The organism is Ruegeria sp. BHSC037 (assembly GCF_059613045.1).
In genome coordinates, this window is record NZ_JBXWRT010000001.1 from 344,786 (window position 1) to 397,768 (window position 52,983).

Sequence of the window (52,983 nt, forward strand, 5' to 3'; positions counted from 1 at the left end):
CCAAAACGGCGTAGAAGATCGATCGCGATCCGCCCGCAGTCTGGTCGTCGTCAGCCTTGTGCCGGGTTTTCTGGGTTGCTCGGGTTGCGCTGTCCGGTTCACCCGCCGCCGGCAGGATCATCGACAGAACGACATTGCCCTGCCGCACATAGCTGCCGGTATCGAAATACACCAGCGGTCCGCGATTGATTGTAAGGATCGACAGACCGGCGGCGACGGTCACACCCAGCAACAGAAGGGTTATGGACCACCGCGGGCGCATTGCATCGTCAATCCGGGTCATGCCCCGCCGGCAGCGGTTTGGGGCGCTGCGGTGGCCAGGTGCCGGAAATAGGCGATCGTGGCCTCGAGGCCTTGTTCCAGGGGCACCTTGGGGGACCAGCCAAGTTGCTCTTTGGCACGGGTGATGTCGGGTTGACGTTGGATCGGGTCGTCTTGCGGCAGCGGGCGGAAATCCAGCCGGGATGTCGAGCCGGTCATGCGGATCACGGTTTCCGCCAAATCGCGGATGCTGAGTTCGACGGGGTTGCCCAGGTTGATCGGCCCGGTCACGTCTTTGGGGGATTCCATGAGGCGGATCAGCCCGTCGATCAGGTCGGACACGAAACAGAACGACCGGGTCTGACCGCCGTCGCCATAGACGGTGATCGGTTCTCCGGCCAGAGCCTGCATGATGAAATTGGACACCACCCGCCCGTCGTCTGGGTGCATGTGCGGGCCGTATGTATTGAATATGCGCGCCACCTTGATCGGCAGGCCGTGCTGCCGGTGGTAATCGAAGAACAGCGTTTCGGCACAGCGCTTGCCTTCGTCATAGCAGGAACGCGGCCCGATCGGGTTCACATGACCCACATAGTCTTCGGTCTGCGGATGGATCTGGGGGTCGCCATAGACTTCGGATGTCGAGGCCTGCAAGATGGTGGCGCCGACCCGTTTGGCCAAGCCCAGCATGTTGATGGCACCATGCACCGCCGTTTTCGTTGTCTGCACCGGATCGTGCTGATAGTGGAACGGAGAGGCCGGGCAGGCCAGATTGTATATCTCGTCGACCTCGACATACAGCGGAAAGGTCACGTCGTGGCGCATGACCTCGAAGCGGGGGTTGTTCAGAAGATGACGCAGATTGCCGCGTCGTCCGGTAAAGAAATTGTCCACGCACAGGACCTCATGCCCCTGATCCAGCAATCGTGCGCACAAGTGCGATCCCAGGAAACCCGCGCCACCGGTGACGAGGATGCGTTTGGCAGTCAGGTGCAGGCCATCGGGGTCGAAATCAGCTGCGTTCATCAAAATACTCTTCAATAACCGACCGGCGCGCAGAATGTCGCCCCGGTCCAGGAAACCGTTCGGATACCTCCGGCGGTCAGGTACCCACACTCGTCATCTTCAGTATGGGCGAGATTACACGAAGTTCTTGGGCCGACGAAGGACAAAAAAATGGTCCGAGACGCAATTCCGCGCTGCTGGTTCCGCCGACACCGGTCAGCGCAGTGGCGTGCAGACCGGTCCGAACCAATGAGGGCGGTCGGAACCGAGTGGTTGCAAAAACCTTATTCGCAAGGGGCGCGGGCGTTCCGCAGGTGCAGGCGCACAGCACCAATTTACGGCTTTGGGCAGTGTCCGCATCGGAACTTCACGCCGAGGACGCGAAGCCGATTCGAGCCAGAAGGCGGAGGATGCAGTGTTGAGCGAAAGGAAACAAAGAGCCGCCCAATGGTTGATTTGGGGGTCAATTGTCGCCAAAAGCCAAAAAATTGCCACAATTATTAAAAAAGTTCTCGCAACAACAACGTGATGGTGTACCTTGGTTTCATCCAATCCACGGCCTGACATCTGTCCGGGTCTTTATGTGTTCAAGTATACGAGGGTGGGAATAGATGTTTAGAACTTTGAAAATGGTCGCGATCGCACTGGCCGCGTCCTTTGTAATGACCGGGACAGCCAAGGCCATCACGACTGTGAGTGCTGGCGGAAGCTATGACATCACCTCGGACAACCTGTTTGTCGGAACGGTGTCCACCACGGGTGGTCCGGGTGTTTATTCGGTGAACTTCACTACGCCGACCGCGCCGCTGCCTGGTAATGCACAGGCCTCGGTCACCGCGAAAATTCTGGGAACCTTCACCGGCCTGACCATGAGCTGGGTCGATGCGGCGACCAACACCGTGCTGAACTCGGCGGCGCTGGTATCGGGTGTTACCCGTCTGAATACCACTTTCCTGTCGACCGGCGCGCCGGGGCAGAACCTGGTCTTCAGCTGGGCGAACTCGTCGGGGACCACCAATGGCGGCGCCATCACCTTTGACTTCGACGTGGCCGCGGTTCCGCTGCCGGCCGGCGGGTTGCTGCTGTTGACGGCCTTGGGGGGTCTAGCGTTGACCCGTCGCCGCAAGGCGGCATGATCAAACGGTCATAATGATGATTATGTTAAAAGGGCTGCGCAATGCGGCCCTTTTTTCGTTTGGCCCGGCTCAGATCTCGAACCCTGCGGCCTGCCGCAACATCCAGACCATCCGCTGGCATCGCAGCCGATACAGGGTGCCGATGGCCGCACTGACTTCCCGGCCGGAGCCCAGCTTGTCGCTGGTCAGAACCTTCGGCGTATGCACCACCGCGCTGGCTGGCATGGCCAGCCCCCGCATCATCCAGCGCAATCGCGCCCGAATGGTGGTTCCGTTCAACTGAAAAGCCTCTTGAGTGGTTCGCCGCCATTTGGTCTTCAGCGCCGGCCAGTCTTGGCGCGACGGGTGGCTGACGCGGAACCTGTCCTCGTAGATCAGGCTGTACCCGTGCGAGACCGCCCGCATGGTCCATTCCCGATCCTCAGACACGCCGTTCGTGAAACCGCCGATCGCGTCGAACACGTCCCGTCGCGTCAGCAGGTTTCCGGCACCCGAGAAGCCCTGGACCTCGATGTAGCGGCGGAAGTTGAAGGCAAAAACAGCCTCGAATGCCTCGGCCCCGCTGCGCGGTGGCGGGGTTTCGTCAAACACGTCGACCCGCCCGCCGATCAGGTCGGCGGTGTCGGCGACCTGGCGTCCGACCGTCAGCCAGTCGGCGGCGGGAACGCAATCGGCATCCAGAAAGAACAGCCGCGGGGCGCTGGTTTCGGCCACGCCCCTGTTGCGGGCATGGGCGGCGCCTTTTTGCGTTTCGACCAGAAACCGAACCATCGGGAAAGCGCGCTGAATTGCGTCCAGCGACACCGGCGAGGCATTGTCCACGACCACGATTTCGGTGCTGGTGGTGTCGTTTTCCATCAGTGCCCGCAAACAGCGTTCGAGCCTGGGAAGGTCGTTGTAGTGGGGAATGATGACCGCGTTTTCGGGGGCCGCGTCAGTACGATCCGTATTCATTGCCGAAGGCCCCGCTGACATAGCGACACTTGGTCAGGACGATCCCCATGATCTTGGTCAATTCGGCCAGCTGGCGTTCCGCCACATCTATATGGTCGATGCTGGTTTCTTCTGCCGCAGCCAGCAGCAAGGCGCAATCGACGTTTCTGAGGAACCCGTGGCTGTCGTCGCTGACCATCAGCGGCGGCGTGTCGAACAGCATGATATCGGGCTGGTATTCGGATTCGATCCATTCCAGCAGCTCGATCGTCCTGCGGCTTTGCAGAATTTCGGCGGGATTGCGGGTCGGGCTGAAATTCAGTCCGAAAATCACGTTGTTGCCGTGCCGCCGCGCATGCTCCTGAAACGGTACCGAACCGGATATGATGTCCGCCATGTTGTGCGCGCCGCTCTGCCCCAACACGTCGGCCAGCCCACGGCGCCGTAGGTCGAAATCGATCACGACGGTGCGCAGATCTTCCTGCCGCCCCAGGCTGAAGGCAAGATTTGCGACCGCCGTGCTCTTGCCGCATCCGGCATAGGGCGACGTCAACGCAACCCGGCGCCAGCCATTGGACAGGATCTGTTGCAGCATCTTGGTGCGCAGCATGTCATAGGGCGCGGCGTCCGACCCGCCCTCCAACGACACCAGGCGGTTTTTGGAGGCGACGCGCGGGTTGATCTCGATGGCGGGTAGATCCGACCACAACGTTTCGACATTCGTCACCGAGGGCGCAACAGCCTGATCCGGGTCAAGCCGCAGCGGTTCCGCGGGCACGGTTCTTTGACGGCTTTCCCGTTCCTCTCGGGCCTTTTGAATCGCCTGTTGCAGACGGTCCATCACGCGCTCCCATCGCTGACTTGAACAGAACTCACCAATACACCTCCAGCTTGTCGATCACCTTTTCGGCAATCAGGTCGAGCGGTAAATAATACGTGTGAACCGACCAGACGGCGGCCGGCACGCTGCCCAAAATGGCCAGGATGACAACGGCCCAGGCCAGTCGCGCGCGAATGACCTCGCCGCGCGTGCGGACATAAGGGATTGTCGCGATCGGCCAGACCTGCAACTTGTTGATCAGGTCTTCGGGTCGGCGGACGGATTTGTTCAGCAGTTCCAGCAGAACGACCAGCCCGATCCCCAGGGCGATACCGAAGGCGGTTCCGCCGCCAGCGATCATCAGGCGGTCCGGCTTTGTCGGTGAACTGGGCGCGACCGGATATTCGATCACAGAAATCCGCTGCCCCTGCGAGGTTACCTCGATCCGCTCGCCGGTCGAGGCCGAGGCCAGCCGCGCCACCGCTGTGTTGTACTGTGCCTGGACGTTGTTGTAGTCGCGCTGAAGCTCGGCGAGGGTAATCGCATTCGCCGGGGTCTGGTCGATGGTCCGTGTCACCTCGGCCAGGCGCTTTTCGGCATCGGTTTTCTGATCTTCCAGAGACTCGATCTGCGAATCCAGTTGCGCCAGTTGCAGATCCAGAGTCGAGTTCCCGGTCTGCGCGCCCGATGTTGCGGCGCTGGTAGCCTGCTCCGCGGCTACGACCTCTTCCAGGCGGGCGATCCGCGCGCGCAGGATTTTGATCTTGGGGCTGTTTTCCGAATAGATGCCCAGGTCATTGTCCAGCTGATTGCGCAGCTGCGCCAACTGTTGCTGGGCCTGGGTCTGCGGTTGTTGTCCGATCGTCGAGATCTGACCGGTCGTGGCATAGATCTCCAGCAACTTTTCACGCTGGTTTCGCAGTGAGAAAAGTTGTTGGTCAAGCTGCTGGATGTTGGTTTGCAGCGTCGCCTGCTGGGTCAGTCTGAACTGCAGGCTGGCCGGCAGCGAGTCCGAGTTTTCGTTCTGGAACTCGAGGATCTGCGCGCTGCGCCGGTCCAACTCATCACTCAGCCGATCCACCTCCTGTTCAAAGAATTCCAGCGTGTCCGAGGCTCGCTCCTTGCGGTAATTCACGTCGAGCTTCTGGATTTCCGTCAGATAGGCGTTCAGGACACCGGCCGCGACCCGACCGGAACGGGCCTCGAAGGTAATGGTCATCAGGTTGGCCTGATTGCGCCCGGTGGCGATCCGAATTCGGGTGTTGGCGCGCATCGTGTCGACGATCTGGTCCGGGCTTGCCTCGTCTTGATTAGGCAGAACGTCGAACTCCTCGGCGATGTCCAGAAGGATCGGACGGGTGAGCAGGCGCTGTTCGATGATCTGCAGTTGCTCGGCCGCCGTGGTGTTGACGGTGCTGGCCGCCAGATTGCCCGGAATCTGCGGGGATTCGACGATCAACCGCATCTGCGACACATAGGTGGGCGGCAGGGTGCGTGCGATGATGATCGACGCAGCGGATACGATCAGGGCAACGACGAGGAAATACGGCAGGCGCCGCAGAAAGATCGAGATGTAGTAGCGAACCGGGCCCATGTCAGTCTGTCAGCTCCTTCTCGAGTGAGTTCCCGCCAAAGAACACGCCGTCGTCGATCACTTGTTGCACTATGTTTTCATCCACGTTTCTGGTCTCGTTGGTCCAGGCGTACAGCAAGGTGAAGTCGCACAGCTGGTTCACAAGCCGGGGAACGCCACGGGTCTTTTCGAAGATCAGCTTGCAGGCCTCTTCGGTGAATTCGTCCCCGGTCCCCCCGGCGACCTTCATCCGATGCCGGATGTAGCTTTCGACCGACGGCGCATCCATCCGCTCCAAGTGAAAGCTCGCGGCCACCCGTTGGGTCAGCTGGCGCATCTTCGGGTCCAGCACCATGTCGCGCAATTCGGGTTGCCCTACCAAGACCAGCTGGATCAGTTCATCGGTGTTGGCATTGATGTTGGTCAACATCCGGATCTCTTCCAACCCTTCGACGGTCAGGTTCTGCGCCTCGTCGAATATCAGCACGACACGCCGGCCCTGCGCGTATTCGGAGACCAGGAATTCCTGCAGCGCCTGAAACAGCTGGACATAGGCCGCGTCCTTTTCAAACGGCAGGCCCAAGGCATGCATGACCCACTGGAGCAGCTCGCCCCGCCCGCCCTGAGCGTTCGAGATCAGCCCGACGGTGATCGACTCCTCCATGTCCTTCAGAAGATGCTGGATCAGCGTGGTCTTGCCGGCGCCGATCTCTCCGGTCAGAACGGTGATCGGCGCGCAGCTCATGATTCCGAACTGCAAGATCGAATAGCCGCGTTTGTGCAGCGGCGACCAGTACATGAAACCGGGATCGGGCAGCAGAGTGAATGGCCGCTGGTCTAGGCCGAAATAATCCAGATAGAACCCGTCGCTGGAGGCCATGGCACCTCGGTCGCCTTCCGACTTGTCGAAAAAAATCCTGGCTCTCCAGAGATTACCCAAACTTGCACCCTGAACCACAGGTAAATCCTAACAAAATAACGAGAAGCCACTATATCGGCCCTCAACATGCACGTCATTGTGCCACAACATCAAGATAGAGAGCATCCCCCATATCTCCAGAGTGACACATTAACCCGCCCAGAAGGTGCAATGGAAACATTTTTAGGTGATTGTTTCCGTCAGGCCGTCGCGCGCAAGCCGGTGCAACGCAGAATCAACGGGCGGGCCCGCAAAGCCAAATCGGGGCATTATCGGGATTAAAGGGACCCATGCGGCTGCATTGATCCCGAATCGTGCACAATGGACGGATGTTTTCTGACCGGGCGACCCGTGCGCTTCGTCACGCCATGCCGTTGAAATTCCGTGCGCTTCCCACTCAAACAGTGCGGTCCGCGCCCATTAATGTTTTGCAAGCCCTTAAGAATTTGTTAGTCTTTTGGACGCAGGCGTTCATCAATTCATGTGAACAATGAAGAAAGGGTGAAGCGTCCCATTTGTATGAAAAAATTTGAGTAGCGCTTTGAGGTCGTGCGAGTAGTTGGTTCCTGAGTGTGTGATTGAGTGTAGGTGTCCGTTGTGTGCTGGGGGTTTAAATAGTGACAATCCATTCCAAGGAGGTAGCCGGGACTGGTTACCGCAGAGTTCCGGTATTGCCGGCCGCAAATCGGTGTTCCGGTTTTTATGGACGCTTCGGAAAGCGAGCCTTTGACATTGTATTCGTGATCGCTGCCGCGCCCATCGTCGTGCCGCTGGTGGTGGTTTTCTCGGTGCTGCTGGCCTTTCAGGGCGCACAGCCCTTCTATCGTCAAAAGCGTGTCGGCCAAAATGGCAAGACCTTCCACCTGCTGAAGCTTCGCACGATGGTGAAGGACGCCGAAACCGTCCTCGAGGCGCATCTGGCAGCCAACCCTGACGCACGTGCCGAATGGGAGCGCAATCAGAAACTCACAGACGACCCCCGGATCATCCGCTTGGGTTCCTTCTTGCGCAAGTCGTCGCTGGATGAACTGCCGCAGTTCTGGAACGTGCTGGTTGGCGAGATGTCCCTGGTTGGACCGCGACCTATGATGGTCAAGCAGCAAAGCATGTATCCCGGGCACCTGTATTATGTGATGCGGCCGGGCATCACCGGCCGGTGGCAGGTATCCGAGCGCAACCAGTCCTCATTCGCCGAGCGGGCGCATCACGATTCGGAATACTGGAAAACGATGTCCTTCGGCACCGATCTTTCGATCATGTTCAAAACGCTCTTCGTGGTCCTTCGCGGCACCGGCTGTTGAGAATGGCCCGGCATCAGGCAGCGACGCTGGCAGTTGCAGGAGTGACGTGATGAACGCATTCGGAAACCTTCTTGGCAGGACCTTCGCGGCATTCCTGCTGACGGCCGCGCTTTTCCTCAGCGCCTGCGACACGGCGGAAGAACGGGCCGAGGCGCATTATCAGGCCGGTCTTGCGCATCTCGAGAACGGCGACGTCGAGCGCGCGCTGATCGAGTTCAAGAACGTTTTCAAACTGAACGGACAACATAAAGAAGCGCGGCTGACCTTCGCCCGGCTCGAGCGCGAACGCGGCAACGTGCCACTGGCCTATCGCCAGTATCTGCTGTTGGTGGAACAGTATCCTGACAACCTCGAAGGCAATCGGGCCTTGGCGGAAATGGCGTTGGAACAGGGGCTGTGGGAAGATCTGCGGCGCTATGTCACCAAGGCCGCGCAGTTGGCCCCGGAAGAGGCCGAGATCGCGTCGTTGCAGAACACGCTGGCCTATACCGACGCGGTGCGGGATGGCAACGATGCCGGCGTCGGACAGTCCGTCGCTGCGGCGCGCGCAATGCTGAATGACCGCCCCGACATGATGACGGCTCGGCACGTGGTGATCGATCATCTCGTGCGCGCCCAGGATTGGTATGATGTGATCGACCAGGTGGATGCCGCATTGGCTTTTGCGCCGACCGAGGGGAACCTTTACACGATCCGGCTCCACGCTCTTCAGCAGCTGGGCAAGACGGACGAGATCGAAAAGCAGCTGCGCCAGATGATCGACGTCTTCCCCGGCGATCAGGGCGTCGAGCAGATGCTGGTAGAACATTTCATCGATCAGCGCCGTTTGGACGATGCCGAAGAGATCCTGCGGGCCAAGGCGGATCCGCTGTCCGAAGACTATTTTCCCGTTCAGCGTCTGATTGCCTTTCTGACCGAGCATCGCGGCCATGATGCCGCCATCGCGGAAATGACCCGGACCATCGCGGCGGACGGGCCGAATGCCGCGCGATACCGAATGATGCGTGCCGCGCTGCGGTTCCAGTCGGGCGATACCGATGGGGCGCTGTCCGAGATGCGCGCCTTGCTGGATGGTGCTCCGCGCACGGCGCAGACACGTGAGAACGAGGTGGAGTTCGCGCGGATGCTGATCCTGTCCAGCCATCGGGAAGAAGGCCGCGCCGTGATCGAACGCGTCCTGAGCGAAGACCCGACCCAGACCGAGGCCGTCAAGCTCAAGGCGGCGTGGCTGATCGAGGATGACGCCATTGGAGACGCGATCCTGCTGTTGCGCGCGGCGCTCGAGACGAACGCACGCGACCCGCAGCTCGTGACCTTGATGGCTCAGGCGCATGACCGAAACGGCGACCGCAACCTGAAGGGCGAAATGCTGGCGCTTGCGGTCGAGTTGTCCGGCAACGCGCCGACCGAAACCCTGAACTATGCCCTGCACCTGATCGAAGAGAACAATCTGAAGATCGCCGAAAGTGTCCTGATCGACGCGTTGCGCAAGGCCCCGACCGACCCTCGGCTTCTGTTGACGTTGGGCGATGTTTATGTCGCCTTGCAGGACTGGCCCCGGCTTGACTCCGTGCTGCAGGCGCTCGACCCGCTGGATGATCCCGATACACGCCGCAAAACCAGCGAGCTGAAGGCGCGGATGATGGAAGGGCAGAACCGCACCGGCGATCTGGCGGCGTTTCTGGGCGAACTGGCGGAAGACCCGGAATTCGGATTGCCAGCCGATCTCGCCCTGATCCGTCTGATGGTGGTTCAAAACGACTTTGCCGGAGCCGAAGCCCGCCTGGATTCCCTGCTGGCTGAGGAGCCGGAGTCGAACATCCTGCGGATCGTCAAGGCGCATGTGCTCGAAAAGAAGGGAGAGCCGGAAGCGGCCGCGCGGCTGTACCGCGCAATCGTGGCCGATGACCCGGAATCGGCGCGGGCCTGGCTGGGGCTGATCGCGTTGCAAAAACGCCATGAAGATCCGCAGCAGGTCCGGGCCACGGTGCAGCAAGCGCTGACCGCCTTGCCCGACAACGCGGACCTGCTGATGTTGCAGGCCGAAGGCTATGAGTGGGCCGGCGAATGGGAAGCGGCGATTGCAGCATATGAAAAAGCTTATACCGCCAGCAACCGCTCGCCGATCGTGGCGAACAATCTGGCCAGCCTTTTGACGACCCGCCGCGATGACGACGAAAGCCTGCAGCGGGCGCAAGTTCTTGTGCGGAGCCTGCGTGGCAGCCGCATTCCGGCCTTTCAGGACACATATGGCTGGGTGGCCTATCGTCTGGGCAACTATGACGAGGCGCTGACATATCTGGAAAGTGCGGCAAAGGGGTTGCCGGATCATCCCGTGGTCCTGCAGCATCTGGGCAAAGCCTATGAGGCCGTCGGGCGTAGAGAGGACGCCCTGCGTGTCTATCAGGCTGCGCAATCGAGGGAAGCGGCCCCGGATGTGGTGACAAACATCGAAGCCGAGATCGAACGGCTGCAGATCGAGTTGAGCGGCGGTCAATAGAAGGTCCGCGGCAATTCTGCCGCACCGATCCCGTTTGCTGCGTCAGGCCGATTGTGACGAATGGAGAAAATGGGCATACTTTGAGAAAATGAGAGAATTGAACATGCGGACAGTCATCGGATCATTGATCACTTTCGTGACGGCCTTGGTGCTGTCGACCGGCGCCTTCGCGCAGGGTTCCTATCAGATCCAGCCGGGAGATGCGCTCAAAATCGAGGTTCTCGAGGACCCAACCCTGAACCGAACCGTGCTGGTTTTGCCTGACGGCTCCATCAACTTCCCGCTTGCGGGAACGATCCGGGCGGCCGGTAAGTCGACCAGCGGGTTGCAGACCGCGCTGGCGTCGGCACTGGCGAACAACTTCAACACACCTCCGACCGTCTATGCGTCGATCGCAGCCCTTGCGGCCCCGGCCCTTCCCGGCCTGACGCCGACAGGGCCTACGATCGACGTCTTCGTCATGGGCGAGGTCAACATTCCCGGAAAGCTTCCGGCGACGGAAGGCACGACAATTCTTCAGGTTCTGGCCCAGGCCGGCGGCCTGACCAACTTCGCGGCCCGCAAACGCATCGAATTGCGACGGGTGGACAGCAAAACAGGCGTGATGAACAAATACCTCTACAACTATGATGGCGCGGGCGGTGGCATTCAGGGCAATACGGTGCTCAAACCCGGAGACGTCGTGGTCGTACCCTCGCGCCGCTTGTTCGAATAGGGGCAGATACAGGTGGGGAAATTCAGGAAGAGGCAGGGCCTGACGCTTTTGGGCAGCGTCGCTTTCGTGGCGGCAGTGTCGCCCGCCACGGGCCAACAGGTGTCGGGGCAGCAGACAACGACGCAGCCGGCCACCACGCAGCAAGCGCCCAGCCAGCAGCTGATCGTGCAGCAGGCGCAGCGCAACCCTGCGCGACGGGTGGGCCAAGCCGCAGGTGCAGCGGGTACCGGCACCGGTCTAACCGTGACGCTGGACTATCTGTCGTCGCTGCGGCACGACGACAACCTGCGTCTGACGGATCCGTCTTTGGGCTCGACCACCTGGTGGGAGAATACGCTGGCCCTGGGGATTCTGAACCAGACTCCGAACTCGACCCTGCAATTCGACCTGTCGGGGTTGTATCGCATCGCGAACGAGCCGATCATCGGGACCGATGGCAGCTTTTCCGACCCGTTTACCCAGCTGAACTATCAGCGCAGAAACGCCAACAGCAACTTCAGTCTGCTGGCTTCGTATCGCGAACGGGATCTGGCCTTCAACCGGTCGCTGACCGACGTCAACCTGGATGGGGTGATCGATGCTGCCGATGTCATCGGCACGATCGGCGATCAGGTCGATACCCGCGGCAATCTGAATTGGCAGACGGGACTGAACGACCCCCTTGGGTTCCGGTTTTCCTACAACTATCGTGAACGCAGCTATTCCAACACCATCGATCCAGGACTGTTCGACAACAACGCCAATGACTTCTTCGGAAGCGTGCTGATGCGGATCTCGCCGGTCTTGCAGACCAACGTCAGCCTGAACTACCGCGAATTCCAGGCCGATGACGCCGTGCAGACGGATCGCAACACCACTGTTCTGTCAACTGGCGCCACTTATGATGTTTCGGCCACCACGACCGTCAGTGCGAATATCGGCTACAGCAAGGTTGACGACACCCAGCGCGTTTCGAACACCAGCAACGTGACCGAGGATTTCGTCTGGGACTTTTCCTGGAACAAGACGCTGCCGGACGGGTCCGCCGATATTCTGATCGACCAGACCTTCGGCGTGAACGGCTCGCGCATCAATGCGACCTTTGGGCGTGATTTCCAGCGGGCCAACGGGACTTTTGGGTTTGATATCGGTTTCACCCGAGGACCGTTCGACGAGGTGACGCCGATCGGACAACTGGACTATAGCTACAGGTTGGCCAGTTCTCGGATCGGGGCAACCATCCAGCGCCGGGTCGGCACCAGCACACAGAGTGTGGAAACGCGGCAGACGCTGGCTTTTCTGACCTATGACTACATCATCAATCCGGTGTCGGCCCTGTCGTTCAGCGTGAATTACATCGACCAGGAAAACGAAGGGTCAGGCCCTAAAAATCCGCGCCAGCGTAGTGTGTTCAACGCCTCCTATTCCCGTGCGATCACCCGGGACTGGGCGGTCAACATGGGTTATCAGTACGAATACGACGACCAGAACGGGTTCCGGGCAACATCCAACGGCGTGTTCGTGACACTGGGGCGGCGGTTCACCCTCAAGCCGTGATCGGCGCGATGCGTCGCAGGTGGCGATCACGATTTCGGGATTTCGATCTGCGAGGATGCTTGCGCCGCGGTTTCGATGCAATATGAGGGTTGATGCAACAGCTTGAGTCGAAATCCGGTCAGTCCGGCGGACCTCTGGGAGCGGTCTGGCCACGGATCAACGTGGCCGGATTTGGCTGGTTCGTCCTGTTGCTGGCCGGATCGGTCCCGGTGTTCTGGATCGGGATCGTGTCGCTGGGCACTGCCTGGAGCACGCCTGAATACAGCCACGGCCCGCTGATCCCGATCATTTCGCTGTATCTGTTCCTGCGGGAATTGCGCAACGCGCCGGCGACACTCCCCGAAGTTCAAGACCGCTGGCCCGGGGTTGCGGTCATCGCCCTGGCGCTTGCGGTGGCGGTTCTGGGCAATCTGGCGCGGATTCCGGACATCGTGACCTATGCCATGATCATCTGGACCGGCGGAGTCGTGCTGACCGTGTTCGGCTGGCAGCGCGGCCGCCACCACCAATTGCCGGTCTTCCACCTGGTTTTCATGCTGCCCCTGCCCCAGTTCGTGTACTGGAAGCTGACGATCTTCCTTCAGTGGATCTCGTCCGAACTGGGCGTATGGTTCGTGCAACTGGCTGGCGTGTCGGTCTTCATCGAAGGGAATGTCATCGATCTGGGGGTCTACAAGCTGCAAGTGGCCGAAGCCTGCTCGGGCCTGCGCTATCTGTTTCCCATTCTCAGTTTCTCGTACCTGTTCGCCCTGCTCTATCGCGGCCCGATCTGGCACAAGGTCGTGCTGCTGCTGGCGGCCGCTCCGCTGACCGTTCTGATGAATTCGATCCGCATCGGCGTGATCGGCATTTTGGTCAATCAATACGGCATCGAACAGGCCGAAGGATTCATGCATTTCTTCGAGGGCTGGATTATCTTCCTGCTATGCGTGGGGGTCCTGTTCCTGATGGCCATCGGGCTGCAGCGCATGGCCCCCGATCCCAAGCCCTTTGCACAAGCGATCGATCTGGATGTCGATGGGTTCGGCCCCATCGCGCTGCGCATTTTTGGTCTGAAGCCTTCGCTGCAACTGGCTGCCGCGGCCCTTCTGACGCTGTCGGTATCCGCGGCTTGGGTGCTGCGCCCCGCGGCCGATGTGCAGCCGGTGGAGCGCGATCCTTTTGTTCTGTATCCGCGGCAACTCGGAAACTGGTCGGGGTCGACGGCCAGCCTCGACCCGAAAGTCGAGCGGACCCTGGGCGCCAGCGACTATCTGAACGCAACATATGCCGACACCACGTCGGGCGAATTCGTGAACCTGTTCGTGGCCTTCTACGACAAGCAGACCGACGGCGACGGGATCCATTCCCCCGAGGTCTGTCTGCCTGTCGGCGGGTGGGAAATATTCAGCCTCGAGCCGTATCAAATTACCTTGGACAAGACGCCCTATGGCAGTTTCACCGTCAACCGGGCGGTGATCCAGAAGGAACTGTCGAAACAGCTGGTCTACTACTGGTTCGAACAGCGCGGAAAGCGGATGGTCAACGATTTTCGGGCCAAGCTGAGCGTCATCCAGGATGGCTTTGTCATGGGGCGGACGGATGGCGCCCTTGTCCGTTTCGTCACGCCCATCCTGCCCGGTGAAACCGAGGCGGATGCCGACGCGCGGCTGCAGCGGTTCATGGTGCCCAGCCTGAACCGCATGCCGCATTTCGTACCATTCTAGGCCCTACCCTTTCCACACCCGTTCGTAGGCCGCGATCAGGGCGGGCACCTGATGAGGCCAGGCCATTTCAGACTCGACCCGCGCGCGGCCATAGCGGCCCATTCGGGCCCGACGCTCTTCATCTTCAAGCAGTTCGGCAATCTTGGCCGCCATGTCCACCGGATCATTCGGCCGCGCGTACAGTGACGCGTCCTGCGCCGAGAACCGGCCCTCGGTCACGTCGAACTGGACGATCGGTTTTTCGAAGGCCATGTATTCAAGGATCTTGTTCATGGTGGATTTGTCGTTCATCTCGTTTACCCGGTCCGGGTTCACGCAGACATCCGCCGTCGACAGGATCTCGAACAGGTCCCGATCCGGTGCCCGCCCGGTGAAGGTGACGTAGTCCGACAGGCCCATCGCGGCGGATTGTTCGCGCAGTTTCTCGAGGCTGGGTCCGCCGCCGACCAAGCAGAACTGGATGTCGTCCCGGCCCTGCCCCTGCACCAGGTGGGCCACGGATTCAAGCAGCAGGTCGATCCCCTCCTGATCGCCCATCACGCCGACATAGCCCACCACGTATTTTCGACCGTTCCGCCAGGCCGGGTTGGGCGGGACGCGCTCCAGACGGCTCAGGTCCGGGCCCGAGCGCACAATGAATACATCCTCGGGCGCCATGCCCCCGCGTTCGATGGCGATCCGGCGATAGCTTTCATTGGTCGCGATCGACACCCGGGCCGACGCGAAGGTCAAACGTTCGAAGGTCCTCATCAGTTTCCAGAAGAACCCGCGCCGGCCGAATTTGGCCTCGTAGAGTTCGGGATTGATGTCGTGATGATCGAACAGGTACCGCACGCCGAACAGTTTGAAGGGCAACGCCACCAGAAAGATCAGGTCAGGCGGGTTGCAGCCGTGGATGACGTGAAAGCCCCGGCTGAGCTTGATCCGCAACGCCAGCCAGGATTCCCAGAACAGCGCCGCGCCATATTCCAACAGATAACCAAGCGCGCCGCTTGCATCCAGCGGCAGCGGGTGGCGATAGACCTTGATGCCTTCTTCTTCCCAGATACGCTCTTCGTGGCCCTTTCCGGTCGGGCAGATCACCGAAACGACGGCGCCGGCAGCGGCCAGCGTGCGCGCCTCCATCCAGACGCGCCGGTCGAAGGGGACGGGCAGGTTTTCGACCACGATCAGAACTTTCAGCCCCTGCAGCGGCCGGGCCCGCCGCAATTCATCCATCGAGACCGGCTGAACGGCCAGGGTGGTGTCAGTCATATTCATAGGTTCGCACCACCGGAAAATCGCTAAGGTTCAGATCGTTCACGATCGCATTCGATCCGATCACCAGATCCCAAGGCCCCTCTTCGGCCGTGGCCCGATCGACCAGCAGGCTGCCGACCGAAGGCAGATGCGTGAAGGCATAGCCCAGGTTCTGCCCGCGCAGGTCGGCAGGGCGGATGGCCGGGTCGTAGACCGACAGCTTGTACCCGCCCTGAAGCAGCCGGCGCGCGATGTCGACATTCGGGCTTTCACGCAGGTCGTCGGTGCCGGCCTTGAAGGCCAGGCCCACCATCAGCACCCTGCCCTCATCGGGCAGACGGGCCATGATGTCCTGGGCCTGGTAGGTCTTGTGCGCCTCGTTGGTGCGCAGCAGGCTGTCGATCAGATGCGTATGCGCACCGATCTCGCCGGCGATATGTTGCAGGGCCCGCACGTCCTTGGGCAGGCAAGACCCCCCGAAGGCGCCGCCCGGCCGCGTGTAGTAAGGCGAAATATTCAGCTTGGTGTCCGAGACAAAGATCTGGTGCATGGTTTTTGCGGATACGCCCATGCGATGGCAGATGCGGCCGATTTCGTTGGCAAAGGCCACCTTGGTGGCATGCCAGGTGTTGTCCACGAACTTGGTGATCTCGGCCTCTTCGTACGAGGTGTAGAAAACTGGCGCGTCAAGGCCCTCGTGCAGCGCGTCCATTACATCGGAGCGGCAGCCATCTTTCGTGCCGACGACGATCTTGGGTGGGTGAAAGAAGTCATGCACGGCCGAGACTTCGCGCAGGAATTCCGGATTGTAGACGATTTCGACCGCTTGCGCGACCCGATCGCCCAGAAAGCTTCGAAAGATCGGCTCGACCAGTTGCGCGACGGTTCCGGGCCGAAAGGTGGACCGGTAGGCAACCGTCAACGGACGCGCCCGGTCGTCGGATATGGTTTCGGCAATCTGCCGGGTGACTTCGGCCACATAGCTCATGTTGTGGGAGCCGTCGGTCGAACTGGGCGTTCCGACGCAGACGATGGCCAAATCGCAGGTTGAAAGATCGGGGCATTCGACGACCGCACGGATCAGTCCCCTGTCCAGTGCGTGGGTCAGCAGTTCGCCAACCTGCGGTTCCTTGATGGGCGGTTTGCCGGAGTTGATCTCGGACACCTTGTCGGCATTGACGTCGATGCCCAACACTTCGTGCCCTTGATGGGCCAGACAGCAGGCCGCAGTGAACCCAACATACCCCAAGCCAAAAATCGCGATTTTCATGTGGCGTCTCCGAACACCGAGTGGGCATCGCCGCCCTGTCGTACGGCTGCAGCAAGAGGCCGCAATGCTTGCCCAAGACCGAACCAGTCTGAGAAACTACCTGTGAAATTCACCTTGATGTGGGGTGCAGTGTTCTGACACGAAATGACAAGTGGTGTTGGAAGCCCTCGAAATGTTTTGATACCATTCAGGAAATGCATGTGACCATGTCTCAAATAAGCGGTTTTTTCTTGGTTATCAGTCAAATTCTTCGGTTGCCACATTCGGCCCCCTGTCGGGTACAGCAATGTACTTGTCGGCTCATGTCAAGAAACGACCTCGTCGAAACCGGCCTATTGGCTCAAGTTAGGAAACAGTATTTCCGTGCTCCAGCCCAACAACATTGATCCCGCGCCGAGCGGGCTGACACGGCGTTCGGCCTTGGCCGTCGGCGTGGCGACATTGCTTGCCTCGGGTGTCTTCCGGCAAGGGCTGGGGCTTGCGACAATCGCCATAACTGCTCGCTTGCTGACCCCTGAAGACTTTGGCGTCGTTGCCTATTTCCTGATTGCAACGGCTTTGCTGGAGATGTTCCAGCGGCAAATCGGGATGGTCCTGATTCGACTCGACAACATAACGCCCGAACATCTGCACACCGTCTTTTCGTTTCAGATCATCTTCGGCCTGCTAGCGGCGGCGATCTTCTGGGCCGCCCAACCTTTGGTTGAATTGCTGGGGATCCCGGCACTTGTCGAATTGATGCCGGTGCTTTCGGCGATGTCACTGATCGTCGCGATCAAAAGCCCGCGCTTTTTGCTGTTCGAAAGAGGATTGCGGTTTGGATACGCCGCTGGCGAGGAAACCCTGAGCCGCCTTGTCTATGCAATCTTCGCCATCGGCCTGGCGTGGTACTGGCGCGACTATTGGGCGATCGTCGTGGCGACTTTTGCCGGACAGATCACGCGCGGCCTTTGGACGTTTTCGATCGCACCGATGTCCCTCAAACTGTCCCTCAGCAGGTGGCGGGACAGCCTGTCTTTTTCGTCCTGGTCCATCGGCGCACAGCTTGCCCAGTTTTTATCCACAAATGCGCCGCAGCTGATCATCGGCAGCACACTCGGTTTGGCGGATGCGGGACTGTTTCGCATCGGTACCCGGCTTGTGAACGTTGTGACGCATCAGCTGTTCACCCCCATCCTGCGGGTGGTTTATCCCGGCTTGGCGGATCTGTCGCGCAAGACTGACCAGGCCAAGGAGGGGTTCAGAAAGATCAATGCCGGTTTTCTGGCCATTCTGCTGCCGTGCAGTGTGGGGTTCGCTTTGCTGTCGGTCGACATCATCTGGATGTTCCTGGGATACAAATGGGTCGCAGCCGCGCCGGTGATCTGGGTTCTCGCACCGCTCTATGCCTTGAACGCGCTGCAGGCTTCGGTGCGGTCCGCCGTTTATATCGAAGGGTCGACTTCGCTGCTGTTTCTCCGCAACACGATTGTCTTGCTGGTCGTCTGCGCGGTGATGCTGATTGGTGTCCAATACGGGTTCAACGGCGCACTGATCGCTGCAGGTATCGCCAATCTGGTCGGCCTTTTCGCAACCCTGGTCATCGCGAAAAGATATGGAAACGGCCGCTTCTTCGAGCCACTGGCCGTCGGATGGCGCAGCTTCGTGGCCTGCGCCGTTATGGCGGTTGCCGTCATTGCCACCAACTATGTGTTGCGGGTGGGCATTCACTACTCCTACACGCCGTTCATCGTGCTGACCAAAGCCGGTGTCGGGGCCGTCGTCTATACCGGAACGCACATCGCATTGTGGGCCGTTTCCGGCCGCCCGGAGGGGTTCGAAACCATGGTGTTTTCATTGTTGGCGCGCATGCGCGATCACTTCCGGGGGCAGAAAGCCTAGGGGTCGCGCAGCGTTTTGCGCAGTTGGTTGGCGATATGCCGGATGTGAGCAGGCCCCAGATACTGATGCAGAGGCAGTGAGAGGATGCTGTTTTTCAACTCGATCGCTTCGGTCTGTCCGGACCAGTCGAGATTCCGGTTGAACCCGGCCCACCAGGGCGTGGCGCCGATCCCCAGCGCCTGCAATTCGCGGGCCACCCGGTCGCGATGGGCAATCCTGATCGGCATGTTGAGCGGACATGTGTGGGGCGCCAGATCGGGGTTCACCAACCGGACGCCCGGCATGTCATCCAACAACTCGCGGTAGATCTGCCAGTTTTGCCGACGGGTCCCTGAGACGTCCGACACAGAAAAGGACCGGAGTGGCCGCAGCGCAAAGCTGCTGATCCGACGGTTTCGCAATGTGGGATCGAAATAGTAGTGCGGGGGGATGTCTTCCATTTCATCCGGCTTGCCGCGCTGGGTATTCGGGGCGTCTCCCCGACCCAGGCTATGTTTTAAAGTGCGAACCCGATCCGGACCCAAAGCCCTGCTGATCGTCGTTCGGAGCAGCGTTTTGGCAACGGTTTTTCGCGGCGGCGGCCGGACAAATGGCGAGTCGACATCAAGGTCGTCTGCGTTCACGACCAGCGCGCCCCCTTCAAGCACAGGGACGAACTTGTAAAAGCAGAAGACCGACACATCCCCGGTGACGCCCTCTGCCGGTGCTGCCCCGCTCAACAGGCTCAGCGCGCAATCCTCGATCAGCCGCAGCCCGTGGCGGTCGCACAATGCGCGGAGCGCGGCCAGTTCGGGTTGGAGGATGCCGAAATAGTGTGTCACATACACCGCTTTTGTGCGTTCGGTTATCATCGGCGCGATGCGGTTGGGATCGGCCCGAAGATCCGCCGAGACCGGATACATGCGGATCGACAACCCCGCGTGGACAAGCGGATCGACTTCGGATCCGCAGTTGTAGGCGGGCACCAGTATCTCGTCACCGGGCAGAAGCTCCAGAAGGTCGCAGGCCGCGCGGATTGCGACCCTTGTGTTGAAACTCCAGTGAACATGACGGCCGTCAAAAAGACGCAGAAACCCGCCATCGGGATCTGTTCGGACCATTTGGCCGAGCCGCATCGGCGGATCGCCACATGCAAGGCGGGCCTGACTATGCGCCATCGGCTTCACCCTTTTGGCTCAACTCGGCCTCTTTCGCGATTTTTTCAAGACACCCCATGATCTGACCACGAACGTCATCCTGCATGTGTCGCCGGGCCGAAATTCCCGGAAGAGTTTCCGTCTTGTGCTTTCGTGCGGGGGAAACGCCGTTTCGTCTGAAAAAGGATTCGATGTCCGAAAGCACTTGTTCGGGCTGTTCGCACAGGGTCTCGTAGCTGACTTTCATGACGCGTTCTGGTGCGCCCAGCCTCTCGAACCCCAGCCGCAGGTCCCGGTGGCTGAGAACCACTTGCGCGCAGGACTGGGTCATCGCATCGGCGTCGGCATAGGTTTCCCAACCTGTCGGCCGAAGCGACCACCAGCCGGTCGCGTCCATCGACGACTTGTCCTGTCTGGCCCGCACGAGCGAATCTGCATTGTCGGCCCAGTCGCGCTCGATGTAGATGAAAATCGCGTTCGTGAAGGTATCGAGCAGAAGCGGGAAATCGGACTGCAGGATCATGTTCTTGACGATCATGGGCTGCCCTGAAATCCGGCCGATGGCGGCCAGCTTCCGCTTCATCCGGGCGACCGGCACCCCCGGTTCGTCCAGAAAGTAAGGGGCCGCATAGGGCATCCAATACGCCCAGATCCGCCCCGCTTCGCTGGGGGCGGCGTTCCCTTCAAGCTCGCCATAGGAGCTGTCAAAGGATCCTTGCCTGTCCCGCATGGCCCGCCGGCAAAGCCAAGTGGCCGCCACCGGAACCCGGAACAGGCGTTTCGCGAAATTGCTGAAATAGCCACATTGGAACCGGGTGACCAGCAGCTCGTACAACAAGGTCGAGCCCGACCGAGGCGGGCCGACGATGAAACAGACGGGCTGCTCGCCCTGGCCGGTCCGGAGCTCCAGAAAGCGTTCCAGCGGCGACAACGCCCCGGAGACGACCAAGTTCAAATACTTAGCGCGTCGGCTGGAATAGGTAACCAGTGGCCCCTGATCGACCGCGCGCGCCATCAGTTGCCGCCCCGCGGAAACAGCCGGGCCGGGTGGAGATTGCGCAAGTGCGGGAAGGAGCGCTTCACGTGAGCTTTCAGTCGGCCGGGCAGGGTGTTAGCATAATGATGGGCGGGGCTCAGGGCCAGGGTGTGCTCGGCAATGCGCCGCGCATGTGTCGGTTTGAACTCGCGCTTGTACTCGTAGACGTTGAAATTGGGGTGGGTCTTGTCTTCGACGGGCAGAAAACCTTCGACGTCGAATCGGGTGCAGCCGGCGCGCTTGGCCCAGAACATGCCCTCGAGCCACAAGGCCGGCGCGACCCGCAGATTGCCGATGGCCTGCGCAGCCCCGGGGTCGGCGACATAGCGTCGGGCATGGGCCGTGGTCCCGCTGCGGTACAACAGAAGCCCGCCCAGGAACGCCTCTTGGTGATAGGCGCAGAGGATCACGCCGAGCGCACCGTCGCGGAATATCTGGTCGAAACCGGCGCTGTATTCGGCGCGGCTGACCGGGGTCAGATTGTGGCGCGCCACAACCAGGGTATTGAGTCGTTCAAAGAACGTCTCGGCCTCGGCGAAAGTGCGGGCGGTGCGAATCTCGATTTCGGATTTGTCCACCAGGCGGACCTTGCGGCGCGCGCTGCGCGAGAACGAGGCCCGCAACTCGTCCTCGGTTCCGGTCAGGTCGATGATGCCCGTATCGCGATGGGGTTCCGGGTCGCTGATCCGAAATCCCGCCTGTGCCAAAGCACTGGCCAGCCCGTCGCCTTCCTGGTCCAGCCAATAGGGCGTTATGCGCAAGGAGTCCGTTCGAGAAAATGCCGGATGTTCCGACAGCCCTTGCAGAAACGTGACCATTTCCGCAGCCGTGTCACAAACAGGGCCGCTCAACGCGACGGCGGACGCCGACCGGCCGGGCATCACCCGGCTGGGCTGCATGACAAATATCCCGACGGCGACCAGTCGCCTACTGCGACGGCCGATCGCGAATATGACCCGGTTGCCAATGGTCTTGTCCACCTCGGCGAATTGTGGATGCTGGCGCGGGTGTTGATGTTGAGAAGTGGAAAGAAACTCACACCATTCTGTTCTTTGTGCCTCGGTCAAATCTTCCAGGCATTCAATGTCCATCTACAATCACTTTCTCTCTGCGCGCCGGAAGAAATCCACCGGCAATGCAGCTTCGGCACCAACGCCCGAAAATAATATTTGCAGAACCCATGGCTTCAAACCCAAAATCATGTAGCAGTCACGGGATCGTCCCTTTTTTGTACTTAGTTTAGCAGGATTTTTGCGGCCATGGCGTCAAATACCGATCATTCTCAGTCAGGCTGTACTGTTTCCATTGTCATTGTAAGTTGGAATACACGCGAAATTTTGCACGATTGTCTCGAATCCGTGGAAAAACAGACCAACCTGCCGCACGAAGTCATCGTGGTGGACAATGCCTCGACCGATGGCACGCCCGACATGGTCCGGCGCTGTTTTCCAAACGTGAAACTCATCGCCAATCCCGACAACCGGGGGTTTGCGGCGGCCAACAATCAGGGCCTGAAAATCGCCCGGGGTGACAAGCTTCTGCTGCTCAATCCCGACACGATCATCCTCGACAATGCGATTGACGTCATGAGTGCATGGCTGGACGCCCATGCCGATGTCGGCTGTGTCGGGTGTCAGGTCTGGGAAGACGCCGACACCATTCAAAAGACCTGTTTCGCGGACCCAGGTCCGCTGAGCCTGGCGGTGGTTGAATTCGGCCTGAAGCGCGTGTTCCGCTGGCCGGAATACGACGATTGGGATCGGCGGTCGCAGCGGGATGTCGACGTGGTGTCGGGCATGTTCATGATGGTCCCGCGCGCTGTCTTCGAAGCGGTCGGACCCCTCGACGAGGCGTTCTTCATCTATTCTGAGGAAGCCGATTGGTGCCGTCGCATCCGCAACGCCGGCTGGCGGTGCGTCTTTGCTCCTCAGGCCAGGATCATGCATCTTGAAGGCGGTTCCAAAAGCACCGCCCAGATCAAGTCGCGCATGTATGTGCAGAAGCAAAAGAGCAAAACCATCTATGCCAGAAAACACCATGGCCGGTCCGGCGAGTTGGCGACGCGCGCGATTTTCGTGGCAAGTGCGGCCTTGCGGGGGATGGTTTTCGGATTGGCGGGCCTTGTAAAGCCCAGCCCGGACCGTGCCGCCCGATTGCGGCTGTCCCGGGCGGCGATCCGGTTCCATCTTTTTGGGCAAGAGCCGGCGACGTGATGGAAAATACGAAACCCAGGCCGGATACGGCTCTGAAATTCATCCGGTTGTCGGCGCATGAACTGATGAACCGCGCCGAGTGGGATGATCTGGTCGCAGAAACAGGCGCCGACATCTATTTTCTGACCGAATGGCAGGCGGCGTGGTGGTCGCACTATGGCACGTCGTTTTCCTCCAGCCGCCAACCGGTCTGCTATGAGCTTCGCGACCAGACGGGATTGCGCGCTGCCCTGCCCTTCTGCATCGAGACCATCTGGGCCGGACCGGTTCCCGTGCGTGTCGCCCGCCTGGCCGGGGTCGATCCCAACTTTGCCGTCATGAGCCTGCCCATTTCCAAGGGGTTTGACGCGACTTTCTTCGATGCAGTCTTTGACCATCTGGTCAGCCAACTCAACTGCTCCGCAATCAGCCTGTCGCCGATGTCCGACCGCGCACGGCATCTTGCGTGCATGCGCAGGCCTACCGGCCAATGCGTCTCGCCCCTGCGGGATGAAAGCCCTCGTGGCCATACCCTGATGGCGTTGCCGGACAGTCTTGATGCGTTTATGTCGGCACTGTCCAAAAGCCGCCGCCGCGAAGTTCGCCGCGACCTCAAGCGCCTGAACGAAATCGCCTCGCTGAGGAACACCAGTGCGCGCCCGGATACGGTTGACCAGGCCATGGACCGGTTCGTCGAACTACACACCCAGCAATGGGTGGCCGCGGGCAAAGGTGGGCATTTTTCGGATTGGTCAAAGGCTGCCGATTTCTATCGCGAGTTGCTGCGGCGGTTGGCGGCCAAGGGTCAGGCCACGATCGACGAGCAATGGCAGGAGGACAGGCTCTTGTCCAGCCAGCTTCGGTTCACCTTGGCGGCCAAGGCCTATTGGTGGCTGAACGCGCGCGAAACCGACCCTGCGTTTTCCAAGATCGGATTGGGACGCGTGGGATTGGTCGAGCGCGTCGCTGGGCTGATCGCGGAAGGAATCGGCTTGGTGGAGGCCGGTGCAGGGGAGTATGAATACAAGCTGAGTTATGGCGGCGAGCTTGTTCCGCTCCATTCAATCGTTCTGGTGAACGACCGCCCCTTGCCGCGCTTACGAACACGCTGCTTGCTTTTGTGGGCCGACGGCCTGCACCTGTTTTACTATCGGCTGTGGTTTCTCAGACTGCGGCCCCGATTGGGGACACGGCCCCGCGCGCTGTGGACAAGCTGGATTCGGACGCGGTTATGAACAGGCCCCTGAAAATGCGATGGGTCCCGGCCGAGGACTGGGGAGGGATTAGTGGTGAATTCGAGGATCTGACCTACGAGCAGACCCTCGGCTATTCTCAGGCGGCCGCAAAGCGGATCGGGGCGGATGCCCGGTTTCTGTCGCTTTCGGATCACGCAGGCCGCCTCATCGCTGCGGCGTGCCTGCGCATAAAGCCGGTGCCCGTTCTGGGCCGGGGAATAGCGTGGATCGCCGCCGGCCCCTTGGTGCGGCATCGCGATAACCCGGATCCGGACTCCGAAACCCTGGCCAGAGTGTTTTCCAGTCTGCGCACCTATGCACGGGACAGCGGGCATATCCTGCGATTCAGGATGCCAGCCGTACCGCCGCTGGATCCCGGATTTTTGGATCTTGCGGCTGCAGCCGCCGGGTTTGGCGCGACGAACCGCTCGCCGGTCTATCGGACGGTTGCCATAGATTGCCAGCAACCGGACGAGGAGTTGATGCGCTGCCAACACGGAAAATGGCGAAATCCCCTGCGTAATGCCCTCAAGGCTGGGATAGAAACCGAGACGCTGCCCATCGCTGAATGTGCCGCCCGGTTCAACGCATTGTATCGACTGGTGAGTTCGGCAAAAGGGTTCAGCCCGGATATCCCGCCGGAGTTTTACTATCCACTCAAGGAGGCGGATTTCAGTCACAAGGTCCTGTTTGCAATGAAAGACGGCGTGGACCTGGGTGCGATGACGATCGGGGCCGCGGCCAGCAACGGCATTTACCTGTTCGGCGCCACAACCGATGCAGGGCGGCGGTCGAACACTGGCCACTTCCTGATGTGGCAGGCAATACAGCATTGCAAATCGCACGGGTTGGAGTGGTTCGACCTGGGCGGCATCGATCCAGAGAACAACCCCGGGGTCACCCAATTCAAACTGCGAACCGGAGGGGTAGAAATAGTGGCACCGGGGCCATATCAATACCAGCCGCCGGGGCTGACGGCATCGCTGATCAGCCTGGCCGAAACCGTGCATCAACGCGTGAAAGGTCGCGGATGAAACCAGCAATTGCCCTGATTTTTCACGGCATTGGCCAGCCAAGCCGGCTAGTGGGGCCGGAGGAAGCGCCCTTTTGGGTCTCGGTGCCTCAGTTCGAACGGGTTCTGGCGGCCGTGGCGGACACCCCGGAAGCCTATCAGATAACCTTTGATGACGGAAACCTGTCGGACCACGAGATCGCGCTGCCGATTTTGCAGAAATACGATCTGCGTGCCCGGTTCTTTGTCCTGTCCGGGCGGATCGGTACCAGCGGCAGCCTGGACAAATCGCATATTCGGGACCTGTCTGCCGCAGGCATGACGGTCGGAAGCCACGGCATCGATCACGTGGCCTGGCCCACCCTGTCCGATGCCGAACTGAAAAACGAATTGCAAGGCTCGCGTGCATGTCTCGAGGATATTTGCGGCCATGCCATAACCGAGGCGGGAATTCCTTTTGGCCGCTATGACGCGCGGGTTCTGCGCGCTCTGCGCTCAGCCGGCTATCACTCCGCGTGGTCCAGCGACGGAGGCCGGTACCGCGACTCCGGTTATCTCAAACCCCGGACATCCCTGCGGGGTGACATGCATGCAGGGGAAGTCGAAGCCGTTCTATCTGGTGAGATGCCCCTTCTGCGGCGCTTGCGTCGCACTGTGCGGATGGCCCAGAAACGCTGGACGGTCACGGGTTGATGACACCAGCACTAACGTAAAGACGTCGCATCGGCATGCGGGAACCGCGTATACCTGATCTCTCGGTTCGGGGTCTCAGGTGGGTTGTCCTTGTCCTCGTTGTCCTGCGTGCAGTCCGGATCGGACAGCCATACCCCGGCGCCCATCATGAACATGAAGAGGCAATATGTGGCGTCCCACAAATGCACGGTGAAGGCCGAAACGATCATGCTGATGAAGGCGATCAGATAACCCCGCCGAACCCCCGCAAGCAATCCGGTCAGAGGCGCGGAGATGGCCTTCCAGCAAATTAGGATGGTTGTAAGAGACAACAGGAACCACGCAATAATCCCGTAGCGCATCGCAAGCAGCAGCCAGAAATTGTCAACGCTTGATCGCAGCCAGTGCGGCCGGGTCCAATCGCGCAGCCCAAGGCCGAAGATCGGATTCGCGAAGACGTCGTCGATCGCATTGTTGAAGATATGAATCCTGTTCCAGGCGGCCCCCGGCGAAAACGTCAACTCCGTCGCGATGATCTGAAAGGCGTTTCGATTGGATGCCAGTTCCAGGATCACATAGAGGATACCAAACAACACCAAAAAGATCTTCCACCTGTTCTTGACCGTTTTCAATACCTCGTCCCATCCGATCAGCAAGGCCTGCAGCAGCACTCCCATGAAGGCGCCTGCCGACAATGAGCTGAACACGGCGACCCCAACGAGGAATGGTCGGCGCGCGCGTTTGAAAAGCCCGGCCTCTGGATTCAGCGTGTACCATGACAGCGCGAAGGCAGGAGCGCAAAACACACCAAAAAGGATGGGATGCGGCATGGTCGCCTGCGCGCGTTCAAGCCCTAGCCTGGGTTCCTGATGCACATCAAAATAGACGGAAAAAACGCCGCGGAAGGTTTTCAGCAGGATGGGGGTGCCTGTCATGTTTTCGTACAGCGCAAATGGCAGCAGAACCGCAACAACCAAGAAATACCAGCGGACGAATGCCTGAAAGGATGACAGGCTTCGGATCAGAACACGCGCAGCCAAATAGGGAACGACGGTTTCGATCACCAATATACCTGCAAACTGCCATTGCGCGCTCATCCCGTGATTGACGAACATTGCTATCATCATCCACAGGCTTGCCGTGATCACCAGAATGTCCGGCGCACGGATTTTTCCGGCCGAGCCATTTACCCAGCGGACAAAGAACAATAGCGCAAAGACAAGAAGGTAGAGGCGATAGACGCTCAGCCGAAGGCCGCCCAGAAAAAAGAAGAACGGCATCACCAGAGATACGACGAAGAGCGCAATCAAAAGCCGGTTGGGCGAGACGTCTTCCGCGCGCCCCCCAGATTGAATTCTATCCTGTGCAGCCAGTGTCATCACTCTGTGTCTTTCACCGGCCCAATTGGGCACGGAGCCTCTTTTCGGCGTCCTCGATATCATACAACGAACCCAACAGATCATAGTCGGGCTGGGTTATTTCCAGCAACGCATCGATCTGTCGCTCTGTCAGAGTGCTGTCGCGCGGCCCAGGCTTGGATTTGTTGACATGCTGCACCGGAAACGGCCGCCCCAGGCGTTCGGACAGAAAAGAATACATGTCGTTGACCGACTCGAGCCGGAAGACATGATCGAAAAACCCCAAATCGGGGCCCAAGTGCCATGAATACGGGGTCGTGTGCACCCGAACGGGGCGGCTGACAGCGCGGTATTCACTGAAATGGTCGATAAATTCGCCAAAGGTCGGATCAAGGGGTAGCCCCTCGTTCTCGATATCCATCTCTTCGTCGCGCCAGCGGAACTGATTGCGGTGGACCTTGTCGCGCCAGGCCGATTGCAGCCGGGCGACCGGGTCACGGACCAGCGTGAATGTCGCAAAGCCATCCGGCACCACGGCCTTTCGGAAGATCTGGGTTCGAAATCCGTCTTGTTCATGAATGTTGCGCGCGCGTACCAGCTTGGCCCGTGCCAGGCGCCAACGCAGGTTGTTCAAGACGCGGGTGGCGCCGCGGCCCTTGAATGGTTCACCACGATCCAGTTCCCAGAGCATTTCCTTCAGGCTGCTGCTGCCAACTTTCGTGATGTCAAAATAGACTGCTTGCAGAACCTGCGAGACAACCGCCATCACTCTTCCTCGAAAACCGGAAAACCAATCGCTTGGAATCATAAAGCGACACCCATTGATTACAATGACCCTTTGACCGCAACGGAAACTTGTCTGCCCATCGGGCAACAATGGCTTGAAGCGCTGGTCATTGTTATGCCAACTGCACCAGGAAGGCTGGCGCGGCTTTCAAAATAAATGACGTGCCGGCTGTTGTTGGTACATAGTGCGGATGGCCCTTGTGGCCGTTTGGTTGGTTCAGTGGAGATCGCATGCCCGCCGGCAAACTCAGGACGTGGCTCTTTGTTCTTATCGTGGGCGCGCGCATGTTGCCGACTTTCGGGCGAAGAGCCCGGAAGAAGATATGGGGCAAACCCAATTTCTTTTCGAAATCCGCACCGCGCAGCATTCCCAAGACGATCTGGATCTATTGGGACCGCGGTGAAGAAGGCGCGCCGCCGCTTGTGAAGGAATGCATCGCCTCGTGGCGCAGGCACAATCCCGGCTGGAGCATTCGTGTTCTTGACGCGAACACGGCGGCGGATGTCGCCGAGCTGCAGCACGATCCGACGGTGTTGCCTGTTCAGTCCTACGCGGACCTTCTGCGCCTGCGCCTTTTGCGGCGATTTGGCGGAGTTTGGGTGGACGCAACGACCTATTGCCTCCAGCCGCTCGACAATTGGCTGCCGTTTGCGTCGCAGCGCGGGTTCTTCGCTTTCACTTGGACAAAGAATGATCGCTGGTTCATCTGGCCGGGTATGCGCCGCTCCATGACCAATTGGTTTCTGGCCTCCGAGCCTGACGGCATAGTCGTATCCCATTGGGAGCAGGCCAGTTTCCAGTATTGGGACGGCCGATCGAAACCGCACAACTACTATTGGCCGCATGTCATGCTGGACTATCTGCGCCTGACCAGCCGAACGTTCCGGCGCGCGTTCGACGACATTCCCAAGATCAGCTGCTATGGGCCGCATCTGGTGCATGATGCGGTGACTCACAGCATCAACATCGAAGAAACCTCCCTGGCCCTGAAAACCGGTGCGGTGCCCGTGCAGAAACTGCGCTGGAACTGGAGCGAGGAGCGTATCGAACAGGCGCTTGCGCTGCTGCGGGATGCCGATGCGAGCACCGGCATCCGCGTGAAGGAACCGCAGCCCTGAGCGCCGCCTCGGAGCGTCAAGCGGATTGGCGTATTCGCTGCCGGACCTTTTGGTGCAAGGCAACATCCGCGCTGTAATGGTTGGCCACGAAGTCCCGAACCTGCGCGGAATCGAAGACCGGCTGAGGGGCAGTTACGATTGGCTTCATCAGCAAACGGCGCGCTGATCGGCGCACGGCGTCGTGCACCGGGTCAGGCAGCATTCGCCGCGCCGCCGCACTGCCGGCCCGTGCCAGATTCTTCAACTGGGGATGACGAAATACCTGGGTCTTGTTGGCATGTCCCACCGGAAGGGTTTTCAGACCGATACGTTGCGCCAGTGCCGTCGCCAGATCATCCAGCCGTTCAACGGGGAACAGGTTGCGAACGAGAACCTCGTCGCCAATCTGTACAAAATCCGACTGGCGCGCGAAATGAATGAACTCCGGCGCGATCACGTCAGGTTCCTGCCGCAAATAGTCCTGAACGATCTGCAGCTCGGATCGTATCCTGTCTTCCGGCATCTGAGCGAGTTCGCATCCCAGATACATCTTGGCCCTTTGGGCCATCGCCGAGCGAAAGCGCTCAAAAGGGTCTCGGATCAGCGCATAGCTTTCGTAGACCGTCAGCTTTTCGAAGGCTTCAGGGTCCACTTCGCGCAGCAGGTGCAAAGGAAGATGGCGAAAATCCAACTCGCCGAACCTGGGGTGCCGCTCAATGGTGCGGATAAAGCGCTCATCGGCATCATGGTACGGCATCACCGCAACACGAACCGACGTGCCGGCGCATTTCGGGATGTGGATGAAGACAAACCTGTGGCGATCCGAAAAAATCATGAACAAACACTTTCAATTCAACCACGACTATATGCCGAATCCACAGAGGACTTGGCAATGAATTGGTTGAAAAACCACGAAGCGGGCAGAATGGTCGCCACCCTGCCCGCTCCTGTACTAAATCAGTCAGGTCTTCCCGGCCTCAGGCCAGAAAGTCGCCCGCGTTGCCACCCAGCGGATCGACAAACTGAACGTCATCGTCGATTGCGAAACCGCCGAGGTCACCGTCGGCATAGCGACCGTGGCTGAAGCCGATGTCCCAGCCCCATTCGCGGCCTCCGGAAAAATCGAGATCGATGTCCGTTCTGTCCAGGACGACCTGACCGTCAACCAGCACCTGCAGCCGATCAGCGACCTGATCGGCCATCACGACGATCTCGTGTTCCTGAGTATCGTTCAGCCCAAGATCCGCGACATAGAAGCCTTCGTGGAACTTGCCATCGTTGTTTCTGACATGGGCTTTCAACCCGTCGTCAACGATCGTGAGGCCGATGTGACCCTTATTCCAGACCAGCCGTTGCGCGCTGCCATCGGCCTCATCCCTGGCAAATTCCACCGCGAATGCCAGCTGATCCGAATTTTCGAACTGCTGCAGGCGGCCGATCTTCAGCTGGTCCTTGTGGCCATCGAAATGAACGACAGGGCCGTTCGCCGTGTCAACGACCTGCGCATCGTCCTTCAACGTGGCCTGCCCGTTGCCCGGAAGCCCAGCGATGTCCAGGACAAAGTCGTCGAATACCATCGCAGTAGACGCGCCAGATCCCGCGGACCCATTGCCAGGAACGACGGGTGCCGAAGTTCCCGCATCCGGCGACGTGGGCGCGGACAGACCGGAATCCGGGGCGGTCGGTGTCGATGCATCATCGTTGGGCGCGGTCGTCGATCCCGATCCATCCGCAGGCGCAGACGTGCCGGTATTAGGGGTCGTTGGCGCAGAGACCGTTCCCGAACCACTTCCGTTCGACGGAGCAGCTCCGGTCCAGCTGCCCATGTCCATCGGATACCCGTCAACGATGCTGGATCCTGCATCCAGCAGGTCGACCGTACTGCCCGTCACGACGCCATACTGGTTGTAGCCGTCGGTCGCGGACGTAGCGTGGTACACGAACTGCGTGTCATAGTAGCCCGGCTGGGAGGGATCATTGTTCTGGATGATGGCGTTGTTCTGCACCGACCAGTGCGATTGGCCGTTGTAGCCCACAACCGAAGGCGTGGCGTTCTGTTCGATGGTGACATTCTGCGACCCGCCACCGACGATGATCTTGGGGGTGGCCACACCACCCGTCTGCTGGGTCGGCACCGCGATCAGAGTGTTGTTGTTGATTGTCAGGCCGTCGATCATATGAACCGCGATACCGTTGGCATGCGCGTTGTACAGAACGTTGTTTTCAATCACGATGTTGTGGTTCCAGTGCGTCGGATCGGAATAGACCGCCTTGTCTGCGCCTGCCCAGATCCCCTGGGTGTAGTCCCCTGCACCGATGTCCAGAACGTTGTTCCTGATGATGATATTGTCGCTGCCTGTCCCGTTCGAACGCTGAATCTGGATCATGTCGCGATGATCACCGGAACCTGCGGCGCCGCCGAAGTCGTGAATATAGTTGCCTTCGATCAGAACATTCTGCACCTCGCCCAAGGAGATACCGTCCGAGCGGATGGTATGAATGTTGTTTCCGATGAAGTCGATGTCGCTCGACCGCGAGGCGCCCAGGGCCTTCCACCAAGAATGGAACTCGGTGTTCGTTACGTCGATATTGTTCGAGTCGCGAATGACAAGACCCTTTCCGAAGCCGGTGCCATCCGCACTGGTTCCCGTTCCGCTTGCAAAGTCACCGTCGAAGACCGAGTTGTCGATGGTGACGTTGCTGCTGTGCGAGATCAGGAACTTGGTGGTGTGGTTCCGATCACCTTGAGTGTAGGTATAGTCGAACACGATCTCATCGAACTTGATGTTCGAGACGTTCGTCAGGTAAACTTCTGAAAAACTTGCCATCGCGTTCGGATCGGCGGACTTGATCGTCACATCCGACGCGAATTGAATGTTTTTCAGGCTGAGCTTTCCGTAATCGCCGGCCGCAAGCAGTATCGTTTCCCCACCGACCGCTTTCGACAACGCCAATTTCAGTTCGGCCTCGGACGTCACAGTGATTGCTGTCGTCATGTTTCACCTTCTTTGTGTCAGGCGCTGTGAGTGCAGCGCGCCATTTCCCGCTACTTGGGACCAGAGGGAACCGCCGCACGAAGGCGACAGGTTGTCCGGAATGTGGCTATGTCTGGAAATTGTTGCCTGTATTGAGACAAAATTGCCCCAACGCCGTCATTTCCGAGCTAACTCGTTACTCGATACCGGGAATTGTTCCCCTTCCCTTCGCGGTAGCCTCTCGTTTGACGTATTGATTCGCTTAGCGCAACAACGGACACAATTTTGCCATTATCCGGGCATTTCTCTGCGCAACCTCGTGGGCGATGAGCAATCATTTGCTGGATGCCGCTACGTCAATTTGGCATGCTACCACCTTCGCTCCTTTCAGTCGCTGTAGATTCGAATTGTGGACATGGCCTTCGGGCGCGCTTAGCCTGTTTGCATGCCCTTTGGGATTGTTCAGACAAATAGGTTTCAAATGTGTTTATTGTTGCGAGTTCTCACCCTAATCGCGGGTGTGTGCGCCCTGCAGCCTGGACGCACCGCCGCGGCCTCTTCGACCTGCAACGGTCACACCGTTCCAGCACTTGGGCCCGCGACGATAAAGAGCTTGGCCATCGCGGACGCAAACGCCCTGTCAAGCGCGCTGAAAACGGCCACCGGGGGTGAGGTAATTGTCTTGCAGGCCGGGAACTACGGTGCGCTGAAGGTCAAAAGGGCGTTCAAGGCGCCGGTCACGCTTCGGTCGGCATCTGCGGCGTCACCTGCCTGCTTTACCGAACTGAGGATCGATGCCGCGGGGAACCTGGTTCTTGATGGATTGGTCTTTGACTACGAGTATTCGCAGGGCGAAAAGGACTCGGCCAACCGTTTCAGCATCCTGAACAGTCGGGGCATCACTATCACCAATTCGGTTTTTGATGGAGGGCACAGGGCTGGGGCCGGCCATGGTCGGGGGCTGCGCATCCGGGACAGCGCCAAGATTTCCATTTCCGGCTCGGTCTTTCGCAAATGGTGGAAGGCACTGACAGGTGACAGCGTCGTCGACCTGACCATCCGGGGCAATGATTTCTCGGACATCCGATCGGACGGCATAGCGCTGGGAGTGATCGACGGGTTGGTGATCGAAGCCAACCGGATGCACAATTTCCGGGGCGTGAAGGGCAACAAGGACCATCGCGACATGGTGCAGATCCTGCGCAGTTCGAACCGGCGCAGCACGAACATCACGATACGGGACAATATCTTTGACATGGGCGCCGGCGACTATGCCCAGACCATATGGATGGGCGGCGACCGAAAGAACCTGGCCGATCCGATGCTGCGCCATCAGAACGTCCTGATCGAAAACAACGTTATCTACAATGCGCACACGCATGGAATTTCGGTTCATGGTATCGACAACCTGTCCATTCGAAAGAATTCGGTCATTCGGGTGCGCCGCGCGGAAACCGGCAAGGTTACAATCCCGCGGATCAATGTTTCCGCATCACGATATGTCGTGATCGAACAGAACGCCGTTGCAGGCATCATCGGCTACAAGAACCAACCCGACTGGGTCGTTCTGAACAACGCCCTCATTCAGGATCAATCCCCCTCGGCGCCCGGATACTACGACCGTGAGTTCATCTACTATGCCACCGGAGCAACCGACGGCTACAATGAATACGGCGTGCGCCCCGGTGGCCTGATCGACCAGCTCGACGCAGGGTCACCGCTGGTAGAGACCTATCCGACCCGCTAGTTCGGCCGATTTCGTCACGGCTGTTCGAGTTCAGAGGCGGAGATCGGGCCTCGGGTGAAGACCACATGATCCTGATCGCTGGATCGCCCTTTCAGGAAATAGATCGCACGTCCTGGATAGGCAGCGGCAACGGTCCGGTTGCTTTCCGGCCCCAAGTCCATCGCAAACAACGGGCTGTCTGCGCCCGGGGTGAAATCGTTCAGCCAGAAGGCGCTACCGTATTCCCGGTCTGCATCGGTCGAAATAAACATAAGGCTGTTGCGGTATGCATCCTGACGGGCCAGCGTTTCGAATTCGTCGTGATACCCGTTGATTTCGGGATACCGGTTGAAGCCCAGCCAGCTTTCGAACACCAGAACCGAGCACAGGCAGAGAAACGCGACGCCCGCGCCGAGCCGCTGCTGCGCCAGCCCGTCGGGGTACAGTTGCGAAAACCTGCGCGCAGCCGTCGTGATCCCCAATGCCGTCAGGATCAACAGCGGGACGCTGGTCATGAACCAGTATCGCGGCCCGGCGAAATAGCCGCCATAGAACCAGAACAGCGCGTACAGGCAGATCGTGGTCACGACGATCAACGCCATCCCGCCGGCAAATCTGCTCCAACGGCCCCACAAGACGAAGAACAGCACAAAGGCCAGCGAGGCTCCACCCCAACCGAACAGCGAAAAGTTCAGTTCATAGAGGTTTTGCTGGCTGTTGATCAGCCCCTCAAGCGGGCTGTGCCCGGGAAAGACATCGACATTGCCCCAGTCCGGCGCGCCGATATCCGGCCCGAAGCCAAGCGCGTTGGATCCCGGCCCCCAATATTCTTCGTAATAGGCGTTCAACGGCGTGGTCAGCGGGTCGCCGGTCAGATAGGCGTTGTAGGGAAAAATCAGCCCGCCCACGACGATACAGCCCAACCCATAGGCCAGAACCGTGCGCCAATGCCGCCGGTCCGCAAGGAATGTCAGCGTCCAAAGCCCGGTCAGAACCCCCATGAACAACCCTTCCAACGGCCGTGTCATCAGCAGCCACCCCATCAGCGCGCCGGCGATGAACGGAAAAATCACAGACGGCTTTTCCCGGGCCTTCAGCAGAAGGACCCAGGCCCCCAGAACCAGTGCGTAAGTAAAGGTGTGGATCAACTGAGTAGCCGCCATCGAGATGATCCAGGGCGATACGGCCATGAGCAGAACCACCAGGTTGGCCGTGCCCCGGTCGGTCATCTTGCGGGTAAAGACGTGCAGCAGCAGAACGCTGATGCCAGCCAGAACCGGATTGACCAGCCAAGGCGCCCCCAGCTTGACCCCCAGCGCCAGGGCTGCCGCCCAGCCCGGGAAGGTCGTGACGAACCAGCGGTCCTGATAGGTATCCATCAGATAGTGGTCGAAAGCCTGGGTCGATGGCGGCACCGGCAGGGTCAGCAGCCCATCCGCAAGATAGCGGGCGTGGAACTGGTACAGAATATCGTCCAGGTGCGGGACGCCCTCCAAAGCGGCCAGACTGACCAGAAGGGACATCAGCAACAGAAAGACCGCCCCACAGATCGGGACAGCCCTGTCGAGCCTTCGGACCTGATCGCCGCTGCCCGGCAGGCTGAGGTTTCGCGCGACCCGCTGGGACAGGTCGCGCAACCTATGCGCTGGCAGGGACATCATGATAGCGAGGAAGCTGCCCAGGTTGATGCCGATGAAGGCCGAACCGATGACGACATGTTTGACCAGCCGGGGATAGTTTTCGGTCGCTACGAAGCCCATCGCGCCCTTTGCAGCGATCACCAGAATGGCCAGGAAGATCGCCACCCGAAGAACGCCCAGATCGCGCAGCACCCGTGGCGCCTCGGCCAGCGCGCGATGTTTGAACAGGACCAGGGCCGCGACGGCGGACTGCGCCAACACGGCCCCCATCATTGCCACGGAAAAGACGTCGGACCGGAAGCGGACGTTCTGAAACCACGTTGGCTCTCGGACTGCAAGCTGAGCGCCGAACCCCACAAGGAAGGTTGCCGCCGTCAACCCGGCCGCCTGCCAGGGCGTGCCCAGCGTCAACGCGACCCCGAACAGCGCCACGGCCGCGACCATGAGCCACCAGCATTCCACGCGTCGGAGCACGGATAGGTCCAGCGCACCCCAAAGCGCAAAGGCAAACAAGCCCAGGGCCAGCATCGCCACGACAACCCGGATCGCCCCGAATGGCCAGGCCTCGGCCCGGCTCGAAGCTTGCATGTTGTCTTCCATTGCACCCCTCCCGTTTTGCGCAACCGGTTTGTCAGAATCCCTGGGCCAGAGCACCCGGAGCCCCGTCAACTTGCTCCGACGTCGACGACCAGAAACAGCTTGCGGATCAACGGCGGTTCGCCCCAGGAAAACAGCTGGGCGCATTTCACGTCGTATTTTTCGACGATCTCCTTGTGTGCCCGGCTTTCGCCAGCGGTCCAAAGATCGGTGTCGCCCCAGTCGTCATAGCCGATCAGCGTTCCCGGGCGGATCAGGCGGTGTTGGAACATGAAGTCCAGAACATCCATCGTGCTGTTGTAGAGGTCGGCATCGATATCGACATAGGCCGCGGGCTGAAAGACGCCGCTTTCCACCAGTTCGGGGCGCAGCGTTTCGGAAAACCACCCCTGGTGGATCGCGCATCGATCGTCCGTCATGTCCATAGCGGCCAGCTTTTTCTTCAGCTCGGGCAGCGGCGCGGAGAAGGCACCTACATTCCACACCGCCGGAACCTGGATACCCGGGTCTTCCTGGGGCAGACCTTCGAACGAGTCGAACAGGTGCATGAACGGAATCTCCATGTCGCGGTTCTGCAGGCCCATGACCAGCCCTTCTACTGTGCTTCCATGGGCAACGCCGAAACAGTAGAACTGACGCTTGTCTTTCAGCGTATCAAATCGCGCAAGATACCAGGGAATCAGCTGCCGCCACGAATGGATGCCCCATTTCATCTCGGCGATTTCATCATCAGTGAGGTCCAGATCGGTCGTGGCCATCAGCCGTTCGACTGGCCATTTGCGCGCCACGCGGCCCCATTTCACCAGAAACAGCTTTTTCTTGATCCAATCGATCATCACGTCCTCACACTCATACCAAAACCTTACCAAAACGAATTCAAACAAGCTTAGGGCACAATCCGGCGAACTGCACCCTTTCCTTTATGGCGGGCTGTTCAGAAACGCCCGCAACCGGTCCACCGCACGCGGCATGAAGCCCAGCAGAATAACCCCTGTCGATACCACGCCGATCCCGATGGCCGCGGCGACATAGATCGCATCGGGGATACGCCCCAGCATGGCCAGCCGCCAGCCGCCCACTACAACGGCCATCCCCGCAGCCAACAGCAACGGCGCGACCAGCATCTTGCAGAACTGAATGGGTCTGATTGCCTCGGGGGCGTGCGCGGCCCGCATCCGCAGCGGAAACGCCAGAAGCGCGCGCAGCGCCACCGCTGCCGCGGCCGTGACCGGCCCGAATTGGCTGGCCAGTCCGATCAAGACGAGGCCCAGCACCGCCTCGGCCCAAGCAGCCCAAAGAAGCGGCTGCACCCTGTCGAGCGCCAGCAGGTAAGCCTCCTGGATCGAACTCAGCGCAATGATTGCATAGGCCAGGCACAGGAACGGCAGGATGCGGCTGGCTTCATGCCATTCGGGACCCAGCAAAAGATCGACCAGCGGAAAGGCGATCAAAGCCAGCCCGGTATAGGCGACAAAACCGCTGAGTGCGGCCAGCTCGATCAGGTCGAGGTAGAAATCCGCCGTCGACTGCCGGCTGCGCCGCAGCGCCGCGATTGCCGGTTGCCCGACCCCCTGCAGACTTTTGACGAACACGGTCAAAACGATCTCGGACAGTCGGGCCGCAAAGGCGAACAGGCCGACGGCTCGCGGATCGGCCATGTATCCCAGCATCACAGTGGGTGTCTGAAGAATCACAAGGGTGATAAACCGCAGCCGCAGAACTTGCGCCCCCAGCCCCTTCACCATGGCGAAATCGGATCGCGACGGCCATTTCTTGGGCACCCAACCCGCCGCCAGGAATGCCAGTAGACTGTTCACACCGATTTCCGTCAGCCGTTGGCCAACAAGGCTCCAGGCACCAAAACCCTTGGCCGCCATGGTGATGCCCACCACTCCGCCGGCCGCCACGCCGGCGATAGTGCGAATGGCCAGCGCCTTGAAGGCCAGCTGGCGCCGGAGCAAGGCTGTCGGCACCCCGGCGGCGGCTATCATCAAGACCGTCGGACTGGCGGCCATCAACAAGGGTTTGACGATGGGCTCTTGGTAAACAAACGCCGCGATGTTGGCGATTGTCGTCAAAATCAGAACGATCGCGACGGCCAGCCCCAGCAGAACAACCCATGTGGCCTCAAGCCGCCCGGGCTCGATGACCTCGCGTGCGACGATGCCTTCGGTGATCGTATCGCGCACCAGAAATTCGCCCAGAAACAGGAAGGCAAAAGCCATGGACACCACGCCAAAGCTTTCCACGCCGATGAGCTTGGCAATCACCAGAAAAATAAGCGCTGCCGCGATTTGTTCGAGCCAGCTGGCGACCGTGCTCCATGCCACGTTCTGGGTGAACTGCCGTTTCATTGGTTTCCCGCTGCCGCCGATCGCTTTCTTGGTCCCTGCCCCGCAGCCATCAAAACCGGGCGGGCCAGAGACCTGAAGCAAATGCGTGCATACCGGTCCGAACCTGTCAATCGCCCGTGTTGACGGGTGAATGATTTGCGGTCAGAGTTTTAAGGTGCGTCTCGGACGTTTCGGCCTTTCTGTCGCGGCCCTGCAGGCAGAGAGACCCTTGGTGAGTATACTGATTGAATTGGTTTGAAAGGATTTGAAAATGGATTGGTCTAAGAAGAACGTGCTCGTCACCGGCGGGTGTTCTTTCATCGGATCCCACCTTGTGGAAAGCCTGGTCGAGCGCGGCGCATATGTTCGGGCGGTCGATGACCTGTCCAGCGGCATCCGCGAAAATCTGGATGACGTCCTGAACAGTGGCCGCGTCGAATTTCGCGAGGCCGACCTGCTGGACCCGACCACCGCAGCCGAGGCCGTCGCTGACATGAATGTCGTGTTCCACCTGGCCGCGACCCATGGCGGACGGGGATATATCAGCACCCACCAGGCCGCCTGTTCGACCAACCTGGCGCTGGACAGCATCATGATCCGCGAAGCCCACAAGGCGGGGGTAGAGCAGTTTACCTTTGCCTCGTCAGGTTGCGTCTATCCGACCAGCATCCAGGCCGATCCGAGTGAAACCCTGTACCTGACCGAAGATCTGGTCAAACCGCCTTACGAGGCCGACGATCTGTATGGCTGGGCCAAGCTCATGGCCGAGCTTTCGCTGAAAGCCTATCACGAGGAGCATGGCTTCAAATGCGCCTCGGTGCGGTATTTCACGGCCTATGGCGAACGTTGCCCGGCCAACCATGCGGTCGTGGCGATGATCGGGCGGGCCTTTCTGCAGCAGAACCCATTTGTCGTGTGGGGCACCGGCGAACAGATTCGCAACTGGACCTATGTATCGGACATCGTCGAAGGCACGATCCGCGCGGCTGAACGGATCGAGGACGGCACCGCGGTCAATCTCGGCACGATGGAGCGTACCTCGGTTCTGCAGGCGGCCAAAATGATCCTCGAACGGACGCAGCTCGACGCCGAGATCCAGCGAGACCTGAGCAAACCCACCGGCCCCTACAACCGTGTGGCCGACAACAGCCTGGCCAAAAAGCTGCTGGATTGGGAGCCCAAGGTCACCTTCTCGGACGGGCTCGACCGCACGATCCGCTGGTATTTCGCATCGCATGACCGCGATGCCCTGGCCAAGGATTTCGAAGAGTCATTGACCGAGCGCGGCTTGGAAAAGCCCGGACTGAAAACCGCGGCCGCAAACTGAACGCGCGTCCGGGTCGGGCACCTGGGGGGGCGATCCGGCCTTGGCCCGCAGAGGGTGATATCAGTCATTCAGCAAGGCCGACAGCCGCTCGGACCCGTCGCGCAGCACGTCCAGAAACCCCAGCAGGCCGGACAGATCGTGGCGCTGGGTCGGGGCGTGAACCGACAGGGTGGCCACCAGGCGCTGGCGCCTGTCCCGGACCGGTACGGCAACCGCCGCCATTCCGGTCATGAATTCTTCATCGTCGGTCGAATACCCTTGGCTGCGGATTTTCTCCATCTCGGCCCGCAAGGCATTCGGGTCGGTCATGGTCCGCTGGGTCCGGGGCTGCAGCGGGCGTCCGGACAGGACCCCATTCAGCGGCTTCTGCCGCAGGGTGGACAGATACATCTTGCCGCTGGCAGTGCAATGAAACGGCACTTGCGTCCCGATCGGCAACTGAATGCGCAGGGGCCACTTGGTCTCGACCCTATCCAGATAGATCATCCCCTCGCGGTCGGGGATGGCCAGGTTGCAGGTTTCTCCGATTTCGTCCGCCACCCCCCGCAGGATCGCAAGCCGCGCGGTGCGCAGATGTTCGGCCGAGATGGTATTGACCGCAAGGCGCCGCAGCCTTGGCCCCGGACCGTATGAACGGCCATCGAGGTCGCGCTGCAGAAACCCCTCGGCCTCGGCCGTCTGCAGCAGCCGGTGAACGGTTGGCTTGGCTAGGCCGAGCGTCTCGATCAGGTCGGCCGGCCGCATCGCCACTCCGCGCCGGGCCACCTCCTCTAGAATGACCAGCAGGCGCAGGTTGGGGGGAATCTGCGTGTCGCGTTCGGTTGCCTCGGGGTCTGTCATCCGGCCACTGTTCAGTTGTTCGGCAGCAGGATCAAGGCCAAATCGGGAACCATCGCCACTAGGAACCAGACCGAAAGCAAGGCCACCAGATAAGGCACCGTATAGCGCAGAAGGCGGAAATACGGCACCCCGGTCACGCCCGAGGCCACATAGAGGTTCAGCCCATAGGGCGGCGTGATGAAGCCGATCGACGCGCCGACTAGGAAAATGACAGAGAAATGGATCGGGTCCACACCCACCGACGCTGCGATCGGGGCCAGGATCGGAGCCAGAATGATTGTCACCGGCAGGCTTTCGAGGACCATCCCCGAAAAGAACACGATCACCATCGAGGTGAACAGCACCGCGTGATAGCCGCCCATCGAGGTCACGAAATCTCCGATCGTCTGCTGGGCCCCCAGCAGAGACAGGATCTGCTGCATCACGACGGAAATCGCGATCAGGGGGGCCAGGATGCCGGTGATCTGCGCCGACCGGATCACGATCGAGGGGATCTCGGGGATGGTGAAGCCTTCGACCACGATCATCTCGGCAAAGCTTTTTTCGGTGGGGGAAATGTCGCCACGCGCGCCCATGATCCGGTTGATCGGGTGGCTGACCAGACCGGCGATCACGCAGAACCCGACGGTAACCCCCGCGGCCTCGGTCGGAGAGAACTTGCCCGTGTAGATCCCCCACAGAACCAGCCCTATGGCAAAGAACCCCAGCCAGGCGCCAAAGGCGGTTTTCAGGATGCGGTTCATCTGCAGCGGAATCAGATGGCCCCAACCGTTCATGCGGCAGATGACCCAGCAGGCAAACTGCATCCCGATCACCATCAGCGCGCCGGGCAGGATGCCAGCCACGAACAGCTCGGAAATCGGCAGGTTCATCAGAAACCCATAGACGATGAAGATGATCGACGGCGGGATGATGATGCCGACCGTGCCGCCGGCCGCGGCGGTGGCGGCGCTGAACCGCTCGTCATAGCCGCCCTTGACCATCTCGGGGTGCAGCATGGACCCGATCGTCGCGGTGGTGGCCGAGTTCGACCCCGATATGGCGGCAAACAGACCACAGGCCCCCAACGAGGCCATGGCCAGACCGCCGCGTATCCATCCCAGACAAGCATAGGCGAAATCGCTCAGCCTTCGGGCGATGCCGGATTTGTTGATCAGATCACCCGTCAGGATGAACAGCGGCATCGCCAGCAGCGCAAAGCCCTTGTTGAACACGTTGAGCAACTCGGCCCCCATGTTGTCGAGCGTCAGCCCCAGCACGAAGGAACAGCCGACCACCCAATAGCCTATGACCAGCAGCACGGGCACGCCCAGCATGAACAGGAACGTCACCCCAAGCGAAATCAGTGTAACCCAAGTTCCATCGGTCATCAGTCTGCTCCGATCACGGCTTGCTGGATCAGCGGCTGCCCGGTTTTCCAGTTGTGCAGATCGTCGGCAAGGTTTTGGAACACCCTGCCGACCATCAGGAAGAAGGACAGCGGCGCAGTCAGCAGAAACCACCACTGCATCACGTTGTCGGTGCCCAGCACGATCTGGAAATTCGACGCCGACAACGCCACCAGACGCGAGGTCGTCACGATGACGATCACGGCAAACCCGTACCACAGAACAGCATCCAAGATCAGGCAGGCCAACTGCCCGCCGCGCGGCATGGCCGACCGGAATTCGCTGAAGCTCAGATGGGTGCGCAGCCGCACGTTGTACGAGGCGCCGAACCACGCCATCACCATGAACAGCAGCGGCGGAATGGTGGTCGACCAAGGCTCCTGATCGTTAAACACGAAACGGTCGATCACGCCCCAGAAAATGATCAGTGCGATCGCAAGATAGGAATACACCATGACCGACCGCTCGAAATGGCGTTCGATGAATGGAACCTTGCGATAGACGAACATGACCAACAGCCCCCCCAACGCCGCCGCCACCGCGCCCACGGCCCAGGCGGCGTCTGACCGCAAGGCTGATTGAATCTCGAATGAATCCCTGCTGAGCAAGGCACCGAAAATCGCGCCGACATCTGCCCAAAACGACATGAACCCCGTCCTCCCAATCGGTCCCCGATAAAACCGGCCCGCCGATGCAGGCCGGTCCTGTCAGCCCTGGTCAGGCTTCGCCCTTCCACCAACGGCGCGGTTCGACGTTTTCCGGCAGCGTGTCGGCCGGGATCTCGCGCGCGATATCGTAGATCTCTTGATAGGTGTCGATGCCGCCGGCCCATTTGTTCAGCCGCTCGCGCCATTCGGCCCAGGGTTCAGGATTGTAGTTCGGAGCACACATTTCCTCGGCCAGCTTCAGCTGATCGTCCGGCAGGAAGGCCGGGCGCACGCCGTTCTCGGCAAAAATCGTGTTGGGCAGCTGCGGGTCCGAGAAGCCCACGGTATTGACCAGCGCGGCTTCGTTCGCCCCCTGGATCAGGGCCTGCGTGAAATAGGCCGACTCCATCACCGCGTCCTGCAACTCACCGCCCAGACTGTCGAACACCTTGGCCGACATCGAGGTGTGTTCGGTGCCGCAGAAGAACTGCAGGTTGACCGACTGCGACACGACCGGCGCCATGTTGGCATAGGCCACAGCCGAAGCCCAGGTCTCGGCCCCGTCGATCAGGCCGGTTTTCAGTGCGTCCAACGTTTCCTCCCACGCGACGGGCACCGGATTTAGGTTCAGAAGCTGCATGGCAATCCGGCCCAGTTGGGTGCCGGTCACGCGGTTCTTGGTGCCGAACAGCTCCTCGAGCTTGGTAACCGTCGGCTTGTCGGCGAAGGTCGATCCCATCTGCAGGCCCCGCAGTTCGCAATGTGTGAACAGGAATTTCAGCCCGTGGCGCTTTTCAAGCGGGTCGCGCAGGATGCGCTGGCTGGCCGGGCTATAGAAGAAATGATATTGCGCAGCCCGGCTGGGGAACATGTAGGCATAATCCAGAACGTTCAGATAAGGCGCTCCGCCGGCCGAATTCTGGGTCGAGGCCGCATAGATGTCGACGATTCCCTGCTGGGTCTTCTCGACACAGCTCAGCTGCCCGCAGATCTGGTTGTCGCCGATGAACTCGATGCGAATCTCGCCATCCGTGCGCTCTTCCAGATCGCGCGCGAATTCGATCGCTCCGGCGCGCTCGATCAGCAGGTTGCGCGTGTTGAACCCCGCCGCACCAAATTTCAGCGTGTGCTTGGGTTCTTTCGAGAACCTCTTCTCATATGTAGATTCAGCCGCTTGGGCTAGGTTGGCCAAGCTCATCGCCCCTCCGAATCCGCCTGCGGCCAAAAGGGTCGAGCTCATCCCGTAGCGTCCAGCGACGCGGAAAAAATCCCTCCGGGAAATTCCACTCAGTTTCCGTCCGATCTCCATTGCCATCCTCCCTATCGCAATTTTTGAGACGTTATGTATCAAAAAATGCTAGTTTAGTTGATGCGTTTTGCATAGAGTTTTTTTCATCGGCAGCAAAAGGAGGCGATGATGGAGGTTGATTACGCGATTGTCGGGGCTGGATCTTCGGGCTGTGTCATCGCCAATCGCCTCAGCGCCGATCCCGGTACGCGCGTCGCGTTGCTCGAGGCCGGCGGTCCGGACACCAACCCGTGGATTCACATCCCTGTCGGCTATTTCAAGACGATGCACAACCCGTCGGTCGACTGGTGTTACCGCACCGAACCCGATCCGGGCCTGAACGGCCGTTCGATTGACTGGCCGCGCGGCAAGGTCCTGGGTGGTTCGTCTTCGCTGAACGGGCTGCTGTATGTGCGCGGACAGAAACAGGATTATGACCGCTGGCGCCAGATGGGCAACGCGGGCTGGGGCTGGGAGGACGTTCTGCCCCTGTTCAAACGCAGCGAGGATCAGGAACGGGGTGCTGACGACTATCACGGAACGGGCGGCCCGCTGTCGGTGTCCAACATGCGCATCCAGCGCCCGATCTGCGATGCCTGGGTCGCCGCGGCGCAGGCGGCGGGCTATCCGTTCAACCCCGACTACAACGGCGCCACGCAAGAGGGCGTCGGCTATTTCCAGCTGACCACCCGCAACGGGCGGCGGTGCAGCGCGGCCGTGGCCTATCTGAAGCCGATCCGCAAGCGGCCGAACCTGAACATCATCACCCACGCCCTGGTGACGCGGATCCTGCTGGAGGGCAAACAGGCCGTGGGTCTGACTTATCGCGACCGGACCGGCGCCGAACAAAAGTTGCGGGTCCGGCGCGAGGTCATCCTGTCGGGCGGCGCGATCAACTCGCCCCAAATCCTGATGCTGTCCGGAATCGGTGATCCCGAACACCTGAAGGACAACGGGATCGAACCGATCCACGCCCTGCCCGGCGTCGGCAAGGGTCTGCAGGATCACCTGCAGGCCCGGCTGGTGTTCAAATGCAACGAACCCACGTTGAACGACGAGGTGCGCAGCCTGTTCAACCAAGCCCGGATCGCCCTGAAATACGCCCTGTTCCGCACCGGCCCCATGACCATGGCGGCCAGCCTGGCCACCGGTTTCCTGAAGACCCGCCCCGAGATCGAAACCCCCGACATCCAGTTCCATGTCCAGCCCTGGTCGGCCGACAGCCCGGGCGAGGGCGTGCATCCGTTCTCGGCTTTCACGATGTCGGTGTGCCAACTGCGCCCCGAAAGCCGCGGAGAGCTGCGGCTCGACGGGCCGGACCCAACGTCATACGTCAAGATCGTTCCGAACTATCTGTCAACTGAAACCGATTGCCGAACCATCGTCGACGGCATCAAGATCGCGCGCAGGATAGCACGGCACAATCCGCTGGCTTCGAAGATTTCCGAGGAGTTCAGACCCAGGTCGGACCTACCGCTGGACGACTACGAGGGCACGCTGGACTGGGCCCGGTCGAATTCCGTCTCGATCTATCACCCGACCGGAACCTGTGCGATGGGGTCGACGCCACAAGCGGTGGTGGACGCCCGGCTGCGGGTGCACGGAATCGGCGGTCTGCGGGTGGCCGATTGTTCGATCATGCCGGAAATCGTCAGCGGAAACACCAACGCCCCGGCCATTATGATCGGCGAAAAAGCCAGCGACCTGGTGCTGGGAAAAGCTAGGCGCCACACCCCCTAGCGCGAGGACGGGCGCTCGGCATAGGCATAGCACTGCGCCGCAAGTGTCCGCAGCGCCCAGTCGAACCCGTCCGAGACGAAGCGTCGCGAAAACATCGGCGGCCGCGGGGCCTTTTGGCCTTCTTCGCGCTTGGTGTTCAGCGGCCGCGGCGTCCGGCCCACCATGACGACCTCGTCCCGAACGGAGACCACCCGCTCGAGCGCCATTCCGTTTTCGGACAACACCCGCCAAAGCGTGCTCAGCGCCCGGATGCAGGGCACGGCCACCGCGTGCAGGGACTTGGGCCGGGCCACCATCGGCTGGTGGGCATAGTTCAGGTCGACGAAGTCGACGTCGGGGTTGAGGGTCACCGCCATTTCACCCACCGCCGCGTGGCATTTGACGATGTAGTCACAGCGGGACAACAGCAGCAGATCCATCAGCACCTCGGCGCCACGCGCGGCCTTCTCTTCGGCGTCATGGAACCGGTTGGCATCGGAGTCGCTCAGGGATTTCTCGGAATACGAGATGATCTTGCCCGGATAGGCTTCCTCGAGAACCTTCAGCCACTGCCGCTGATCCGTGGCGACGAAGATACCCCCGCAATCGGGATGGTCCGCAAGGTAGCGATCGATCACCGGAAAATACTCCTCGGGCACGACCTTGCGCGACAGATTCGGTCCGACTCCGAAATCGAACTTGTCCGAGCCGCGCAACTGCAGCCCAAGCGTATGTTCTGGGAACTTGGCGCGGGCAAAGCGCTCGGCCTGGCTCAGCAACGACGACCGGAACCGCACGGTCCCGTCGTCCAGCAAGGTTCGCATCTTCTGGCGTTCCTCGTGCCACCAGGCGGCCGGATATGTACCGTCGGCACGGTTTTCCACGCTGCGGAAATAGCCATAGGGGTTCATGAACCAGCTTCTGGGCTCCCATCGGTACAGCCGCATGAGTTCGGAGGCCGTTGACAGGGTGCAGACCTTGCCGGAGCGCACCAGCGCCTGCAGGTCAGAGCCCGACGCGCCAACGGGTTCGTAGTAGTAATCCCACACGTTGGGGCCGGTCTCGGCATCGAAATAGGGGTTGGGGCCCCCGAACATATAGCTGCGTTCGTGCAGATGGATGATCGGCTTCAGGCCCATCCGGCGGGCGAACTGCAATTGCACGACCACCCCGTTGAGCTGCGCCACCAACCCGTCAGAGGTGTTGCAGATCAACAGATACTCAAATTCACCAGATTTCATCGGCCAACACTCAACCTTTTCAACAATACAACAAACGGAACGGATATTGCCGCGTCCACCGCAGGTGGAACCCGCGCACCAGCCAACCCAGAGACGGCACCAAAAACATTTTCATTTCAACAACCTGTCCAGATAGGCCCCATAGTCATTCTTGGCGAACATCTCGGCGCGCCGGCGCAGCTGTTCTTCGTTGATCCACCCCAGTTGCCAAGCGATCTCTTCGGGGCAGCCGGTCTGCAGGCCTTGGCGTTCTTCCAGCGTGCGGACGAAATTGCCCGCATCCAGCAGGCTGGCATGGGTGCCCGTGTCCAGCCAGGCATAGCCCCGCCCCATCGTCTCGACCCGCAGCCGTCCCTCGGCCAGATACATCTGCAACAGGTCGGTGATCTCGAACTCTCCGCGTGCCGAGGGTCGGACCCGACGCGCCCGTTCGGGGGCGGTACCATCCAGAAAATACAGCCCGGTCACCGCATAGTTCGAAGGCGGGTCAGCGGGTTTTTCGATGATTTCGCGCGCCTGCCCGTCCGAGTCGAAGGCAACCACGCCGTATCGCGACGGATCGGCCACGTGGTACCCAAAAACCGTCCCGCCCTCGGCCTGACGGTCCGCGGCCGCCAGCAGTCTGGGCAGACCATGTCCGAAAAAGATGTTGTCTCCCAGAACCAGGGCCGAGGGTGCGCCGTCCAGGAAATCTTCGGCCAGAATGAACGCCTGCGCCAGACCGTCGGGGCTCGGCTGCACGACATAGGTCAGGGATACGCCCCACTGGCTGCCGTCGCCCAAGGTGCGTATGAATTGGTCCTGATCCTGCGGGGTGGTGATGACGCAGATATCGCGGATACCCGCCAACATCAGAACCGTCAGCGGGTAATAGATCATGGGTTTGTCATACAGCGGCAACAGCTGCTTGGACACGGCCATCGTGATCGGATAAAGCCGCGTGCCCGATCCGCCCGCAAGAATGATGCCTTTTCGCCCGCTCGTCATACCATTTCCAAATCGTTCAGAATATCTTTCAGACCCGCCCGCCAATCGGGGCGGGGAATGGAAAAACACGCCTCGAGTGAGGAACAATCCAGCCGGGAATTCAACGGCCGCCGCGCCGGTGTCGGATATTCGGACGTGGGGATGTCAACGACGTCACAGGTTAGACCCGCGGTGTGGAAAATCGCCCGTGCGAACCCGGCCCAGCTGATATCGGGCGCGCCCGCAAAGTGATAGATGCCGGCCTTGCCCGGATCGTCGGCCAGCTGCCGCGCCATCTCGAGACAGGCGCGTGCGATGTCACGGGCCGGGGTCGGCCCGCCGATCTGGTCGGAAACGACATTCAGCCGGCTTCGGTCGGCCCCCAGGCGCAGCATCGTCTTTACGAAGTTGTCGCCATGGGCCGAGACCACCCAGGAGGTGCGCAGAATGCCGTACGCCCCCCCTGCCCGCGCGATGCCCCGTTCACCCGCCAGCTTTGACCGGCCATAGGCCCCCAACGGGCCGGTCGGATCGCTGGGCTTGCGCGGCGACATGCCCGATCCGTCAAACACATAGTCCGTCGAGATCGAAACGAAGGGGATACCCAACTCCGCACATTCCCGCGCCATGGCGGCGGGTGCGCTGGCGTTGATCACCGTGGCGCGTGCCTCGTCTTCCTCGGCCCGATCGACTGCGGTGTAGGCCGCGGCGTTGATGACGGCCCGAGGTGCGGCCGCGCGGATCGCCGCGGCGCATTGGTCGGGGTGTTCCAGATCGGCCGTCATGCGATCGAGGCAGGTCACGCCGGTGTGACGGGCGAGTTCACGCGCCACCTGCCCGGTTCTGCCAAAGACCAGCACGGTCATGCGCGCACCCCCAACCGCTGCCCGACGCCGTTGCGGTCTTGCAGCGCCGTCCACCAGGCTTCGTTTTCCAGATACCAGCGGACGGTACGCTCCAGCCCCTCAGCCAGCGTCACCGACGGTTGCCAGCCCAACTCGGTGCGGATTCGGGTCGCATCGATGGCATAGCGTGCGTCATGTCCCGGCCGGTCGGCGACGAAGGTCATCAGCTCGGCATAAGGGCGCGACGCCGGGCGCAGCCGGTCCAATATGCCGCATAACATCCGCACCAGCTCGAGATTGGTGCATTCGCTGTCGCCACCGATGTTGTAGCTGCGCCCGACCCGGCCTTTTTCCACGACCAGCAGCAGGGCTTCGGCGTGGTCTTCCACAAAAAGCCAGTCCCTGACATTCGACCCGTCGCCATAGATGGGCAAGGGCCTGCCCGCCAGCGCATTGAGGATCACCACCGGGATCAGCTTTTCGGGGAAGTGAAACGGCCCGTAGTTGTTCGAGCAATTCGTCAGCACCACGGGCAGGCCGTAGGTTTCGTGCCAGGCGCGCACCAAGTGATCGCTGGCCGCCTTGCTGGCCGAATAGGGCGAACGCGGATCATAGGGCGTCTGTTCGGTGAACCGACCCGCGGGACCAAGCGAGCCATAGACCTCGTCGGTCGAGATATGGTGGAACCGGAACCCTTCGGGCCGACCTTGCCCGTCCCAATATGCCAGGGCGGCCTCGAGCAAGGTGTAGGTGCCGGTGATATTGGTGTCGATGAAAGCCCCCGGCCCGTCTATCGACCGGTCGACATGGCTTTCGGCGGCGAGGTGCATGATCGCATCAGGGCGGTGTGCGTCCAGGGCCGCATCCAGCGCACCCCGGTCGCGAATATCGGCCCTCACGAAGCTATAGCGCGGGTCCTGGGCGACCTCGGCCAAGTTGTCCAGGCAGGCCGCATAGGTCAACGCGTCCAGATTGACGACCTTGTGTCCGTCTCGAATGGCGCGGCGCACCACAGCCGATCCGATGAACCCCGCGCCACCGGTTACCAACAGCTTCATGGCGCTCCCTCCCAGACGAACGGGCTGTCGAACCGGGAAAAGGCCGGCGCATCCCTGTCCTTGTCCGACACGATCGGCTCGGTGGTCAGGCCCCAGTCAATGCCGCAACTGTTCCAATGCACGGCTCCGTCACATGCGGGCGCATAATAGTCGGTGCATTTATAGCAGATTTCGGTGTCGGGTTCGCGCGTCACGAAACCGTGCAGAAACCCTTTGGGAACCAGCAATTGCTTTGCGTTCTGGGCCGTCAATTCAACCCCCGTCCACCGGCCATAGGTCGGCGACCCCTTGCGGATGTCCACGGCGACATCGAACAGCGCGCCACGTCCGCAGCGCACCAGCTTGTCCTGCGCATGCGGCGGCGACTGAAAGTGCAGCCCTCGCAACGTACCGGCCGCGGCGGAAACCGAGTGATTGTCCTGAACGAATTCCAGATCGATCCCATACCCGGTCAGAACCCGGCGGTTCCAGGTCTCGGAAAAGAAACCCCGCGCATCGCCAAACCGCCGGGGCGTCAGGATCAGGACACCGGGCAAGGCGGTTTCTTCAATCTGCATGTACTCAAAACCCATTCAACACAGCGCGTTCATACCAATATGGGCCCTGCCTGTCACGAAACAGATGTCGTGGGAAAGCTCCGGAATCCGGCGCGTTTCGTGCTGAAGGTGCGCAAGCAATGCTGCCAAACCGCTGTCTGCCATTGTGCCGATGGCTTTGGAACACTCGCATTGCGCCCAAACAATTCACGAAAAGCATACCAAATGTGCGAAATACAGAAACAATATCCCAGTGAGTGCGGCGGCATCGGTGGGATGTCGGCCGGAGCCATGGAATAGTAAGGGTTGATGCACCAAAGCACCCATTGTGGCCAAGGAAAAGCCATAGCGACGAAATTATTGTTCTTTGCACCGTGTCGCGACATTCCTACCATGAATGCCAAGCGAAACGGGGCGCCGTTTGGCGCGACATCCATTGGTTTGTTCGCTTGTGTCAGTGATTGAAGAGGTAACGGGTTGGATAAGTTTCTTTTCAAGAAGATCGAGATGTGGGTCGTTGCCCTGATCGTCGTCTTTCTTTTGCTAGTGACATTCGCATTCGGGGTCATCGTCCGCGATGCCGTCTATGGCAACAACCGACTTGGCGCCATCAGCCGTGTCTCACTGAAAATCGCGGCCCTTCCAGCCGAAGCCGCCAAGGCGGTTCGTATGGCGGCCGGAGGCGACCTGGCGGGCATGGCCACAAACAATTCGGGTCGGTTTCCCGACAAAAGCGGGTGGACCTTTTTCGATGAACGACTGGACAGCGGGCTGGACGCTTACCTGTTCTTCAGCCGTCACGACGGCGATGTCGGACATCACGTTCTGGAACTGGTGGATCTGAAGGCCGGTGCGGTCGTGCATCGCATCGATTTCGACTTCGAGAATACTTTTCGCAATACGAGCCGCGACTCGCGACTGATCAACTATGACGATTGGCGCAATGAACGCTTTCAGGTCGTCCATCCCCTTGCGCTCGAGAACGGCGACATTCTGGTGAAAAGCATGTTCAGCCCCATGGTGCGCATGACACCGTGCGGCGAACCGGTTTGGACACTGGAAAACGGCGTCTATCATCACACGACGGAACCGGGCCTCGACGGCACGATCTGGTCCTCGGCCTATGTCGAGCCTCCGCGCATCGAGGGGCTGAACAAATACTACCTCGATCCAGGCATCACCCAGTTTTCGGCAGATGGAGAGGTTCTGTATGACCGTTCGCTGACCAAGGTCATGCTGGAACAGGGGCTGGGCTACATGATCCTGGCCAAGCAATTCGACCCGGATCCCATCCACCTGAACGATGTGGAACCCATATTCGAAGATGGCCCATACTGGAAACGCGGCGACGTCCTGCTGAGCTTGCGCAACATTTCGACCATCATGCTTTTTCGCCCGTCCGAAGACCGGATCATCTGGTGGTATCAAGGCCCGTGGGCGGCCCAACATGACGTTGACGTCATCGACGAGAAGACATTTGCGGTCTACAACAACAACTCGCTGGATATCGGAGACGGGCGCGAACTGGTCGTGAACGGAACCAGCCAGATCGTCTATTTCGACCTCGAAACCGAAACCGCATATCGGCCCTTCCAGGCGGTTCTGGATGCACAGGACTTCAAGAACGAGGCCGCCGGCCTATTCACACTGCTGCCAGATGGTCATCTGTATGTCGATGAATCCGAGTCTGGCCGCAGCATGATCTTCACCCCTGACGGCAAGTTGGCTGTCGAGCATGTGAACCGCGCCGAAAACGAACTGATTTACCATTTGGGTTGGAGCCGGATCATGGACCGCGAATCCGGTGACCGGTTTCTGGCTCAACTCAAGGAAAGATCCTGCGATGTTTGATGCCGTGGCCGATGATCCGGTTGCCGATCTCGGTTTTGAGACTGCGACGCAGCTGCGGGCCCGCAAACTATCACTCTTCCAAGTGGAGGACCGCCTTTGAAACAGCGCTCACCGGAAATCGGCCGCAGCGATCTGGGCATCCTTCTGTTCATTCTTTTGTTGGCCACCGTTCTCAGAACCGCAGGGTTGAACGGGCCGCTGTGGTACGATGAAATCTGGACCGTCGATACGCATGTCCGCCAGCCCTGGGGCGACATGATGCGCGAGTATTCGATGAACCATCACTATTTCTTCAGCATGAAGGCCAAGCTGTCGGCACAGCTGTTCGGGGAAACCCCGTGGGCCTATCGGTTTCCCGCCCTGGTATTCGGGGTTGGCACCGTGGCTGCGATCTGGTGGCTGGCCCGCGAGGTCGCAAATACCCGCGTTGCGCATGTGTCGGCCCTGCTTGTGGCGCTGTCCTATCACCAGGTCTGGTTTTCACAGAACGCCCGCGGATACACCGAGCTTGCTTTCTGGAGCGTTCTGGGCCTCATCCTGTTCCTGCGCGGGGTGCGCCGCCCGACATACGGCACATGGATCGCCTTTGGCCTGACCGCCGCAGCCGCCGTGTTCACGCATCTGACCGGGGCGTTCTTTTTCGTGGCGCTCGGGTTGGTATGGCTGCTGTCTTTGGCCACCGGTAT

44 protein-coding genes (1 of these 44 running past the window's edge) are annotated in these 52,983 nt (G+C 60.3%); 17 read left to right on the plus strand and 27 right to left on the minus strand.

Annotated elements, in window-relative coordinates; genetic code table 11:
• Positions 1-283 carry the 5' end (the start) of a hypothetical protein gene (locus AC2FMN_RS01590; RefSeq protein ID WP_496685654.1) on the minus strand. The gene continues 1,223 nt to the left of window position 1, outside the view, so the window shows 283 of its 1,506 coding nt (coding positions 1-283); it begins with the start codon at positions 281-283; the stop codon falls past the left edge of the window.
• Positions 280-1,287: a UDP-glucuronic acid decarboxylase family protein gene (locus AC2FMN_RS01595; RefSeq protein ID WP_496683743.1), complete on the minus strand. Its 1,008-nt coding sequence runs from the start codon at positions 1,285-1,287 to the stop codon at positions 280-282. The genes AC2FMN_RS01590 and AC2FMN_RS01595 overlap by 4 nt, the downstream gene beginning before the upstream one ends.
• A gap of 641 nt (positions 1,288-1,928) precedes the next feature.
• Between AC2FMN_RS01595 and AC2FMN_RS01600 the strand changes: the two genes are divergently transcribed.
• Positions 1,929-2,402, plus strand: coding sequence for a VPLPA-CTERM sorting domain-containing protein (locus AC2FMN_RS01600; protein ID WP_496685656.1), 474 nt, complete (start codon positions 1,929-1,931; stop codon positions 2,400-2,402).
• 69 nt (positions 2,403-2,471) lie between these two features.
• Here the strand turns inward: AC2FMN_RS01600 and AC2FMN_RS01605 are convergent, their stop codons facing one another.
• From AC2FMN_RS01605 to AC2FMN_RS01620, 4 genes are read right to left on the minus strand one after another with little or no spacing between them, the layout of a single operon-like run.
• Positions 2,472-3,356 (minus strand): glycosyltransferase family 2 protein, encoded by an 885-nt coding sequence (locus AC2FMN_RS01605; RefSeq protein WP_496685657.1) that lies wholly within the window; start codon positions 3,354-3,356, stop codon positions 2,472-2,474.
• Positions 3,337-4,176 (minus strand): CpsD/CapB family tyrosine-protein kinase, encoded by an 840-nt coding sequence (locus tag AC2FMN_RS01610; protein ID WP_496683752.1) that lies wholly within the window; start codon positions 4,174-4,176, stop codon positions 3,337-3,339. The genes AC2FMN_RS01605 and AC2FMN_RS01610 overlap by 20 nt, the downstream gene beginning before the upstream one ends.
• A gap of 31 nt (positions 4,177-4,207) precedes the next feature.
• Entirely contained in the window at positions 4,208-5,749 is a 1,542-nt protein-coding gene (locus tag AC2FMN_RS01615; RefSeq protein ID WP_496683753.1) for a GumC family protein, read from the minus strand.
• Position 5,750: 1 nt separating this feature from the next.
• Positions 5,751-6,608 carry an ExeA family protein gene (locus AC2FMN_RS01620; RefSeq protein ID WP_496685659.1) on the minus strand — a complete coding sequence of 286 codons (858 nt, stop codon included), beginning with the start codon at positions 6,606-6,608 and terminating at the stop codon, positions 5,751-5,753.
• A 656-nt stretch (positions 6,609-7,264) separates the two neighbouring features.
• Between AC2FMN_RS01620 and AC2FMN_RS01625 the strand changes: the two genes are divergently transcribed.
• The 5 genes from AC2FMN_RS01625 (at position 7,265) to xrtD (ending at position 14,405) form a co-directional block, all read left to right on the plus strand.
• Positions 7,265-7,948 carry a sugar transferase gene (locus AC2FMN_RS01625; RefSeq protein ID WP_496683758.1) on the plus strand — a complete coding sequence of 228 codons (684 nt, stop codon included), beginning with the start codon at positions 7,265-7,267 and terminating at the stop codon, positions 7,946-7,948.
• 49 nt (positions 7,949-7,997) lie between these two features.
• Entirely contained in the window at positions 7,998-10,448 is a 2,451-nt protein-coding gene (locus tag AC2FMN_RS01630; protein ID WP_496685660.1) for a tetratricopeptide repeat protein, read from the plus strand.
• 103 nt (positions 10,449-10,551) lie between these two features.
• On the plus strand, positions 10,552-11,163 hold the full coding sequence (locus AC2FMN_RS01635) for a polysaccharide biosynthesis/export family protein (RefSeq protein WP_496685662.1): 612 nt from the start codon (positions 10,552-10,554) through the stop codon (positions 11,161-11,163).
• 12 nt (positions 11,164-11,175) lie between these two features.
• A complete protein-coding gene (locus AC2FMN_RS01640) occupies positions 11,176-12,699 on the plus strand; it encodes a hypothetical protein (RefSeq protein WP_496685664.1) in 1,524 nt (507 codons plus the stop codon).
• A 92-nt stretch (positions 12,700-12,791) separates the two neighbouring features.
• Positions 12,792-14,405 carry a VPLPA-CTERM-specific exosortase XrtD gene (gene xrtD, locus AC2FMN_RS01645; RefSeq protein ID WP_496685666.1) on the plus strand — a complete coding sequence of 538 codons (1,614 nt, stop codon included), beginning with the start codon at positions 12,792-12,794 and terminating at the stop codon, positions 14,403-14,405.
• 3 nt (positions 14,406-14,408) lie between these two features.
• Here xrtD and AC2FMN_RS01650 read toward each other — a convergent pair whose 3' ends face one another.
• Together AC2FMN_RS01650 and AC2FMN_RS01655 are read right to left on the minus strand one after the other, a co-directional pair.
• On the minus strand, positions 14,409-15,659 hold the full coding sequence (locus tag AC2FMN_RS01650) for a glycosyltransferase family 4 protein (protein ID WP_496685667.1): 1,251 nt from the start codon (positions 15,657-15,659) through the stop codon (positions 14,409-14,411).
• Entirely contained in the window at positions 15,652-16,914 is a 1,263-nt protein-coding gene (locus AC2FMN_RS01655) for a nucleotide sugar dehydrogenase (protein WP_496685669.1), read from the minus strand. Before AC2FMN_RS01655 ends, AC2FMN_RS01650 begins: the two co-directional genes overlap by 8 nt.
• A gap of 432 nt (positions 16,915-17,346) precedes the next feature.
• Here AC2FMN_RS01655 and AC2FMN_RS01660 point away from each other — a divergent pair, with 432 nt between their 5' ends.
• Positions 17,347-18,795 carry an oligosaccharide flippase family protein gene (locus AC2FMN_RS01660; protein WP_496685670.1) on the plus strand — a complete coding sequence of 483 codons (1,449 nt, stop codon included), beginning with the start codon at positions 17,347-17,349 and terminating at the stop codon, positions 18,793-18,795.
• Here the strand turns inward: AC2FMN_RS01660 and AC2FMN_RS01665 are convergent.
• From AC2FMN_RS01665 to AC2FMN_RS01675, 3 genes are read right to left on the minus strand one after another with little or no spacing between them, the layout of a single operon-like run.
• Entirely contained in the window at positions 18,792-19,895 is a 1,104-nt protein-coding gene (locus AC2FMN_RS01665; protein WP_496685672.1) for a DegT/DnrJ/EryC1/StrS family aminotransferase, read from the minus strand. The genes AC2FMN_RS01660 and AC2FMN_RS01665 overlap by 4 nt on opposite strands.
• Before the next feature lie 46 nt (positions 19,896-19,941).
• The gene (locus AC2FMN_RS01670) at positions 19,942-20,946 is read right to left on the minus strand and encodes a sulfotransferase (protein WP_496685674.1); all 1,005 of its coding nucleotides are present in this window, start codon (positions 20,944-20,946) and stop codon (positions 19,942-19,944) included.
• Entirely contained in the window at positions 20,946-22,034 is a 1,089-nt protein-coding gene (locus AC2FMN_RS01675) for a lipid II:glycine glycyltransferase FemX (protein WP_496685676.1), read from the minus strand. Before AC2FMN_RS01675 ends, AC2FMN_RS01670 begins: the two co-directional genes overlap by 1 nt.
• Positions 22,035-22,226: 192 nt before the next feature.
• Between AC2FMN_RS01675 and AC2FMN_RS01680 the strand changes: the two genes are divergently transcribed.
• Genes AC2FMN_RS01680 through AC2FMN_RS01695 form a run of 4 tightly spaced genes read left to right on the plus strand, consistent with a single transcriptional unit; the run spans position 22,227 to position 26,099 of the window.
• Complete coding sequence (locus AC2FMN_RS01680; RefSeq protein WP_496684188.1) at positions 22,227-23,180, plus strand: glycosyltransferase family 2 protein; 954 nt, start codon at positions 22,227-22,229, stop codon at positions 23,178-23,180.
• Complete coding sequence (locus AC2FMN_RS01685; protein ID WP_496685678.1) at positions 23,180-24,394, plus strand: GNAT family N-acetyltransferase; 1,215 nt, start codon at positions 23,180-23,182, stop codon at positions 24,392-24,394. Before AC2FMN_RS01680 ends, AC2FMN_RS01685 begins: the two co-directional genes overlap by 1 nt.
• The gene (locus AC2FMN_RS01690) at positions 24,391-25,428 is read left to right on the plus strand and encodes a lipid II:glycine glycyltransferase FemX (RefSeq protein WP_496685680.1); all 1,038 of its coding nucleotides are present in this window, start codon (positions 24,391-24,393) and stop codon (positions 25,426-25,428) included. Before AC2FMN_RS01685 ends, AC2FMN_RS01690 begins: the two co-directional genes overlap by 4 nt.
• Positions 25,425-26,099 (plus strand): polysaccharide deacetylase family protein, encoded by a 675-nt coding sequence (locus tag AC2FMN_RS01695; protein WP_496685683.1) that lies wholly within the window; start codon positions 25,425-25,427, stop codon positions 26,097-26,099. The genes AC2FMN_RS01690 and AC2FMN_RS01695 overlap by 4 nt, the downstream gene beginning before the upstream one ends.
• Before the next feature lie 11 nt (positions 26,100-26,110).
• Here AC2FMN_RS01695 and AC2FMN_RS01700 read toward each other — a convergent pair whose 3' ends face one another.
• A complete protein-coding gene (locus tag AC2FMN_RS01700; protein ID WP_496685686.1) occupies positions 26,111-27,457 on the minus strand; it encodes an O-antigen ligase family protein in 1,347 nt (448 codons plus the stop codon).
• A 13-nt stretch (positions 27,458-27,470) separates the two neighbouring features.
• Positions 27,471-28,310 carry a sulfotransferase family 2 domain-containing protein gene (locus AC2FMN_RS01705; RefSeq protein WP_496685687.1) on the minus strand — a complete coding sequence of 280 codons (840 nt, stop codon included), beginning with the start codon at positions 28,308-28,310 and terminating at the stop codon, positions 27,471-27,473.
• Between the two features lie 197 nt (positions 28,311-28,507).
• Here AC2FMN_RS01705 and AC2FMN_RS01710 point away from each other — a divergent pair, with 197 nt between their 5' ends.
• Positions 28,508-29,341, plus strand: coding sequence for a capsular polysaccharide synthesis protein (locus AC2FMN_RS01710; RefSeq protein WP_496685689.1), 834 nt, complete (start codon positions 28,508-28,510; stop codon positions 29,339-29,341).
• Between the two features lie 16 nt (positions 29,342-29,357).
• On the opposite strand, the gene AC2FMN_RS01715 is transcribed toward AC2FMN_RS01710, so the two are convergent.
• Complete coding sequence (locus tag AC2FMN_RS01715; protein ID WP_496685691.1) at positions 29,358-30,155, minus strand: sulfotransferase family 2 domain-containing protein; 798 nt, start codon at positions 30,153-30,155, stop codon at positions 29,358-29,360.
• Positions 30,156-30,297: 142 nt separating this feature from the next.
• A complete protein-coding gene (locus tag AC2FMN_RS01720) occupies positions 30,298-32,316 on the minus strand; it encodes a right-handed parallel beta-helix repeat-containing protein (RefSeq protein WP_496685693.1) in 2,019 nt (672 codons plus the stop codon).
• Between the two features lie 592 nt (positions 32,317-32,908).
• Here AC2FMN_RS01720 and AC2FMN_RS01725 point away from each other — a divergent pair.
• On the plus strand, positions 32,909-34,042 hold the full coding sequence (locus tag AC2FMN_RS01725) for a right-handed parallel beta-helix repeat-containing protein (protein WP_496685694.1): 1,134 nt from the start codon (positions 32,909-32,911) through the stop codon (positions 34,040-34,042).
• Between the two features lie 14 nt (positions 34,043-34,056).
• Here AC2FMN_RS01725 and AC2FMN_RS01730 read toward each other — a convergent pair whose 3' ends face one another.
• The 3 genes from AC2FMN_RS01730 to AC2FMN_RS01740 form a co-directional block, all read right to left on the minus strand.
• On the minus strand, positions 34,057-36,261 hold the full coding sequence (locus AC2FMN_RS01730) for a hypothetical protein (RefSeq protein WP_496685696.1): 2,205 nt from the start codon (positions 36,259-36,261) through the stop codon (positions 34,057-34,059).
• A 65-nt stretch (positions 36,262-36,326) separates the two neighbouring features.
• A complete protein-coding gene (locus AC2FMN_RS01735) occupies positions 36,327-37,094 on the minus strand; it encodes a TylF/MycF/NovP-related O-methyltransferase (RefSeq protein WP_496685698.1) in 768 nt (255 codons plus the stop codon).
• An 84-nt stretch (positions 37,095-37,178) separates the two neighbouring features.
• Positions 37,179-38,612 carry an oligosaccharide flippase family protein gene (locus AC2FMN_RS01740; RefSeq protein ID WP_496685700.1) on the minus strand — a complete coding sequence of 478 codons (1,434 nt, stop codon included), beginning with the start codon at positions 38,610-38,612 and terminating at the stop codon, positions 37,179-37,181.
• A 250-nt stretch (positions 38,613-38,862) separates the two neighbouring features.
• Here AC2FMN_RS01740 and AC2FMN_RS01745 point away from each other — a divergent pair, with 250 nt between their 5' ends.
• Positions 38,863-39,918, plus strand: a complete 1,056-nt coding sequence (locus AC2FMN_RS01745; RefSeq protein WP_496685702.1) for an NAD-dependent epimerase/dehydratase family protein — start codon at positions 38,863-38,865, stop codon at positions 39,916-39,918.
• Between the two features lie 60 nt (positions 39,919-39,978).
• Here AC2FMN_RS01745 and AC2FMN_RS01750 read toward each other — a convergent pair whose 3' ends face one another.
• The 4 genes from AC2FMN_RS01750 to AC2FMN_RS01765 all read right to left on the minus strand — a co-directional run bounded on the left by AC2FMN_RS01750 (position 39,979) and on the right by AC2FMN_RS01765 (position 44,102).
• The gene (locus AC2FMN_RS01750) at positions 39,979-40,758 is read right to left on the minus strand and encodes an IclR family transcriptional regulator (protein ID WP_496685704.1); all 780 of its coding nucleotides are present in this window, start codon (positions 40,756-40,758) and stop codon (positions 39,979-39,981) included.
• Positions 40,759-40,769: 11 nt separating this feature from the next.
• Positions 40,770-42,128: a TRAP transporter large permease gene (locus AC2FMN_RS01755; RefSeq protein ID WP_496684027.1), complete on the minus strand. Its 1,359-nt coding sequence runs from the start codon at positions 42,126-42,128 to the stop codon at positions 40,770-40,772.
• Positions 42,128-42,793 carry a TRAP transporter small permease gene (locus AC2FMN_RS01760; RefSeq protein WP_496685706.1) on the minus strand — a complete coding sequence of 222 codons (666 nt, stop codon included), beginning with the start codon at positions 42,791-42,793 and terminating at the stop codon, positions 42,128-42,130. Before AC2FMN_RS01760 ends, AC2FMN_RS01755 begins: the two co-directional genes overlap by 1 nt.
• A gap of 70 nt (positions 42,794-42,863) precedes the next feature.
• Positions 42,864-44,102, minus strand: a complete 1,239-nt coding sequence (locus AC2FMN_RS01765; RefSeq protein WP_490361249.1) for a TRAP transporter substrate-binding protein DctP — start codon at positions 44,100-44,102, stop codon at positions 42,864-42,866.
• Positions 44,103-44,210: 108 nt separating this feature from the next.
• Here AC2FMN_RS01765 and AC2FMN_RS01770 point away from each other — a divergent pair, with 108 nt between their 5' ends.
• Positions 44,211-45,821, plus strand: a complete 1,611-nt coding sequence (locus tag AC2FMN_RS01770) for a GMC family oxidoreductase (protein WP_496685708.1) — start codon at positions 44,211-44,213, stop codon at positions 45,819-45,821.
• Here the strand turns inward: AC2FMN_RS01770 and AC2FMN_RS01775 are convergent.
• The 5 genes from AC2FMN_RS01775 to rfbC all read right to left on the minus strand — a co-directional run bounded on the left by AC2FMN_RS01775 (position 45,818) and on the right by rfbC (position 50,467).
• Positions 45,818-47,041, minus strand: a complete 1,224-nt coding sequence (locus AC2FMN_RS01775; RefSeq protein WP_496685710.1) for an O-fucosyltransferase family protein — start codon at positions 47,039-47,041, stop codon at positions 45,818-45,820. The two genes, AC2FMN_RS01770 and AC2FMN_RS01775, sit on opposite strands and share 4 nt — an antisense overlap.
• Positions 47,042-47,152: 111 nt before the next feature.
• Positions 47,153-48,028 (minus strand): glucose-1-phosphate thymidylyltransferase RfbA, encoded by an 876-nt coding sequence (gene rfbA, locus AC2FMN_RS01780; RefSeq protein ID WP_496684547.1) that lies wholly within the window; start codon positions 48,026-48,028, stop codon positions 47,153-47,155.
• A complete protein-coding gene (rfbD, locus tag AC2FMN_RS01785) occupies positions 48,025-48,873 on the minus strand; it encodes a dTDP-4-dehydrorhamnose reductase (RefSeq protein ID WP_496685712.1) in 849 nt (282 codons plus the stop codon). Before rfbD ends, rfbA begins: the two co-directional genes overlap by 4 nt.
• Complete coding sequence (gene rfbB / locus AC2FMN_RS01790) at positions 48,870-49,910, minus strand: dTDP-glucose 4,6-dehydratase (protein WP_496685714.1); 1,041 nt, start codon at positions 49,908-49,910, stop codon at positions 48,870-48,872. The genes rfbD and rfbB overlap by 4 nt, the downstream gene beginning before the upstream one ends.
• Positions 49,907-50,467 carry a dTDP-4-dehydrorhamnose 3,5-epimerase gene (gene rfbC / locus AC2FMN_RS01795; RefSeq protein WP_496684165.1) on the minus strand — a complete coding sequence of 187 codons (561 nt, stop codon included), beginning with the start codon at positions 50,465-50,467 and terminating at the stop codon, positions 49,907-49,909. Before rfbC ends, rfbB begins: the two co-directional genes overlap by 4 nt.
• A 456-nt stretch (positions 50,468-50,923) precedes the next feature.
• On the opposite strand from rfbC, the gene AC2FMN_RS01800 reads away from it, so the two are divergent.
• The gene (locus AC2FMN_RS01800) at positions 50,924-52,297 is read left to right on the plus strand and encodes an arylsulfotransferase family protein (RefSeq protein WP_496685716.1); all 1,374 of its coding nucleotides are present in this window, start codon (positions 50,924-50,926) and stop codon (positions 52,295-52,297) included.
• Between the two features lie 96 nt (positions 52,298-52,393).
• A partial coding sequence (locus AC2FMN_RS01805) for a glycosyltransferase family 39 protein (RefSeq protein ID WP_496685719.1) occupies positions 52,394-52,983 on the plus strand: 590 nt, incomplete at its 3' end.

Coding starts and splice junctions, on each gene's coding strand:
- AC2FMN_RS01595 (WP_496683743.1), bottom strand. CDS start 1,287: ATGAACGCAGCTGATTTCGACCCCGATGGCCTGCACCTGACTGCCAAA.
- AC2FMN_RS01600 (WP_496685656.1), top strand. CDS start 1,929: ATGACCGGGACAGCCAAGGCCATCACGACTGTGAGTGCTGGCGGAAGC.
- AC2FMN_RS01605 (WP_496685657.1), bottom strand. CDS start 3,356: ATGAATACGGATCGTACTGACGCGGCCCCCGAAAACGCGGTCATCATT.
- AC2FMN_RS01610 (WP_496683752.1), bottom strand. CDS start 4,176: ATGGACCGTCTGCAACAGGCGATTCAAAAGGCCCGAGAGGAACGGGAA.
- AC2FMN_RS01615 (WP_496683753.1), bottom strand. CDS start 5,749: ATGGGCCCGGTTCGCTACTACATCTCGATCTTTCTGCGGCGCCTGCCG.
- AC2FMN_RS01620 (WP_496685659.1), bottom strand. CDS start 6,608: ATGGCCTCCAGCGACGGGTTCTATCTGGATTATTTCGGCCTAGACCAG.
- AC2FMN_RS01630 (WP_496685660.1), top strand. CDS start 7,998: ATGAACGCATTCGGAAACCTTCTTGGCAGGACCTTCGCGGCATTCCTG.
- AC2FMN_RS01635 (WP_496685662.1), top strand. CDS start 10,552: ATGCGGACAGTCATCGGATCATTGATCACTTTCGTGACGGCCTTGGTG.
- xrtD (WP_496685666.1), top strand. CDS start 12,792: ATGCAACAGCTTGAGTCGAAATCCGGTCAGTCCGGCGGACCTCTGGGA.
- AC2FMN_RS01650 (WP_496685667.1), bottom strand. CDS start 15,659: ATGACTGACACCACCCTGGCCGTTCAGCCGGTCTCGATGGATGAATTG.
- AC2FMN_RS01655 (WP_496685669.1), bottom strand. CDS start 16,914: ATGAAAATCGCGATTTTTGGCTTGGGGTATGTTGGGTTCACTGCGGCC.
- AC2FMN_RS01665 (WP_496685672.1), bottom strand. CDS start 19,895: ATGGTCCGAACAGATCCCGATGGCGGGTTTCTGCGTCTTTTTGACGGC.
- AC2FMN_RS01670 (WP_496685674.1), bottom strand. CDS start 20,946: ATGGCGCGCGCGGTCGATCAGGGGCCACTGGTTACCTATTCCAGCCGA.
- AC2FMN_RS01680 (WP_496684188.1), top strand. CDS start 22,227: ATGGCGTCAAATACCGATCATTCTCAGTCAGGCTGTACTGTTTCCATT.
- AC2FMN_RS01685 (WP_496685678.1), top strand. CDS start 23,180: ATGGAAAATACGAAACCCAGGCCGGATACGGCTCTGAAATTCATCCGG.
- AC2FMN_RS01690 (WP_496685680.1), top strand. CDS start 24,391: ATGAACAGGCCCCTGAAAATGCGATGGGTCCCGGCCGAGGACTGGGGA.
- AC2FMN_RS01695 (WP_496685683.1), top strand. CDS start 25,425: ATGAAACCAGCAATTGCCCTGATTTTTCACGGCATTGGCCAGCCAAGC.
- AC2FMN_RS01700 (WP_496685686.1), bottom strand. CDS start 27,457: ATGACACTGGCTGCACAGGATAGAATTCAATCTGGGGGGCGCGCGGAA.
- AC2FMN_RS01710 (WP_496685689.1), top strand. CDS start 28,508: ATGTTGCCGACTTTCGGGCGAAGAGCCCGGAAGAAGATATGGGGCAAA.
- AC2FMN_RS01715 (WP_496685691.1), bottom strand. CDS start 30,155: ATGATTTTTTCGGATCGCCACAGGTTTGTCTTCATCCACATCCCGAAA.
- AC2FMN_RS01720 (WP_496685693.1), bottom strand. CDS start 32,316: ATGACGACAGCAATCACTGTGACGTCCGAGGCCGAACTGAAATTGGCG.
- AC2FMN_RS01730 (WP_496685696.1), bottom strand. CDS start 36,261: ATGGAAGACAACATGCAAGCTTCGAGCCGGGCCGAGGCCTGGCCATTC.
- AC2FMN_RS01735 (WP_496685698.1), bottom strand. CDS start 37,094: ATGATCGATTGGATCAAGAAAAAGCTGTTTCTGGTGAAATGGGGCCGC.
- AC2FMN_RS01740 (WP_496685700.1), bottom strand. CDS start 38,612: ATGAAACGGCAGTTCACCCAGAACGTGGCATGGAGCACGGTCGCCAGC.
- AC2FMN_RS01745 (WP_496685702.1), top strand. CDS start 38,863: ATGGATTGGTCTAAGAAGAACGTGCTCGTCACCGGCGGGTGTTCTTTC.
- AC2FMN_RS01750 (WP_496685704.1), bottom strand. CDS start 40,758: ATGACAGACCCCGAGGCAACCGAACGCGACACGCAGATTCCCCCCAAC.
- AC2FMN_RS01755 (WP_496684027.1), bottom strand. CDS start 42,128: ATGACCGATGGAACTTGGGTTACACTGATTTCGCTTGGGGTGACGTTC.
- AC2FMN_RS01760 (WP_496685706.1), bottom strand. CDS start 42,793: ATGTCGTTTTGGGCAGATGTCGGCGCGATTTTCGGTGCCTTGCTCAGC.
- AC2FMN_RS01765 (WP_490361249.1), bottom strand. CDS start 44,102: ATGGAGATCGGACGGAAACTGAGTGGAATTTCCCGGAGGGATTTTTTC.
- AC2FMN_RS01770 (WP_496685708.1), top strand. CDS start 44,211: ATGGAGGTTGATTACGCGATTGTCGGGGCTGGATCTTCGGGCTGTGTC.
- AC2FMN_RS01775 (WP_496685710.1), bottom strand. CDS start 47,041: ATGAAATCTGGTGAATTTGAGTATCTGTTGATCTGCAACACCTCTGAC.
- rfbA (WP_496684547.1), bottom strand. CDS start 48,028: ATGACGAGCGGGCGAAAAGGCATCATTCTTGCGGGCGGATCGGGCACG.
- rfbD (WP_496685712.1), bottom strand. CDS start 48,873: ATGACCGTGCTGGTCTTTGGCAGAACCGGGCAGGTGGCGCGTGAACTC.
- rfbB (WP_496685714.1), bottom strand. CDS start 49,910: ATGAAGCTGTTGGTAACCGGTGGCGCGGGGTTCATCGGATCGGCTGTG.
- rfbC (WP_496684165.1), bottom strand. CDS start 50,467: ATGCAGATTGAAGAAACCGCCTTGCCCGGTGTCCTGATCCTGACGCCC.